This window comes from Herbaspirillum sp. DW155 (genome assembly GCF_037076565.1).
Lineage (GTDB): Bacteria > Pseudomonadota > Gammaproteobacteria > Burkholderiales > Burkholderiaceae_D > Herbaspirillum.
Genome location: NZ_AP029028.1, coordinates 2,638,178 through 2,695,848, shown reverse-complemented (window position 1 = coordinate 2,695,848; position 57,671 = coordinate 2,638,178). Strand labels below are relative to the sequence as shown.

Annotated in this window: 50 protein-coding genes (1 of these 50 cut by a window edge); 39 read left to right on the top strand and 11 right to left on the bottom strand. The window is 61.7% G+C overall.

Features of this window, described 5'->3' with window-relative positions; genetic code table 11:
• The 9 genes from AACH55_RS12310 to AACH55_RS12270 all read left to right on the top strand — a co-directional run.
• Positions 1-94, top strand: the 3' portion of a protein-coding gene (locus AACH55_RS12310) for a PilN family type IVB pilus formation outer membrane protein (RefSeq protein ID WP_338720060.1). Its footprint begins 1,634 nt before the window's first position; only the last 94 of its 1,728 coding nucleotides appear in the window; its start codon lies beyond the left edge, outside the window; its stop codon occupies positions 92-94.
• 17 nt (positions 95-111) lie between these two features.
• Positions 112-1,398, top strand: a complete 1,287-nt coding sequence (pilO2, locus tag AACH55_RS12305) for a type 4b pilus protein PilO2 (protein WP_338720058.1) — start codon at positions 112-114, stop codon at positions 1,396-1,398.
• Positions 1,388-1,891: a type IV pilus biogenesis protein PilP gene (gene pilP, locus AACH55_RS12300; RefSeq protein ID WP_209568870.1), complete on the top strand. Its 504-nt coding sequence runs from the start codon at positions 1,388-1,390 to the stop codon at positions 1,889-1,891. The genes pilO2 and pilP overlap by 11 nt, the downstream gene beginning before the upstream one ends.
• Positions 1,888-3,507 carry an ATPase, T2SS/T4P/T4SS family gene (locus tag AACH55_RS12295; RefSeq protein ID WP_338720051.1) on the top strand — a complete coding sequence of 540 codons (1,620 nt, stop codon included), beginning with the start codon at positions 1,888-1,890 and terminating at the stop codon, positions 3,505-3,507. Before pilP ends, AACH55_RS12295 begins: the two co-directional genes overlap by 4 nt.
• Positions 3,497-4,573: a type II secretion system F family protein gene (locus AACH55_RS12290; RefSeq protein ID WP_338720049.1), complete on the top strand. Its 1,077-nt coding sequence runs from the start codon at positions 3,497-3,499 to the stop codon at positions 4,571-4,573. The genes AACH55_RS12295 and AACH55_RS12290 overlap by 11 nt, the downstream gene beginning before the upstream one ends.
• Positions 4,574-4,591: 18 nt before the next feature.
• Entirely contained in the window at positions 4,592-5,161 is a 570-nt protein-coding gene (locus tag AACH55_RS12285; RefSeq protein WP_338720047.1) for a type 4 pilus major pilin, read from the top strand.
• A gap of 110 nt (positions 5,162-5,271) precedes the next feature.
• Complete coding sequence (gene pilM / locus AACH55_RS12280) at positions 5,272-5,769, top strand: type IV pilus biogenesis protein PilM (RefSeq protein WP_338720045.1); 498 nt, start codon at positions 5,272-5,274, stop codon at positions 5,767-5,769.
• 98 nt (positions 5,770-5,867) lie between these two features.
• Positions 5,868-7,274: a shufflon system plasmid conjugative transfer pilus tip adhesin PilV gene (pilV, locus tag AACH55_RS12275; protein WP_338720043.1), complete on the top strand. Its 1,407-nt coding sequence runs from the start codon at positions 5,868-5,870 to the stop codon at positions 7,272-7,274.
• Positions 7,255-7,746, top strand: a complete 492-nt coding sequence (locus AACH55_RS12270) for a lytic transglycosylase domain-containing protein (protein ID WP_338720285.1) — start codon at positions 7,255-7,257, stop codon at positions 7,744-7,746. The genes pilV and AACH55_RS12270 overlap by 20 nt, the downstream gene beginning before the upstream one ends.
• Here the strand turns inward: AACH55_RS12270 and AACH55_RS12265 are convergent.
• Positions 7,731-8,408: a response regulator transcription factor gene (locus AACH55_RS12265; protein WP_338720041.1), complete on the bottom strand. Its 678-nt coding sequence runs from the start codon at positions 8,406-8,408 to the stop codon at positions 7,731-7,733. The genes AACH55_RS12270 and AACH55_RS12265 overlap by 16 nt on opposite strands.
• Before the next feature lie 315 nt (positions 8,409-8,723).
• Here AACH55_RS12265 and AACH55_RS12260 point away from each other — a divergent pair, with 315 nt between their 5' ends.
• From AACH55_RS12260 to AACH55_RS12245, 4 genes are all read left to right on the top strand, one after another.
• On the top strand, positions 8,724-9,818 hold the full coding sequence (locus AACH55_RS12260; RefSeq protein ID WP_310838629.1) for an ATPase, T2SS/T4P/T4SS family: 1,095 nt from the start codon (positions 8,724-8,726) through the stop codon (positions 9,816-9,818).
• A gap of 497 nt (positions 9,819-10,315) precedes the next feature.
• A complete protein-coding gene (locus AACH55_RS12255; protein WP_338720038.1) occupies positions 10,316-10,771 on the top strand; it encodes a CesT family type III secretion system chaperone in 456 nt (151 codons plus the stop codon).
• Between the two features lie 33 nt (positions 10,772-10,804).
• Complete coding sequence (locus tag AACH55_RS12250; protein ID WP_338720036.1) at positions 10,805-13,015, top strand: hypothetical protein; 2,211 nt, start codon at positions 10,805-10,807, stop codon at positions 13,013-13,015.
• A gap of 69 nt (positions 13,016-13,084) precedes the next feature.
• On the top strand, positions 13,085-15,442 hold the full coding sequence (locus AACH55_RS12245) for a hypothetical protein (protein WP_338720034.1): 2,358 nt from the start codon (positions 13,085-13,087) through the stop codon (positions 15,440-15,442).
• 4 nt (positions 15,443-15,446) lie between these two features.
• On the opposite strand, the gene AACH55_RS12240 is transcribed toward AACH55_RS12245, so the two are convergent.
• Both AACH55_RS12240 and AACH55_RS12235 read right to left on the bottom strand, forming a co-directional pair.
• Positions 15,447-17,051: a methyl-accepting chemotaxis protein gene (locus AACH55_RS12240; RefSeq protein ID WP_338720032.1), complete on the bottom strand. Its 1,605-nt coding sequence runs from the start codon at positions 17,049-17,051 to the stop codon at positions 15,447-15,449.
• Positions 17,052-17,382: 331 nt separating this feature from the next.
• A complete protein-coding gene (locus AACH55_RS12235; RefSeq protein ID WP_338720030.1) occupies positions 17,383-18,096 on the bottom strand; it encodes a response regulator transcription factor in 714 nt (237 codons plus the stop codon).
• Positions 18,097-18,874: 778 nt separating this feature from the next.
• Here AACH55_RS12235 and AACH55_RS12230 point away from each other — a divergent pair.
• From AACH55_RS12230 to AACH55_RS12205, 6 genes are all read left to right on the top strand, one after another.
• Complete coding sequence (locus tag AACH55_RS12230; protein WP_338720029.1) at positions 18,875-19,765, top strand: transporter; 891 nt, start codon at positions 18,875-18,877, stop codon at positions 19,763-19,765.
• A gap of 112 nt (positions 19,766-19,877) precedes the next feature.
• Positions 19,878-21,284: an indoleacetamide hydrolase gene (gene iaaH / locus AACH55_RS12225; protein WP_338720026.1), complete on the top strand. Its 1,407-nt coding sequence runs from the start codon at positions 19,878-19,880 to the stop codon at positions 21,282-21,284.
• Positions 21,285-21,353: 69 nt separating this feature from the next.
• Positions 21,354-22,541, top strand: a complete 1,188-nt coding sequence (locus AACH55_RS12220) for a substrate-binding domain-containing protein (protein WP_338720024.1) — start codon at positions 21,354-21,356, stop codon at positions 22,539-22,541.
• 5 nt (positions 22,542-22,546) lie between these two features.
• Positions 22,547-23,413 carry a branched-chain amino acid ABC transporter permease gene (locus tag AACH55_RS12215; protein WP_338720022.1) on the top strand — a complete coding sequence of 289 codons (867 nt, stop codon included), beginning with the start codon at positions 22,547-22,549 and terminating at the stop codon, positions 23,411-23,413.
• Positions 23,391-25,163 carry an ATP-binding cassette domain-containing protein gene (locus AACH55_RS12210; RefSeq protein WP_338720020.1) on the top strand — a complete coding sequence of 591 codons (1,773 nt, stop codon included), beginning with the start codon at positions 23,391-23,393 and terminating at the stop codon, positions 25,161-25,163. The genes AACH55_RS12215 and AACH55_RS12210 overlap by 23 nt, the downstream gene beginning before the upstream one ends.
• On the top strand, positions 25,160-25,861 hold the full coding sequence (locus AACH55_RS12205) for an ATP-binding cassette domain-containing protein (protein ID WP_338720018.1): 702 nt from the start codon (positions 25,160-25,162) through the stop codon (positions 25,859-25,861). Before AACH55_RS12210 ends, AACH55_RS12205 begins: the two co-directional genes overlap by 4 nt.
• Before the next feature lie 86 nt (positions 25,862-25,947).
• Here AACH55_RS12205 and AACH55_RS12200 read toward each other — a convergent pair whose 3' ends face one another.
• The 3 genes from AACH55_RS12200 to AACH55_RS12190 are packed head-to-tail and all read right to left on the bottom strand — an operon-like array spanning position 25,948 to position 33,728.
• Positions 25,948-28,284 carry an FAD-dependent oxidoreductase gene (locus AACH55_RS12200; protein ID WP_338720016.1) on the bottom strand — a complete coding sequence of 779 codons (2,337 nt, stop codon included), beginning with the start codon at positions 28,282-28,284 and terminating at the stop codon, positions 25,948-25,950.
• 38 nt (positions 28,285-28,322) lie between these two features.
• Complete coding sequence (locus AACH55_RS12195; protein WP_338720014.1) at positions 28,323-28,889, bottom strand: CesT family type III secretion system chaperone; 567 nt, start codon at positions 28,887-28,889, stop codon at positions 28,323-28,325.
• Positions 28,890-28,925: 36 nt separating this feature from the next.
• Entirely contained in the window at positions 28,926-33,728 is a 4,803-nt protein-coding gene (locus AACH55_RS12190) for a hypothetical protein (RefSeq protein WP_338720012.1), read from the bottom strand.
• A gap of 491 nt (positions 33,729-34,219) precedes the next feature.
• On the opposite strand from AACH55_RS12190, the gene AACH55_RS12185 reads away from it, so the two are divergent.
• The 14 genes from AACH55_RS12185 (at position 34,220) to AACH55_RS12120 (ending at position 49,113) form a co-directional block, all read left to right on the top strand.
• The gene (locus tag AACH55_RS12185) at positions 34,220-34,633 is read left to right on the top strand and encodes a biopolymer transporter ExbD (protein ID WP_338720010.1); all 414 of its coding nucleotides are present in this window, start codon (positions 34,220-34,222) and stop codon (positions 34,631-34,633) included.
• A 5-nt stretch (positions 34,634-34,638) separates the two neighbouring features.
• Positions 34,639-35,364 (top strand): TonB family protein, encoded by a 726-nt coding sequence (locus AACH55_RS12180; protein WP_338720008.1) that lies wholly within the window; start codon positions 34,639-34,641, stop codon positions 35,362-35,364.
• Positions 35,365-35,504: 140 nt separating this feature from the next.
• A complete protein-coding gene (locus AACH55_RS12175; protein ID WP_338720006.1) occupies positions 35,505-37,976 on the top strand; it encodes a TonB-dependent receptor in 2,472 nt (823 codons plus the stop codon).
• A 67-nt stretch (positions 37,977-38,043) separates the two neighbouring features.
• On the top strand, positions 38,044-38,724 hold the full coding sequence (locus AACH55_RS12170) for a MotA/TolQ/ExbB proton channel family protein (RefSeq protein ID WP_338720004.1): 681 nt from the start codon (positions 38,044-38,046) through the stop codon (positions 38,722-38,724).
• A 132-nt stretch (positions 38,725-38,856) separates the two neighbouring features.
• Positions 38,857-39,612 (top strand): GntR family transcriptional regulator, encoded by a 756-nt coding sequence (locus tag AACH55_RS12165; protein ID WP_310838612.1) that lies wholly within the window; start codon positions 38,857-38,859, stop codon positions 39,610-39,612.
• 20 nt (positions 39,613-39,632) lie between these two features.
• Positions 39,633-40,745 carry a BMP family ABC transporter substrate-binding protein gene (locus AACH55_RS12160; protein WP_338719997.1) on the top strand — a complete coding sequence of 371 codons (1,113 nt, stop codon included), beginning with the start codon at positions 39,633-39,635 and terminating at the stop codon, positions 40,743-40,745.
• Entirely contained in the window at positions 40,742-42,337 is a 1,596-nt protein-coding gene (locus tag AACH55_RS12155; protein ID WP_338719995.1) for an ABC transporter ATP-binding protein, read from the top strand. Before AACH55_RS12160 ends, AACH55_RS12155 begins: the two co-directional genes overlap by 4 nt.
• On the top strand, positions 42,334-43,479 hold the full coding sequence (locus AACH55_RS12150) for an ABC transporter permease (RefSeq protein WP_338719993.1): 1,146 nt from the start codon (positions 42,334-42,336) through the stop codon (positions 43,477-43,479). Before AACH55_RS12155 ends, AACH55_RS12150 begins: the two co-directional genes overlap by 4 nt.
• The gene (locus AACH55_RS12145; RefSeq protein ID WP_338719991.1) at positions 43,469-44,440 is read left to right on the top strand and encodes an ABC transporter permease; all 972 of its coding nucleotides are present in this window, start codon (positions 43,469-43,471) and stop codon (positions 44,438-44,440) included. Before AACH55_RS12150 ends, AACH55_RS12145 begins: the two co-directional genes overlap by 11 nt.
• Before the next feature lie 32 nt (positions 44,441-44,472).
• Positions 44,473-45,579, top strand: coding sequence for an ADP-ribosylglycohydrolase family protein (locus AACH55_RS12140; RefSeq protein ID WP_338719990.1), 1,107 nt, complete (start codon positions 44,473-44,475; stop codon positions 45,577-45,579).
• Positions 45,576-46,511 (top strand): carbohydrate kinase family protein, encoded by a 936-nt coding sequence (locus AACH55_RS12135; protein WP_338719988.1) that lies wholly within the window; start codon positions 45,576-45,578, stop codon positions 46,509-46,511. Before AACH55_RS12140 ends, AACH55_RS12135 begins: the two co-directional genes overlap by 4 nt.
• Positions 46,508-47,416: a nucleoside hydrolase gene (locus tag AACH55_RS12130; RefSeq protein ID WP_338719986.1), complete on the top strand. Its 909-nt coding sequence runs from the start codon at positions 46,508-46,510 to the stop codon at positions 47,414-47,416. Before AACH55_RS12135 ends, AACH55_RS12130 begins: the two co-directional genes overlap by 4 nt.
• Positions 47,417-47,429: 13 nt before the next feature.
• Positions 47,430-48,647, top strand: a complete 1,218-nt coding sequence (locus tag AACH55_RS12125) for an esterase-like activity of phytase family protein (RefSeq protein WP_338719984.1) — start codon at positions 47,430-47,432, stop codon at positions 48,645-48,647.
• A gap of 70 nt (positions 48,648-48,717) precedes the next feature.
• Positions 48,718-49,113 (top strand): VirK family protein, encoded by a 396-nt coding sequence (locus AACH55_RS12120; protein WP_338719982.1) that lies wholly within the window; start codon positions 48,718-48,720, stop codon positions 49,111-49,113.
• A 37-nt stretch (positions 49,114-49,150) separates the two neighbouring features.
• On the opposite strand, the gene AACH55_RS12115 is transcribed toward AACH55_RS12120, so the two are convergent.
• Together AACH55_RS12115 and AACH55_RS12110 are read right to left on the bottom strand one after the other, a co-directional pair.
• Positions 49,151-49,381: a hypothetical protein gene (locus tag AACH55_RS12115; RefSeq protein ID WP_338719980.1), complete on the bottom strand. Its 231-nt coding sequence runs from the start codon at positions 49,379-49,381 to the stop codon at positions 49,151-49,153.
• Positions 49,382-49,586: 205 nt separating this feature from the next.
• Positions 49,587-50,579, bottom strand: a complete 993-nt coding sequence (locus AACH55_RS12110) for a YopT-type cysteine protease domain-containing protein (RefSeq protein WP_338719978.1) — start codon at positions 50,577-50,579, stop codon at positions 49,587-49,589.
• A 405-nt stretch (positions 50,580-50,984) separates the two neighbouring features.
• Between AACH55_RS12110 and AACH55_RS12105 the strand changes: the two genes are divergently transcribed.
• Positions 50,985-51,140, top strand: coding sequence for a hypothetical protein (locus AACH55_RS12105; protein ID WP_338719976.1), 156 nt, complete (start codon positions 50,985-50,987; stop codon positions 51,138-51,140).
• 202 nt (positions 51,141-51,342) lie between these two features.
• Here AACH55_RS12105 and AACH55_RS12100 read toward each other — a convergent pair whose 3' ends face one another.
• Both AACH55_RS12100 and AACH55_RS12095 read right to left on the bottom strand, forming a co-directional pair.
• Positions 51,343-52,035, bottom strand: a complete 693-nt coding sequence (locus tag AACH55_RS12100) for an MFS transporter (RefSeq protein WP_338720284.1) — start codon at positions 52,033-52,035, stop codon at positions 51,343-51,345.
• Between the two features lie 305 nt (positions 52,036-52,340).
• Positions 52,341-52,943, bottom strand: coding sequence for an MFS transporter (locus AACH55_RS12095; protein ID WP_338719974.1), 603 nt, complete (start codon positions 52,941-52,943; stop codon positions 52,341-52,343).
• A 128-nt stretch (positions 52,944-53,071) separates the two neighbouring features.
• On the opposite strand from AACH55_RS12095, the gene AACH55_RS12090 reads away from it, so the two are divergent.
• The 4 genes from AACH55_RS12090 to AACH55_RS12075 all read left to right on the top strand — a co-directional run bounded on the left by AACH55_RS12090 (position 53,072) and on the right by AACH55_RS12075 (position 56,559).
• Positions 53,072-53,959, top strand: coding sequence for a LysR family transcriptional regulator (locus AACH55_RS12090; protein WP_338719972.1), 888 nt, complete (start codon positions 53,072-53,074; stop codon positions 53,957-53,959).
• Between the two features lie 144 nt (positions 53,960-54,103).
• Positions 54,104-55,135, top strand: a complete 1,032-nt coding sequence (locus AACH55_RS12085) for a FlxA-like family protein (protein WP_338719970.1) — start codon at positions 54,104-54,106, stop codon at positions 55,133-55,135.
• Entirely contained in the window at positions 55,119-56,033 is a 915-nt protein-coding gene (locus AACH55_RS12080; protein WP_338719968.1) for a TIR domain-containing protein, read from the top strand. The genes AACH55_RS12085 and AACH55_RS12080 overlap by 17 nt, the downstream gene beginning before the upstream one ends.
• 10 nt (positions 56,034-56,043) lie before the next feature.
• The gene (locus AACH55_RS12075; RefSeq protein ID WP_338719966.1) at positions 56,044-56,559 is read left to right on the top strand and encodes a hypothetical protein; all 516 of its coding nucleotides are present in this window, start codon (positions 56,044-56,046) and stop codon (positions 56,557-56,559) included.
• A 376-nt stretch (positions 56,560-56,935) separates the two neighbouring features.
• On the opposite strand, the gene AACH55_RS12070 is transcribed toward AACH55_RS12075, so the two are convergent.
• The gene (locus AACH55_RS12070) at positions 56,936-57,064 is read right to left on the bottom strand and encodes a hypothetical protein (RefSeq protein WP_338719964.1); all 129 of its coding nucleotides are present in this window, start codon (positions 57,062-57,064) and stop codon (positions 56,936-56,938) included.
• Positions 57,065-57,187: 123 nt separating this feature from the next.
• Between AACH55_RS12070 and AACH55_RS12065 the strand changes: the two genes are divergently transcribed.
• A complete protein-coding gene (locus AACH55_RS12065) occupies positions 57,188-57,586 on the top strand; it encodes a hypothetical protein (protein WP_338719962.1) in 399 nt (132 codons plus the stop codon).
• The last annotated feature ends 85 nt before the right edge of the window (positions 57,587-57,671 follow it).

Sequence of the window (57,671 nt, the reverse complement as noted above, 5' to 3'; positions counted from 1 at the left end):
CAGGAATTTCCTCCTCGGTGGCGGCGTCAATGGCCAGAACAACAAGGAAATCATCGTTGTGCTGATCACGCCGGTGGCCATGGCCGCGATCTGAGGAACAGGACCCGAGCCATGGCGAGCTATGTCACCCAGATAGAAAAGCACCGCTTCGTCTGCGGGCTTTTCTGGCAGTCCCTGTCGCGTCCGCGCGAACTGAAGAAGGAGGCCATCGACCTCGGCCGCAAGATCGATTCCGATCTGCTGGTCATCCGCATGGATCACTCCACCGCCCAGGCCGGTTTTGCGCATAGCCGGGAGGGCGGGCGTTGCGGGATGTTCTCGCTGGCGGCGATCGTCTCCAAGACGCTGGCCATCGAGGGGGCCTTCTACGATGGTGAGCAGCAGGCGGTCCACAACTGGCTGGGGGTGTTCATGCTCCCGGACGGGAAGTGGCTGTACCTGGCCGTGCGCGACGCCAACTTCCTGCCCAACGGCGACTTCGTGGGCGAGAAGGAGGAGGTGCTGGACCGGCTGCATTCCGACTATGCGCTGGGAGGATGGAATGTGGTCATCGGCGAGCCCGAGCTGGCCGATATGGGCTTCCACAATTTCAACGCCCGCACCATCGCCACCCTGATCCCGCGCAAGAAGGACGGCAGCATTCGCGTGCACAAGTGGTGGCGCCTGTATCAGATCGACGGCGTGCCGTCCTGGCTGCCCACTGTAGCGGGGGCCGCGGCCGCCCTGCTGGTGGCCGCGGGCGGATGGCTGGGCTGGCGCTATTACCAGCAAAAGCAGGCGGAACAAGAAAACGAGCAGGCCATCGCCCGTGCGCGCGAGCAGATCCAGCGCGAGGCCCAGGCCGCCGCGCATCCCTGGTCGCACATCCCGTTGCCGGCAGTGATGGTAAAGACCTGCATGCATCAGTTCGATCATCTGACCGCAGGCGGCTGGCAGCTTGAAAGTTACCTCTGCACACCGGAGCGACAAAGCTACAGCTGGCAGCGCGGCGATTCGACCATCGCCCTGCTGCGCGCCCAGGTGCCGGACGCCATTGTCGATGCCAGCGGCGACAAGGCCAGCTATGTCCACCCCCTGTCGATGGCAAGCGGTGACAACGATGTGCTGGGCGAGGCGCAGCCCACCCTGGAAGGGCTGATGTCGCGCTTCCAGGCCATCGGTCTGCCCATCAAGGTGAGCGCGGTCGCGCCGCTGAAGCTGCAGGCACAGCAACAACCGCAACAGCCGCAACAACAGCAGTGGCAGCCGGGATGGCGCTCTTTCCTTTTTTCCATCAATGCCCATGGCATGGCACCGACCGACATCGCCACCATGCTCAGCCGCCCGGGCGTCCGGGTCGAAAAACTTGTTTATCACGGGGCCGAGTGGTCCCTGGAGGGAACGATCTATGCAAAATAATCTGGCGCTGATCTGGGTCGCAGCCACCGCGCTGCATGTGATGTCGGCCTCGGCTGAAAACGTCTCCGAGAGCCTCACGCGGATCGAAGCGGAAACCCTGGTATTGAAGGCCCGAGAACGACAGCTGGAGATCCAGTCCAACATCGTCACGCGACAGAATGAGATCGCCGTGAAGCAAAACATGACCGCTGCCATCACCCAGCCCGTGGTGGTGGGTGACCCGGTGATCCGCGCCATCGAAGGCGTGGGCAGCAAGATTTTCGCCACCCTGCAGCTCAGTGACGGCAGCATCGTCGATGTCCAGCAGGGAGATACCTTGTCCAATGGCATGAAAGTGGTCTCGGTGACGCCACGCGAGGTCGTGGTGATGTCCAAGTCCAATCAGCGTATCCGCCTGGGAACCTATGCACCGCAGAGCGCGGTCTTCAACGGCGCTTACGCGGGCACGGCACTGGGTATGCCTGCCGCGCCAGCCAGGAGTGCTGCGCGATGATCCAGCATGCCGAACGGCAGGAGGGCCAGGCAGCGGGCAAGGGGCAGGCCACACTCGGACTCGATGATCTGCAGGCACTCTGTGGACTGGGCCTGCTCAGCAATGCCGGCAGCCTGGAGGCGCGACCGGAAGAGAAGAAACTGCTCTGCCTGCTGGGTGATGGCCGGCTGCTGGTGGCGGCCGGTCAGGCATTCAATCCGCATGTGCTGTCCTATCGCGGGCGGCTGGAGCGCATGGGCCATCCCTTCAGGGAAGTGCAGGCCAGCATCGAGCTGATCCGTCGCATCAACAGTAATGGCTTGCCGATCCAGGCCGAGCGCAATCAGGAACACTCGATGATGCAGGTCACGGCCAAGGAGATGCTCAACAAGGCCTGCCGGGTGCGGGCCTCGGACATCCACCTGCGGGTGCGGAAGAATTGTACGGAGATCTATTTCCGCATTCACAACGATCTGTTGCCAGTGGGGGGACAGACCCGCGAGTACGGTGAGCGCCTGTTGGCGACCTTGTATGGTGCCATGACGTCGGTGTCGGACAGCTCCTACAAACCGACCGAACGCCAGGATGCCAGCATCGCCGACCGTGACAAGCTGCCGCCGGAACTGTATGGGGTGCGCATCGCCACGGTGCCGACCAACGAGGGCAGCGTGATGGTACTGCGGTTGTTGTACAACGATGTGGGCGAGAACCTGGACCTGCGCTCGCTGGGCTTCTCCGACCAGCATGTGAGCGACCTGCAGCGTCTGAAGGAGCAGCCCATCGGCATGAACATCATCAGCGGGCCTACAGGCTCGGGCAAGTCGACCACGCTGCAGCGTGTGCTCTGCGGGCAGATTCTGGAAAGCGAGGGGAAACTGCACGTACTGACCATCGAAGATCCGGTCGAATATCCGATCGAAGGCGCGGTCCAGACCACGGTGACCAATGCCCACACCGAAGAGGAACGCTCGCGCCTGTTCTCGGCGGCGATCTCCAATGCCATGCGGCTCGACCCGGACACCATCATGATCGGCGAGATACGCGACCGGGCTTCAGCCCAGAATGCCTTGCGTGCCTCGATGACAGGCCACCAGATCTGGACCACCCTGCATGCCAACAGTGCCATGGCCATTGTGGACCGTCTCGTCGATCTGGGCTTGCAGCAGAGCCTGGTGCTTGACCACACCGTCATCACCGGCCTGATCAGCCAGCGCCTGGTCAAGCAGCTGTGCCCGCATTGCAGGCAGCCACTGCTGGCGCACCTGGATCGGGTGCCGGCGGCCTTGTTGGCGCGCTTGCGCAAGGTGATCCCGGATCGTCTGCAGGACGTCTTCCTCTGCGGCCCGGGGTGTGAGGTCTGCTCGCATCGCGGCACGATCGGCCGGACCGTCGTTGCCGAGGTCATCGTGCCGGACGAGATTTTTTTCCGCCATCTGCGGATGGGCGAGAAATGTCAGGCGTGGCGCCACTGGAAGCAATCCCTGGGCGGCCGGAGCATCGCCGATCATGCACTCGAAAAGGTCGTGGCCGGTCTGATCGATCCGGCCATGGCGGAAAAGGTGGTCGGATATTTCCAGGAAGCGGCGGTGACCGCCGCACCTCACCTGCACGTAGTGGAGGCCGACGGTGCTGCGTGATCTCAATCGCTGGTGGGCCCGGACCCAATTCACGGCCACGGTCAGGTTGAGCCTGTACCGCAAGATCGCCAAGATGCTCTCGCATGGACTGCCCTTGCTCAAGATCCTGGAAGAGTTGCGCGACCGCGCCTCCGAGCACGGCAAGAAGCCGGGTGAGCCGCTGGCCATCGTCCTGGATGACTGTCGGCGCATGGTGCAGAACGGGCGTCTGCTGGCCGAGGGTCTGGAATGGTGGGTGCCGCGCTCGGAGCAGATGATCATCATGGCCGGCGAACAGTCCGGCAAGCTGGAGCACACGCTCATGGCGGTGGTGAGCGTGGTGCAGGCAGGCAAGAAGATCAAGGGGGTGATCCTGGGCGGACTGGCCTATCCCTTATCGGTGCTGGCGCTGGTGATCGTCTACATCTACCTGTTCGGAACCCGGGTTATCCCCGAGTTCACCCGCATGATCGATCCCTCCGGCTGGCATGGTGCGGCCCGGTCGCTGTACCTGATGTCGCTGTGGGTACAGCAGTGGATGGCTTATGCCGTGCTGGGCTTGCTGGTACTGCTGGTCGCCCTGGCGCTGTCGATGAGTCGCTGGACCGGTTCGCTGCGCATCCTGGTGGACCGGCTGCCGCCTTATTCCATCTATCGCCTGATGGTCGGATGCGGATTCCTTACCGCGTTCTCGGCCTTGCAGTCGGCCGGCGTGACGGTGGAGAAGTCGCTGCTGCGCCTGTCAGCGATGGCACAACCCTGGTTGCGCGAACGACTGGACGGTGCCTTGCTGGGTGTGCGTTCGGGCCTGAATTGCGGCGAGGCACTGCGCAATGCGGGGTATCAGTTTCCGTCCAAGGAAGTCATCGATGACCTGTGTGTCTATGCGGAATACAAAGGATTTGCAGAAGCGCTCAGGCTTCTGGCAGATGAATGGATGGAGCAGGGCGTAGAGGCCATCTCGCTGAGGATGAAGGTATTGAACGGTTTTTCCATCATTACCCTGGCCTTGGTGATTGGCTGGCTCGTGACCGGATTTTTCGGCATCCAGCAGGAAATTGCAGCACTAACGCGAAGTGTCCATTGAACTACCAGACAAGGAAGCATGATGAAGTGCAAATACATCCATAGCAAAAAAAACCATCTGGCCATCCGTTCAGACAGCCTGCTGGCGCGACAGCAAGGGGCGTCGCTGCTGGAAGGGATTGCCTACCTGGGCATTGCGGCCATTGTGGTGCTGGGCGCGGTCTCTCTGCTCACCGGTGCCTTCGGCAGCGCCAAGGCCAACCAGATGACCGAAGAGGTCGTGGCCATCCGAACCGCCGTCAGAAAGCTCTATATCGGCCAGAGCTATCCGACGTCCTCGCTGGTGCCCAGCCTGTTGCTGGCCAATGCCATCCCCAACACCCTGGCACGTCCGACCAATACCACCCTGAGCAACAGCTGGGGTGGGGCAGTGACCATCGTTGGAACCAGCACCGGCTTTACCATCACCTACAACGCAGTACCGCAGGATGTGTGCGTGAGCATGATCAGCGGTGCCAGCGGCTGGACCCAGATCGACCAGGGCGGCAACAATCCGATCACCAGCTTCCCGGCAACGGTAAGCAATGCCAATTCGTTGTGCACGGTGAATTCGGCAGCCGGCAATTCGATCACCTTCACCGCCTCCTGAAAGCCGCTGCTGCCCCTGCCGCCAGCGAGGCGGTGGGTGCGACCACCGGGTTGATGCAGGAACGCGCATCAACCGGTGGCAATGATGTCGACCAAGGAAAGGACAGAGCGATGTGGGGCCTCATCGTGGCACTGGCAATGATTGCGGCGGGTGGCTTTTATTGCAGCACCAGCAGTCAGCAACTGGCCGTGGTCCAGTCCAATCGCGTCCGGGAAACGGCAGCGGAGATGGCCTTGTACCGCCAGGCGGTCATCGATTATTTCAGTGCCAACGACCTGCGCGGCACAAGCGTCTCCATCGAGACCCTCAAGAGCGCGCACGCCTTGCCGAGCTGGTCGCTGCTCTATCAGCAAAGTGACCGGCTGATCTGGAGCAACTACCGTGACCAGGACGGAATCATCTATGTCTACGGGACGTCGCTGCCCCCATTCAACATTCTCGCCGATCTCACCCAGCTCTCCGGCAATTCCCTGCTGGTCGGCGTCTACCGGAGCGGCAAGAGCACACTGCAGTCGGGGCTCTTCGGTGATACCGGCATTTCCGTCACCGCGTTGGCCGGCAGAGCCGTTCCGGATGGTTCTCCGCTGTGGATCGCGATGACCCAATGAGGCAAGCGTGTCGCAAGCCTTGTGACTGATTTTCCGTTTTCCAGTTGTTGCCGCTGTTCGTGCAGCCCGGCCTGCGCTTTTTTTTCGGAGCCGATCCCATGCCTCATCCCTCCTCACGTATCCGTCCGCAGCGCGGTTTCGCCATTATTGAAGTGCTCGGCGCACTGGTCATCGGTTCGATGATCCTGCTGGGTCTGGCGCATCTGATCGACGACTCCATCGATGATCTCAAGGGCACGCAGACCGCCTACTATCAGTCGCAGATCAGCGCGGCAGCGGCGAAATATCTCAGTATCAACAACCAGGCCTTGCAAAGCGCCACCCCCACCGCCAGCACGGTAGTGGCTATCGGCCTGGCCGATCTGAAAGCCGCCAAGCTGGTTGCCAGCGGGATGGCACCTAGCAATCCCTACGGACAGATTCCCTGCGTCCTGGTGCGCCAGCCGGATCCGACGGGTCATCCCGGGCAGTTCGATGCCCTGGTGATCACCAGCGGAGGCAACAAGATTCCCGATCGCGAGATCGCCGCCGTCTCCATGAATGCCGGCCTCGGCAGCGGCTACATTACGGCCGCCAATCCCGGCGTAGCGCGTGGTGCCTCGTGGAGCATGGCGACCGATGCCTATCGTTCGGTGGCCTGCAGCGGTGCCCCGGCATTGAGCGGCGGGGCCGCCGATGGTGGCCATCTGGTGTCGAGCCTCTTTTACGACGGGCCGGGACAACTCTCCACGGATTTTCTGTACCGTAGCGCAGTGCCGGGGCGACCCGAACTCAACCGCATGAATACGCCGGTGCGGTTTGCGTCGACGGCACTGGTGCAAAGCGGCACGTCCTGCCTGAATGCGGCCGGCGTGGCAGAGGCGGGCATTGCCATCGATAGCGCCACGCGCAACCTGATCACTTGCGCCAGCAATGGCCGCTGGTCGAGCTCATCCCAATGGCGCGAGCCGGTGGCCAGTTGGGCGGCTCTGCCCAGTTCAGGAAATCAGGCCGGCGATGTGCGCATGGTCACCGGGCTCAGCCGTGCATTTACCTATGATGGTGCCAAGTGGGTGGCACTGGCGGTGGACCAGCAAGGCAACATGACCGTACCCGGCACCCTTGATGCCAGCAAGCTGGCCGCCAGCCAGTCCGTCAGCTCCGGGGGAACCATCACCGCCACTGGCGACATTAATAGCCAAGGCAACGTCGGAGCCGGCAACGATATGAGCGCAGGTCGAAACATGAGCGTTGGCATCGACCTCGCGGTCGGCAAGAACATCAACGTCGACAACATCTACGCCCAGGGCAACGTCAACTCGAAGGGCGGCATGCATTCGCCGCGTATCCAGTTGTACGACTCCGCTAATCCTCATGATCCCTGCAACTACAACGCAATTGACGACGATGGCAATCCTTTCATCAAGTTTCCGATCGGCACGATCCTGATGGACCAGAACGCCACGCCCCTCATCTGCTACCAGGACAAGACTTTTAGATATGCCAATGGTACTTACTCACCCTGATCAGCGCACTGCGGCCAGTGCGCTCCTCGCGCGGCGTCGCTGGCGCAACCTGTTGGCCGGCACGCTGCTGGCGTCAAGCTGCGGCCTGGCGCACGCCTGCTGGGAGCAGGTCGCCAACTGGTACGGCGTGAACGTGCATCTGCTGTATGCGATCGCCAAAACCGAATCCAATCTCAATCCTCTGGCAAGGAACCAGAACAAGAACGGCTCCTACGACATCGGTCTGATGCAGATCAACAGCACCTGGCTGCCCACGCTGAAGAAGTACGGGATCGACGAGTCCCGCCTGAAGGATCCCTGTGTCAATCTGCAGGTCGGCGCATGGATTCTCTCCCAGAACATGCAGCGAATGGGACCGACCTGGGAGGCGGTCGGTGCCTACAACGCCAGAAATCCCAAACTGAGAATCGAATATGCGCGGCGGGTCTATCGAAATATCCCGACCGAAGCGCTGGTTCAGGCGGGAAGGTAGTCGTCCGGGTCTGCGGTGTGCTGACTGGACCCAGCCTCCTTGCATAATTCCAGCCGATATCCCTGGTTGTAGGCGGTGCGGATCATGACCACCGGCCGGTCGGGGTCGATCTGCAGCTTTTTGCGCAGCTTGTAGACGTGCTGTTCGATGGTGCGACCGGCGATGTCACTGTCGGTGCTCCAGATCACGGCACCGATGGTCTCGCGCGAGATATAGACTCCGGGGGAGGAAAAGAACAGCCACGCCATGCTGAATTCGCGCGGGGTCAGGTTGATCGGCGTTCCCTGATAGCTGAACCGGGTGGATTCCCGGTTCAGGGAAAATCCCGCATATTCAATCGTGCGCCGGCTCGCGGCCGGTGCCGAGCGCCGGATGAGGGCGTTCACACGCGCAGTAAACTCAATGACTTCGAAAGGACGGACCAGAAAGTCGTCAGCCCCGCTGTCCAGGGTCAGCGCAGCCAGCTCGGCGCTCCGGGTGGGCGACAAGACCAGGGTCGGGGTGCGGTCGCCGCTCCGGTAGTTCAGCCAGGAAAAAATATTATCGTCACTGCCGGGGGGCTCGGTGATATCGATGATGATCAGGCTGAATCCCCTGCGCCGCAGCGAGCGCAAGAGATCAGTCTCCGTCGTGAAATGCACTGGCTCGAGGCCAGCTCGCATTAGTGCTTCCTTCACTTGGACATATACAGACGGGTTACGTAGATAGCATGCTATTTTCATTTCGCGATTCAAGCTGTGTTATGCCATCTCTACGTCGATGGATATTCCAGATTTCGGTTGTCAAAAAGTTGAGAATTCTTGAACATCTCGTCATTCAACGGAAGGTATACTTTAATTATTAATATAGAGCAATTTCATTCGATCCCTGGGGCTCTGCAACGGTTTCCTCCCTGGTGGTTCAATGCCAAAACTGGACAGGCAAGGCAATAGTGTTTCTCCGGTTGCTCAATAATTCATGATCATCCAGGTGACCGAATGGCAAACAATTCCTCCTTTGCGCGAGATATGCAGCAAGAACTTCTCCTGCTGCTTAATAACCAAAAAACGTTCTCCGATATCCATATCGAGCAGGACGAGCCGCTGATGCTGAAGACGCCACGTGGCTGGCAGTCTTGCGGCGACTCTCCGGTGACGCTCGAAGAGATGCAACCTCTGCTCAACGCAATCGACGAGGATTGGGAGGACAAGATCATCGACAAGGCAATCGATTCTCCGTTCATTCTTGACCGCTGGCGTCTGCGCTGCAATGTGTTCCGCATGGCACGTGGCACACGGGTGGCGATCTCGATCCGCCGCTTCCCGCTGGAGCCGATGGCGCTGGAAAGCACCGGATTGCCGCCTTACATCAAGACCATCCTGGATGTCACCAAGGGCCTCATCCTCATCACCGGACCAACCGGGGCGGGCAAGACGACCACCATGGCCTCCATGCTGGAGTACATCAACGCCACCCGTCACGCGCATATCGTCACGATCGAAGAGCCCATCGAATACGAACTTCAACGCAAGCAATCCATCATCTCTCAAAAAGAGGTGCCCACCGATACCGCGAGTTTTTCCAGCGGTCTGCGCGAAGCCCTGCGTCAAAAACCCGACGTATTGATGGTCGGAGAAATTCGCGACTTCGAGACTGCCGACACGGTCCTGCATGCCGGTGAGTCGGGGCACCTCGTGCTGGCCACGCTGCATACCAGCAGTGCAGTGCGCGCCATTACCAAACTTCTCAGTTTCTTTCCGCCCGATCAACGCACTCAGCGGGCGGCATCGCTGGCGGATTCGCTGATCGGCGTCATCTTCCAGAGCCTGCTGCCTTCCGAGGATGGCGAACAACACGTGATGGCCAGCGAGATGGTGTTCAACAACAACCAGCAGATCGCGCCCTTCATCACGGATCCGGAAAAGCTGCCGCTCATCGGCGACTTCATGAAGCGCAAGGAAGATAATATGTCCCGCACGCTCAACGATGTCCTGATCCAGTTGATCGCCAAGAAGCGGATCAATCCGCGCGATGCCTTGCGCATTGCCTATAACCGCATCGAACTGCACGAGATGCTGACCAGCAAGCGCTGAAGCGCGGACCATGACGGACGGGGGCGCGCCCTCGTCCGCATCCTGCCGGCAGCACAACGACGGCGCAATGCCGTCGCATCTGCACGCACGAAGTACGCGCAACGGGTCACCGGGCTTTCTCCTGTCTTGCTCTCTGAAACTGCCGGTTTATACCAAGTTCCCCGGAAGCAGGTTCTATCGGGCAGCTCTTTTTCTATTTCTCTCATGGCACCCATGGCGCTCACGCGAGACCATCGGCCGCGCTACGCCCCTGTCACCCGGTGAACTAACCCGGCAGATCGCGATGAACATGCCGTGATGAGTGGAACTGTGATCACGGCAATGGTGACCCATGACTGTGCACGGAGTCGCTCGCTTTCGACATTGTTAACGAACGAAGCTGACATCTGTGTGACATGCATAGAACCCATTTCATCAATAGGCGCGAGATGCCTATTGATGAAATGGGTTCCAGAACAACAGCGGACCAAGTCCGTGGCCAACTTCGAAAGACCTCAATGAAAGAAACTGACTTTGGCACACTGGTGGCCGACATCTCCCGGCTTGCCAACATCCAGCCACCGGAGGGGGTGGCCGGGCATGCCCACCTGGAAATCGACGGCATCAACTTCACCCTGATGGATAGTGCGGCCATGGAGGAGGGCAGCCTCGCCTACTTTTGCGACTTCGGCCCCATCCCCGACAACGGCGACCGCGCCGATATCCTGCAGCGCCTGCTGGAATGCAATCTGCTGATGTTCGGCGTGGGCACGCCGACTTTCTCGGTCAACTTTGAGACCGGCCACGCCATGCTGATGGGACGCGCCGAACTGGCGCAGATCGATGCCCGCAAACTGGTCAATGCCTTCGTCCACTATGCCGCCGAAGCAAGGCAATGGCAGCAGAACCACTTCCTGGAAAGTGCCACGCGCACCAGATCCAAGACCCAACACCGGCTCTTCAGCGCGGCATAAGCCAGCGCACCAGCCCCGATTTCGGAACATATCATGCACATCACAACGGAAATTACCGAGGCCGGCACCCTGTCGCCGACTCGCGAATCAGGATCGACATCGCCCCCTGCCGGGCCGGTGCCGTCCATCAGCATCAGCCTGACACCGCCCCCGGCCAGCTTGCGGGAAATCGTTCAGCAACAGGCGCCGGCAGTGCAGGAACTGGATGTCCTGCCACTGGCTTCGGCAGCCGACACCGCGCGCGCCGGCGATATCGAACTGCGGCAGATCCTGGACAACTACCTGCAGGTCAAGAATCGGCCGGTCAATCCCGAGCAGGCACTTGCATTCGTAAGGGAACAGCAAACGCAGCTGGCCAGGCCGCAAGCGCAGCAGGACTGGACCCGCGCGCAAGAACTCTATCTGCAGATGCAGCACATCACGCCGGAGGAATTCAAGGCAGTGGTGGGTGGCGTCTTCAAGGGGGGCTGGATCGGTTCGGGTACGGTGTACGCAATGAGCAGCCAGTTGGGCAATTTTCTTTCGGTGCTGCCGTCCATTTATACCGCTTCGGTCCCGCGCGACGAACTCAGAAATCATCCGGTCCACTATGCGCTGGTCAACCTGTGCATGCAGCTGGGCTTTTCACTGATTACGCCGATGATCAATGCGGCCATTCAGATTCCCATGGTGGCGCGCCAGGAGCTGATGCGCGCCAAGGGGCAACCGGCACGCTCGAAGGAAATGCGGGCGCCCCTCTATCCCGAGACCCGGCAGCAGCTCATCAATGTCACGCGCCAGATGGAGGTGTGTTCCAAGCACATGGAAGCACATAGCGAGGCATTGGCCGCGTTGGAGAAAGGTTCGCCGGCGTGGAATGCGCGGGTGGAGCAAATGCAGCGGCACGGTGAGGAGGCGATTGGCCTGATGCAGCGGCACACGCAGTTGCAGAAAGAATTCCAGGTGCGCAAGGACGTCACCGAACTCAACTACGTCAGCCAGTATTACCTGGCATGGAATCGTGTGCTGCGCGTGGCGGGTACGCTGGCCGGCCAGATCAGCGGTACGGCCACGGGCAATTCGCACCTGTCGGCCTATATCCAGATCGGCACGGCCGTATTGACCATGGGCCTGCAACAATTCTGGGCCGGGCCCAAGGGACAGTTGGCCAAGCAAAGCGATACCCTGCTGGCCACCTTGCGTTCGACCCGCTTGATCCGGCCCGAGCAGCAGACGCAACTGGAGCAGGGCCGGCTGAGCCTGGAAGAACTCTCGACGGAACACCTTGACCTCAGCGATGTTCCGCGCCAATGGACCCGTGGCGAGGCAGTCGCCTTGGGCCAATTCAAGGAGTACCTGTCTCTGCAGATCCAGTATCTGGAGCAGCAGATGGCCGACATGCTCGGCATGAATCCGCATGAGTGGCGCACCCTGGCTGCCACCAGCGCGGACCCCGAGGCAGGCGAGGGCAGGGCGCTGGCCATCCATGAGCGCAAGCTCGACAGTATGGAAGGTGCGCGGCAGCGCTATGCGGCCCTGGGTGAAGAACTGGCACAGGTGAAGGCGGACAAGGAGCATGTCCAGGCAGACCGCTGGCTGGATGTCTCGCCGGAGAATCGCGCAATCCTCTTGCGCAGCGTCGACGGCAAGCACGACTGGGAGACCGCCCTGCGTACGGCATGGGTGCGCATGCGTCTGCCCTCGGACTTCATTCCGCAGGTGGCGCAGCGGGTGGGTGCCCAGTTCCAGATGGTGTTCGCCGGCAGCAATATGCCGCTGGTGGTCTCGGCCTTGATACGCATGATCCAGGCGGAGTCCACCGAGGCGCATCGCCGGGCCGTACATATGCTGGCCCAGTCCCCGTCTCCGCTCAACAGCCTGGCTCCCGTACTGGCGGCCACCCCCACAGTGGCGGCCGCAGCCGCACCGGTGATCAGCAACGGTGGCCGCTATGCCATCGCCTCGGTCATGTCCCTGATCGGCGTGGCCGGTGCCTTCTCCAGCGGTGCACTGGTCAACGACAAGATCACCCAGCGCAGCGAGATGCGCGACGATGCCAAGCGCGGCGAAACGCCTCGTGTCGGTTTCCAGCCGGGTCTCGCTGTCCGCGCATTGAAGGCGATTGGCCGTTCCATGTTCGCCTTGCCCACGGCGGTCGTGAAGCGGACGATGATCGAATACAGCGCCCGCAGCGCCCGACATACGCAGGCGCAATTGCAGCAGCGCATCGACAGCGCAAACAAATTCGCCGCGGGTAACGGCTGATCCGCAAAGTCTTTGATACGTTCCATGAAAACCGCTTCCACCTCTTTTCACTTGCCTACGCTTTCTGAATTGCCGCCGCTGGCCGGTGCAGTTGCTCCGTCTGACGGCACCGTTCAGCCCCGGCTGGCGGCCGACGACGAAGATGAGCGTGGCCACTCGCAACGCATCATCTCCGACCGCCGCGCAGCCGCGGCCTTGCTGGCGCAGGTGCGCAGGACCGCTTCGGCACCCTTGCCGCAAGGACGCGCCGCGCCACCGTCCGAGGAGATCGCCGACAGCGAACTCGATCACGTCAGCCTCATCGACAGCCAGGCAGCGCCTGTCGACGGCGATCCGACGGTCTCCCCGGCGCTGCTGCAGATTGCGCGGCGCGGTGAGCTGCTGCTGCAATACCAACATGCCATCGATCGTCAGTTGGACCTGGGACATGCGGTGGCTGCGATCAAATTGCGGCGAGCCGCCGAAATCTATTTTCCCAAGAGTAATCTTGCAAAATTCCTGCCACACCTGCCAAAGTCCGACCAGGACCGCCAGACACTGCAGCGCCTGTATCACCAGCGGATTGACGATCTGCTCGCCGAACTGCGCTGCCATCCCGAAAATTATTCCCGCACGCTGCTCACTGACGTGGCCACCGCGCACATGATGGAGGCGCTCAATATCGATGTCGCCAACTATCTGCGTGGCATCAGGGCTGCCGGACGTTATGAGGGGCTGCACAGTGTTGCCGGGCGGGTGGTCAGTACTGCCGCCGCACTGATCAGCCTGGGCGTATCGGAGTTGCCGGGCAGTGGTGAAGCGCTCAAGGTGCTGGCGGAGGTGTGCAAGATACTCGCCCATGAACTCCCGCCCAACCTGATCAATCCGTTCGTCACGGGTCGGTTGCGCACGTACACCGATATCAAGGAATCGTTCAAACGCGCCGGCGGACAGCCCGTGGTCAGACCGGAGATCGACAAGAGCCCGGACATGGGGCAGATCCTGCACAGGGCCGTCGCCCGTCGGCAGGCGCTGGAACAGGCGATCACGCAGTTCGAACGAGTGGTCGATGGTGACGATCAATCCGCAGCACTGGCCGGCCTGGTCGCGGCCTTCATGGACTTGCACGAGCTGATCGACCGTACCTACCGGCGGCGCATCGGTCTCAATCGTACCCAGACCTACAGCAAGGCCTGGGGCATGGCCGTCAACGGCATCGGCGTGAGCGGCGCAGTGATCACGGCCACCGTGCCCGTAGCCGGCCAGATTGCCGGTCCGGCCATCCTTGGCGCGACCATTCCCTTGCAATGGGCGGCCGGTTATCTGGATGAGCAGCGCAACCGCCACCGTTACAACCTGCGCGCCAATGTGAAATGGGGTGATTTCCTGCTGCCGCAGGCGGCAAAGCGACACTTCTCGGAACTCACTGCAGCGGACGTGAATGAAGCCGCTTTGCGCCAATCCTTCATCACCCAGCCGGAGATCCGCGTGGCGGCTATCCGAGAGGTGTACGAAGATGCGTTCGCCACGCTGATCAAGGAACAACTGGAGCTTGAACGCGAGATTGTCGCAGGCGGCAGCCGGCAACGACCGCTGGCGGTGCTGCAGCGACGCAGCGCCGAACTGGCCGAGGAAATCGCCATCGCCACCCGCGAGATCGACGACTTCGAATCGTTCGACATGGAGCACTGGCAACGGCTCCCGGCAGACGGTCTGATCGGCCGTTGCCTGGACGATCTGTCCTACCTCGAAAAGCGTAATCGCCGCGCACGCCTGCGCAAGCCGGGCGAGTCCGCCCAGATCATCCAGCGTTACGTGCAGGCTTTCCAAGGGGGAATCTCGACCGGCACCAGCATGCCGATCATCGACACCCTCACCAACATCGACAGCCTGCATGTCTCTGGCGATAGCCACCAACTGCAACCTGCCCCGCTGGCCGGGGCGGTCACGGTGGGGATCACCGGGGGAGCCGCCTTCACGGCTGCGACCGGCGAGGTGAGGGTGACCAAAGCCGACAACAAGCGCATCCTTTCCGGGCCACCGCCCTCGGCCCTCGACAACCCGCCGCTGGATGATCCGCGCTGGTCCCTGCAGACCTCTACGCGCAGCGTGGACCTGCGCGGCACCCTGGCTTACCGGCGCTTTACCTATACCCGTCGCGACGAACTGAGGCTCTTGGGGCGCGCCGTAGGACATGGCCTCACCAGCGGACCGGTCGGTTTGTACAACATGGCACGGGCGCGCGGTTGGCCGCAAGCCGAGGTGGCGCAGTCGCGCCGGATGTTGCGCCGCGCACTGGACGCACTGGCGAGAGCGGGCTTGCCGAGACTGCCGCCGCCGGGCGTACGCGCCGACACGATCTCGGCGATGCGAGACGAACTGTATGACTATCCCGCCATCCGTTCACTGCTTGAGCGGCCGCAGGCAGGGCAGTCCGGCCTGGCCTGAACGCTCAATACTGCAGCGCCAGCGATGGCTTGACCGGCTTGCCGGACGCGTCCTCCAGTACCGGGGTCTCGAGACTCCCCTCAAGCTTGAAGATGCTGATGAGGTCCGCCAGACTGCGGGCCTCATCCTTCATGGCGGCCGCCGCTGCCATGGCTTGCTCCACCAGGGCGGCATTCTTCTGCGTCACGTCGTCGATCAGGTTGATGGCGTCGCTGACTTCGGCGATGCCGCTTGCCTGATCCTGGCCGGAGGAACTGATATCGCCAATGATGGCGGCGACGCTCTCCACACTCACGACGATACCGTGGATGGTCTTGCCGGCTTCCTGTACCAGCGCAGTGCCTGCGTTGACCTTGAGCACCGAATCGGTAATCAATTCCTTGATCTCCCTGGCCGCGGCCGCCGAACGCTGCGCCAGGCTGCGCACTTCCGTGGCCACCACGGCGAAGCCACGCCCCTGTTCACCGGCACGGGCGGCCTCCACTGCCGCATTGAGTGCCAAGATATTGGTCTGGAAGGCGATGCCATCGATCACACCGATGATGCTGGAGATCTTCTGGGATGAAGCATTGATGGTCTCCATGGTCCGTATCATCCGCGCTACCGCGTCACCACCGGCCGAGGCCGCACTGGAAGCGATGGCGGTGGTCTGGTCGGCACGCCGGGCGTGTTCGGCGTTGCGTTTGACGGTGGTGGCGATCTGTTCCATGGCGGCTGCGGTTTCTTCCACCGAGGAAGCCTGCTGCTCGGTCCGTACCGAGAGGTCCTGGCTGCCGGTGGCGATTTCGGCCGAGGCGATGGCAATGCCGTGGATGCTGATGCGCAGCTTGCTGATGAGCTCGCGCAGATTGAGTGTCATCGAACGTAGCGATTGCATCAACTGGCCAACCTCGTCCCGCGCGTCCACTTGAAGGCTGGCCGTCAGGTCGCCGCGGGCGACCCGGTCCGCGACACCGACCGCCTCGGTCAGCGGGCCGATGATGGAGCGCGCCAGCAGGTGCACCACGATGGCCGCCAGCAGGATGGCAAGCCCCTCCAGAATCAACAGCAGCCGACGGCTCTGCTTTGCCGTCTGTTCAATATCGAGATTGATGCGGTCGATCTGCTGGCGCTGGACATTGAGAAAGGCTTGCATGAGCTGCTGGAATTCTTTGGCCACCGGCACGTATTCATTTTCCAGTGTCTTGAGCGCCAGCTCGGCCTGGCCGGCAGCCTTCAACTGATTGACCCGATCCCGCGCGGCCAGATAGCGCTTGCGCTGCACACCGATCTTCTCAAACAGCGCCCGTTCTTCATCGGTGTCGAGCAGGCTGCCGATATGTTCTTGCAGATCCCCCGATTTCTTGGGCCCTTCGGTAGCGAGAAAAGCCGTCAGTGAGGTATCGCTGCTTTTGGCGATGGCGGTGGTGCGCATGATCCCCGATTCGATGGCCCGATACCAGTCGCTGCTGAGCCGCTCCTTCATCAGGGGTTTCTTCATCATGGCAGAGGAGGCGTCGCTCAGTGTCTGCAGATTCCACAACGCGACCCCGGTGGTCATACAGGACAACACCAGAACCAGCCCAAGACCCAGGCCAAGCCGCCTGGCTATCTTCAGATGAGTGAACATGACCGCCCCTTTTCAAGAAAACCTTACGTCGTATCAAAAAGCAGAGTATCGCGCATGGTAACACCGTATTGATGAGTGATACATTAAAAATTCAATGTATGGCACGCAGCGCTGCCACATTGCGCGACTACGCCCGCCATTCATGAACGTCGACGTCGCGCTTCAGAGCAAACAAGAGAATGAAATCGGGGTAAAAGCGGGCAGGGTGATGCAGAGCGTTGGCGAGCGATGAGGGGCGCGGCGACAGCGCCCTGCAAAGCAGGGGATGGCGACACGCAAACACGGATTCGCAGGCGGCCGCCCGCACGTGCGTCCGCGTGTCAGCTATTTGTCAGCTTGTCTGGCGTTCTTCGATCAGGCACTTGACCAGCTGCGTCCGGTTGCTGACGTTGAGCTTCTTGAAGATCTTGGAAATATGGGTGCGTACCGTCGAGAATTCGATGTGCAACTCACGTGCGATCGCCTTGTCGGAAAGCCCGCGACAGATGTAGCGGGCCAGGTCGCGTTCGCGCTCGGACAGCCGGGATACGACGGCGGGGTCGACTTCATCCGCCGCCAGGGCTGCCGCACGCGGTTTGGTCCGCTGCAGGGCGTGGGTGAACGATGGCTGGATCAATGCCAGCAACTGCAGCGCCGCCGGACTGAAGTTTTCTCTCCGCGCGCCGCGCCAGATGCGGATGTCGCCGATATTGCGGGTGCCATCGTAGGCAAACATGTTGATGCCGAAGCACAAGCCGTCCCGCGCCAGGAAGTCATTGAAGAATTCGGTGCGTTGCAGATGCTCCATCGGCATCACCTGCGTGACCAGGGTCGGTACGCTCAGGCGCTGAAGCTTGTGGGTGATGGGATCACGATACTGATAGTAGTGCTCGTAGTTGGCCAGATTGGCCGGGTCCATATTGACCGACACCCGGTCACTGAAACAGTGCCGGTCGTCATCCCAGGTGTAGGAGGCGAAGTAATCCGCTTCCAGCAGCCGGAGCAGCGGCAGGGAAAGGAATTCCCGAACTTCATGGTTGGAGCGGCAGCCATTGAGCCCCCACATGATGTGCTCAAGCAACCGCAATTTATCGGCCGAAATGTACACGCGTCGTGCCCTCCTCAACACACATCCGTCGTCCCTTGCTCGTCGCGGATCGCGCACCAAAAAGCATCGCGCCCGCACCTGATCGTGCCGCCATGCACCCGTGGATGCTGCATTCGGATGCAGATATCTTCGCCACAGGTAGCACGCAGGCAGGCGACCTGCCATCAAGCAAGATGCATTCCACACCTGCCTTTCAGCCGGTGCGCGATCACATCATCGAAGAACAAGGGACTGCTGGGTACGCAGTGACAGGGAGTCAATCCTGTCGCCGCGCGGTCTCCATACTTTATAAATTATTTAAATCGTTTTTATTGCTGGTTCCGGCGCCCGCGGTTTCACGAGCCACGTTCGCGAGCCAGATTCGCGAGCCAGATTCGCAGCGCGACCATGCTACCGATTTTGCCGTCACGACGCAATGCCGCCGATGTTGCGCGCCGGCCGCAAGCGCTGATCTCGCCTGCATTTCGGGCCGATGGCGGGGAGCACGCGATCGGTGACGCACGGGCGTCGACGTTTGCGCAGTCTTTCTTCCGGCTCATCAACGCATCCTCATTCTTGTGGATAGGCGCGGACGCGGCGCTGACCTATTCTCCACCTCAACCGATGAGCTGTTTCTCTGAGTGAGATGCGATCTCAGGCCGATACCTTGCGGCTGGCTCGCCTGTGCGGCGGGCGTGCGGGAAGCGATGGCGGCAGGTTGCCACCAACCAATTGACGAAAAAAAGGGAGTGACGTGATGCGCAATATTCTGTGGAAAGGCTTGTTCTGCTCGGGCGTGGTGCTGGCGTCTCCAGCCGTGCTGGCCGTGGAAGGCGGGGGCGGCAATACACCCAACGGAGCGGACGGCTTCATGGCAGGCGCGCTGCCGCCGCCGGGCACCTACGGCCTGGCGTTTCTGAACCACTACAGTGGAGACCGCTTCAACGACGGCAACGGCAATTCCTCCGTGCCGGGGTTCAGCGTCAAGGCCAATGTGGCGGCCCTCAAGATCGTCCACATGACCAACACCGACGTCTATGGCGGCTTGCTGGGCTTCTACAGTGCGCTGCCGCTGGTAGACCAGACCGTCCAGGCAGCAGGCCGCACAGACAGCCGCACCGGCCTGGGCGATCTGGAAGTGGGTTCGCTGGTGGCGTGGCATCAGGGTGACTGGCACTGGTATGGCCTGATGGCCCTGGTTGCACCGACCGGCTTGTACAACAAGGACCGGCTGGCCAACATCGGTTCGAACTACACCACCCTTCGCCCCCAGTTTGGCTGGACCTATGCGCCGGCCAACGGCATCGACATTTCCAGTCGCTTCACCTACAGCTTCAACACCCGCAACAACGCCACCAACTACAAATCCGGTCAGTACTTCGAGGCCGACTACAACCTCGGTTATGCCTTTACCCCCAGCTTCAAGGCAGGTTTGCAGGGCTATTACTTCCAGCAGATCACCAACGACGAACAGAACGGCGTGAAGGTGGGCAGCGACGGCAACAAGGGACGGGCACTGGCAATCGGCCCCGGTCTGTTCTATCAGGCCAGTTTCGCTTCCTTCGAACTCAAGTACCTCACCGAGACCATGGTGGAGAACCGGGTACAGGGCAAGAGCCTGTGGTTCAAGAGCGTATTCAAGTTCTGATTCAAGTTTTGACTGGCGCGGCTGCGGCCCGCATCACCTTGAGACCGGCCGTCGCGCTGGTGGGGCTGCCTGCAGGCGTGGCCGGTCTCTTCACTAGTAAATGGATGAATTCATGGATCTGCTGGAACTGACCCTGATCGAAGCGAGAAAAGGGCTTACCGATCGCCGCTTCTCCTGTACGGAATATGTCGATGCCCTCATCGCCGAGACCGAAGCGCAGGCACATCTGAATTGCTACCTGCATCGCGACTCCGAGTTGCTGCGGGCGCAGGCGCGTGCGTTCGACAAGGGTGCCGTGCAGGGTGTGCTGGCCGGCATCCCGATCGCCATCAAGGACAATATCGACGTCGCCGGTATCGCCACCACGGGCGGCACGGCGGCGTTGCGACAGCACGTGGCGCAACATCACGCTCCGGTGGCAGCGCACCTGTTTGCTGCTGGCGCGCTGTATGCAGGCAAGGCCAACCTGCATGAACTGGCCTTCGGCATCACCAGCAACAACGGCGTGTTCGGACCGTGCCGCAATCCGTATGACCGCAATCTGATTGCCGGTGGCAGCAGTGGCGGCTCCGCAGCCCTGCTGGCGGCGCGACTGGCCCCGGCCGCGGTGGGCACGGACACTGGCGGTTCGGTCCGTATCCCGGCGGCACTGTGTGGCGTGGTGGGTCTGCGGCCGAGTTCGGGACGCTATTCGCAGCAGGGCATCGTGCCGATTTCGCATACGCGCGACACCGCCGGTCCGATGGCACGCAGCGTGGCCGATGTAGCCCTGCTGGACCAGATCATGGCAGGCAGCCCCGAGCTGCAGCCTCTGGCCGCGATCTCGCCCGGGCAATTGCGGCTGGGGGTATTGCGCAATCCTTCCTGGGTCGGTCTGGAGCAAGAGGTAGAAGCCGCCGCCGAGGGTGCGCTGGCACGGCTGGCCAAGGCGGGCGTGGAGCTGGTCGATGTCGAACTGCCGACGCTGCAGGCACTCAATGGTGCCGCCGGCTTCGCCATTGTGTTGTATGAGTTTCTGGTTGATCTGCCCGCTTATCTGCATGCGTCGGACGCCAAGCAAGCCTTGCTGGACATATTGAAACAGGTCGGCAGCCCCGACGTGGCCGGCATCATCCATGCCGCCATGGATCAGCCCGTACCGGAACAGGCTTACCGTCAGGCGCTCAGGGAGCGCGCGATGATCCAGGCACTTTACGACGATTGCTTCCGCAGCAATCGTCTCGATGCCTTGATCTTCCCCACGACCGCGCTCACGGCCCGTCCCATCGGCGAGGACGCCAACGTCGATCTCAACGGCGAACGCATACCCACATTCGGTGCGTTTGCCCGCAATGTCGACGGTGCCAGCATTGCCGGGCTACCCGGCATCAGCATCCCGCTGGGCTTGTCGGACCGCGGCCTGCCCGTGGGTCTGGAACTGGATGGCCCCGCCGGTTGGGACCGCCGCCTGCTGGAGGTGGCGGCCTGCGTGGAGGCGATCCTCGGCACGGTACCGCCACCGCCGCGGCAGGCTCGTTAGGCCGATGCCGCTTGCAGGTTCTGTTTTTCATTGTTCTTCCATCCTGTCATTTTTCCGGAGAAACGCATCATGCAACGTCGTACTTTTCTCGGCCGCACCTTAATCGGCGTCACCGGCATGGCCAGCAGCAGCGTACTGGGTCTGGCTGGCGCGCTGACCGCCCGCAACGCCCACGCGGCCGACACCCTCAAGGTCGGTGCCATGATTCCTGCAAGCGGTCCGGCCGGATTGTTCGGCCCTTCCAGCAAGAATTGCTGCCTGCTCGCCCAGGATGACATCAACGCCCGTGGCGGCATTCTCGGACAAAAGATCGAGGTGCTCTTCGGCGACGCCGGTGCCGGGCCGGAAGCCGCCACGCAGACCGCCCTCAAATTATGGAAGGGGGCCGGCGTACGTGCATTCGTCGGCATGCACGACAGCGCCGTCCGTGGTGCACTGACCACCATGCTGCGGGGCCAGGTGCCGTATTTCTACACCGCTTCCTACGAGGGCGGGGAGTGCTCTCCCGGCGTCTACGTCACCGGCGAAACACCGGCCCAGCAGCTGGCACCGGTGATCCCCTGGCTCAGCGAGCAACGCAAACTCAAGCGCTGGTACCTGATCGGCAACGACTACAGCTGGCCACGCGAGACCAATGCGATTGCGCGCACCCATATCGCCAGCAGCGGTGGCAGCGTGGTCGGTGAGGAATATGTACCGTTCTCGGTCGACAACTTCGATGCCAGCCTGGCCAAGATCCGGGCCAGTGGCGCAGACGCGGTGCTCATCACCCTGGTAGGCGGGGCCTCGGTGAGTTTCAATCGCGCCTTCGCCGGCCTCGGTCTGGCCGCCGGCATCACCCGTCTGGGGACACTGATCGAAGAAAACACGCTGGCCGGTATCGGCGTGCAGAATGCCGAGAATCTGTATTCCTCCGCCGGTTACTTTGCCGCCCTGCAGACCGCACCGGCCAAGGCGTTCGCGGCGCGCTACCAGGCCCGGTTCAAGGGTCCGGATGCGCAACTCAACAGCCTGGCCGAATCCTGCTACGAGGGATTCCTGATGTTCGAGGAGTTGGCCCGACGCGCGGGCAAGATCACGGTTCCTGCCTTCAATGTCGCAAGCGAGGGGGCCCATTACGACGGTCCGCGCGGTCGGGTGGAAATGCATCAGCGACATGTGGTGGAGGATATCCTCGTCGCGCGTGCCTCACCGAGCGGCTTTGAGATCGCCAAGACCTTCCCCGCCGTGGGTGCCGGCCAGAGCTGCAAAGTCTGAGCACCATGACTGCGATGCATGCAAGCGCGCTGGCGACAATGGGGCTGGACCTGCTCTACGTGCTCTCCATCCTGGCGCTGACAGCCATCGGACTGGGTATCGTGTTCGGATTGCTGGGGGTGATGAACATGGCCCACGGCGAATTCGTCATGCTGGGAGCCTACTGCATGGTCTTCATACAGCAACGCGGACTGCCGACCCTGATGGCCTTGCCCTTGGCCATCGTGGTCTGCGCCACGGCCGGATGGGCGGTGGAACGCTACCTGATCCGCACGCTCTACAGCCGTCCCTTCGATACCTTGCTGGCGACCTGGGGACTGTCGATCGTGATGCGTGAGCTGATCAAGGCAGCCTTCGGCGCCGGATACCAGAACGTGACGCTGGCAGCCGCGCAGCCGCTGCAACTGGGGACGCTGGCCTATCCGCTCTATCGGCTCGAACTGATGGCCTGCGTGTTCCTGGGCTTGCTGGCGCTGGGAATCTGGTTTGGCCGCAGCCAGGTGGGCGCGCGTATCCGCGCCATGACCGGCAATCCGGTACTGGCCAGGGCGGTCGGTGTCAATACCACGCGGCTGGCCAGCCTGAGCTTCGTGACGGGCGTGACGCTGGCCGGTCTGTGCGGCGTCATGCTGGCACCGCTGGTACGGGTCGAACCCTACATGGGGCTGGACTATCTGCTCAACGCCTTCTTCGTGCTCATCGTCGGCGGTTTCGGCAGCGTGGCAGGCCTGCTGGCCGGTACCGGGATCATCGGTGCCACCCAGAGCCTCACGGCCAACCTGCTGGATCAGACGGCCGGCTATGCCGCGGTGCTGATCGTGTCGATACTCTTTCTCTGGATTCGTCCCAATGGTCTCATCGCGCGCCGCTAACCGCCTTGCCCTTGTCCTGATCAGCGCTGCGCTCTTGCTGGTGCCTGCCGTGGTGGGGGATTTCGATGCCTATCAAATCGCGCTCTACCTGTTGCTGGGCATCGTCACGCAAGGCGTGGCGCTGTGCTGGGGCAATGTCGGTTTCCTGTGTCTGGGGCAGGCCGTGTTCTTCGGGCTGGGTGCCTACCTCTCAGGAACCCTGTTGCGGGCCGCCATGCAGCAGCCCCTGATGCTGGCGCTGCTGCCGCTGTGCCTGCTGTTGCCGGCGGCCATCGCCTATCTGCTGGCCCGTGCAGTCTTTGGGCGCAAGGTGGACAATGGTCCGTTCTTCTCGCTCATCACGCTGGCGCTGGCCATGCTGGCCAGCCTGCTGGCCAATCGCTTCAGTGGCCTGACGGGCGGCTTCAATGGCATGGTCGACATTCCCGATCTTCCCGGAACCGATCGATACGCCACGCTCTACTACGTCATCGCCGTGGTATCCATCGGCAGTACCTGGATTTTCTGCCGGCTGCTGCGTTCACCGCTCGGCATCTTGTGGAGCGCCCTGGAGCAGAACGAAGAGCGTCTGCAATTCTTCGGTTTCGATACCGGCAGGCTCAAGGCGATTGCCTTTGCCATCGGCGCGGCGGCCTCCGGACTGGCCGGCCTGCTGTACGCTCCCCACCAGGGCATTGTGACGCCCAGTGCCATCGGCATCGGCATGTCCACGCAATTTGTGATCTGGGCGGCCATCGGTGGTCGCCGCAGTCCCGTGGGGGCGCTGGCGGCCACGGTGATCATCGGTCTGGTCTCGGCCAGCTTGCGGGATCGCTATCCGTTCTGGGAAGCGCTCATGGCGCTCATCTTCATTGCCGCGGTGCTGTGGTTTCCGCAGGGACTCTCCGGCGCGGTGGCACCTTGGCTGCGCTGGCCGGCGCGCTGGGTGCGACCGTCCACCTCGCTCACGGAACAGCAAGCACCGGCGCTGTCGCCAGGTGCGCCCAGCGGCGGCGATGCCGTCCCTCATCTGCAACTGCAGGATGTGCACGTGCGCCGCGGGGCAGTGCGCATTCTTGACGGACTTGCGCTGGAGAGCCGAACGCGCGGCATCTGTTGCGTGATCGGTCCCAACGGGGCAGGCAAGACCTCCATGTTCAACGCCATGAGCGGACGCCTGAGCGCCGACCGGGGCGACATCTGGTTCGACGGTCAATCGATCACCCACTCTCCCGCATGGCGGGTCGCGCAGTTGCGTATCGGACGAAAGTTCCAGATTCCCTCGGTATTCCCTCGACTCAGCGTCAGACACAACCTGCTCATTGCGCTCTGGGCCAACCGTCTGTCGCCGCGCGATCATCTGCGCAGCGCACCACTGGGGTGGCACTCGGCGTTCGGTCAGCACCTGCTGGCAAGGCTGCCGCTGTTGCAGCAGCGGCCCGAGCTGGCAGCGGGCAGCCTCTCGCAAGGGGCGCGCCAGATGCTGGAGTTCGCCATGGTGGCGCTCATGGAACCGCGACTGATGCTGCTCGATGAACCCTGCGCCGGGCTGTCGCCGGCGGAAACCCAGCAACTCATGGAGGTCGTACGCTGGAGTGTCGATCATCTCGGTGCCAGCGCGCTGCTGATCGAACACGACATGAGTGCGCTGGAGGCCATCGGCGGCCATGTCTTCGTGCTGCACCAGGGCCAGTTGCTGGCACAGGGCGCACTGGCGGAGATCAAGGCATCGCCCGAGGTACGCAAGGTCTATCTGGGAGGAAGAAAATGACGCCAGCCGTCCCGCTGCTGACATTCGACAATCTTGTGGCCGGTTATGCGGATACGCCCGTCCTGCATGGCGTGAGCGCTACGGTGAGCGCCGGGCAGGCGCTGGGTGTGATCGGGCGCAATGGCGTCGGCAAGAGCACGCTCTTGCGTGCACTGGCCGGGATCATCCGCCCGTTTTCCGGCAGCGTGTCCTGGTCAGGTCAGGCGCTGGAAGGGCAGCCCGCCTATGCCTATCGGGCAATGGGCATGAGCTATGCGCCGCAGGAACGGGTGGTCTTCGACGAGCTTTCGGTGGCGGATAATCTGACGCTGGGTCAGGCCAACCGCGATCTGGCGATCTTTGCCAACAGCTTTCTGCTGTTTCCGCGGCTGCAGTCCCGGCTGCCTCAGAAGGCCGGGGTGATGAGCGGCGGCGAAAAGAAACTCTTGTCCTTTGTCCGCATCATGAGTGAAGAGGGCGCCTTGAGCTTGCTGGATGAGCCCAGCGAAGGAGTGGCTCCCGAAAATATCGCGCTCATGGCCCAGGTCATCCAACAGGCCAAGGCGCGGGGCAAGGCGTTTTTGCTGGCGGAACAGAATATCGACTTCCTGCTGTCGGTATGCGATCACCTGCTGATCATGGATCATGGCGAGTTCGTTGCCAGCGGCCCGCTGGCGCAATTTTCGCGCGAACGCATCGAGTCCTATCTGGCGGTGTGAGCCGCAATGCCGGGCGCAGACGAGGATCGCGACACTGCGTGAATGCGCTTCACGCAGTGTCGCACTGAAGCTCTAGTGCGAGGCGATCAGGCCGCGCCGTAGTCGTACTTGTTCTTGTCCAGGCTCAGCGGCGAATTTTCCGGTACGGTGCCGCCCAGGTGGACGGCGGTAGCGACGGCCGCATTGATCGCAGTCGTGACCGCGCCTTCGACCCAGCCGCCGTTGTGAGAGATCGAGTCCCCGGCGATGTAGACCCCGGTATCGGTATCGGGATGGTCCTTGTTGACGCTCAGGTACTGGTAGTAGGCCTCTTGCTGGCTGGCCTCCTGACCGGGGGTATTGAGCTTGAAGGCACCGTACTGGTTAGGCGTACCCTGCCAGTCGATGGCATGGATCTCGTCATTGACCGGCACCAGGTTGCGGGCGAACTCGGGACTGACCTGCTCGATCACCTTCTTGAATTCGCTCAGTCGCTCTTCCGGCGTCATGGCCATGAGCTTGGTGGATTTGTCGCCCCAGGTGTAGCTGACCAGTACCACGCCTTCCTTCATGCCCGGATAATCCAGGCAATAGATGCCGTGCGGCGACTGGTCGGTCTGGATGGTCTGCGGAATATCCTTGCGGGGGTTTCCCTGCTCATCCAGCCAGAACTTGGTCGGGGTGCGGATGAAGAGCTTGGAAGAATCCATCATGTGCAGATCCATCAGCGCACTCTTGACGGTATCGCTGAGCGGGTCCGTACCTGTTCCCGAGGTCACGGTCAATCCCATGCGCTGCAAGGCGGGGGGAGTCGCCGTGACGATCACGGCGTCGAAGGTTTCGGTGCTCTCTTCGGCCGCGTCACCATTTTGGCGGACGGTGGTCAGACTCGGACGGCCATTGTCCATCTGCACGCTCGTCACCTTGGTCTGCAGACGAATGTCGGCGCTGTCGTCGAGGCTGACCTTGCTGCCGTCAGGACGCGTCACCGGTTCCGAATAGAACTGTCGCAGCGCTGCGCTGGTGCCGTCGGGCAGCAGGTTCTGGCGATCTTCCAGCTTGTTGAGCATGACGCGCAGAATCTCCAGGAAATTGACCTGGTACAGCGGGCCGAACCCCCCGGTCCCGATCCCCAGCGCACCGAAGGCATCCATTTCCGTCTTGCCCCAGCCTTTTTGTTCCTTGAGTCCATCCAGCACGGCGGCCTGGAAGCTCATGTCCTTGTACTTGGTGATATAGCTCTGCCAGATTGCCTCCATCTTTTCCGTATCATGGACGGCACGCGCCTCTTCCAGCGGCATCATCAACGCGGTCGCAAATTCGGTGAAGTCGCGGCCCACCTTCTGCAACACCGGGTCCGACGGCGTGGCATTGCCTCCCGGCCAGTCGATGACCTGATTGCGATAGAACAGCTTGGTGTCGACCTTGCCGGGATTGGGGAAATTCGGATCGGTCTTCACACCGAACTGCTTGAGATAGTGGAACCAGGTCTCCCCGGTGGGCGGAAAGCGCATGGCGCCCATTTCCGAGAAGGCTTTCGATTCTGTCTCGCCGTCATGATAGGGACGGGATTCCAGGCGACCACCGATGCGCTTGTCGGCTTCGATGATGACGGGGGGCAGGCCGATCTTGAGCAGCTCACGTGCGGCGACGGTGCCGGCTGCACCACTGCCCACGATGGCCACCTTCTTGTTCATGGCCTCGGGCGGCAAGACGGCGATGCCGTCATTGAACTTCAGGTATTTCTTGTAACTGTAACCGGTGTCGATGAAGCTGATGTCCGGCTTCTTCTCCAGGATTTCAGTGATCGCACTGCGTTCGCCCTCATCCAGATGCATCAGCAGCTTGTTGCGCTGAGGCGAGCTCATCTCGCTGAGCAGCGAATGCAACACGCTGACCGACGGGCCCTGGCGGCGTACCGCGATCAGCGCAGCCAGTCGCGCTGGCGGCAGGGTACTCTTGAGGTGATCGAGCATGCCACCGGGAACGCCTTCAGCGGCGAGATGGTAATACTGATTGGCCAGCCATAACTCCTTGTTCTCCAAGGTAGGGTTGGGGCTGATATCGCCCTTCAGGTATTGCACGCTGACATGCTTGAGCAACTCGACCTTTTCGGCGTCGCTCATGACATGCCAGTGCTGATAGATCTCGCGCTGTGCCTGCAGGCGCTGTTCACCCTTGGGCATATTGCGCAACAGCTCCAGGTTGTGGAGCATCGGTGCGGCCAGGGATTGCGGACGGACCGCCGGCCACTCGCCCACCCGCGTGGTATTGATGAAGGGCAGGTCGCGTTTGCCGTTGGTGCGGCTGGGGCCGCTCTCCAGAAGGGACAAGGTGGCGGCCGTGAGACTGGCGGCAGAAGTGGATGGAGCAACTTCGCGGCCGGAGGAAGTGGATGCCGTAGCATCGAGGCCCGTCCGGGAAGTTTCTGTGACGTTGTGCATGATTGAATTCCTTGGTAAGTCATGGGGCGGCACCGCCCTCAGCGGTTGCGCACCATGAGCGAAGCAAAACTGGAAGCACCCTTGCCGGGCGGTGGCGCGCGCCGCTCCTGGCTGAGCAGGAGCGGATCGGTGCGCCATTGCCGCGCTTCGTGTGCGAGGACTTTTAACTTTTGCAACAGCGATCCCGGGGTCAACTCGGCCACCGTCTCGGCTTGCAGACGGACCAGGTGCCCGGTGTCCGGCGAGAGTGCAAAGATCGGCTTCTCGGTGGTGTGCAGCGACAGGTTCATCTTCAGCAGTTTCTGGCAGAGATCCGGAGCCTGGGTCTGGCCGAGTTCGCCCAGATCGCAGCAGATGGTCATGCGCGCCGGATTGATCTGTTCGCTGTGGATCAGGGAGAAATCGATTCCCTCTACCTGAAAAGCCTGGCCCTTGAGCAGAGTTTCAGGCTGTTCGAACAGGGTCAGACCGCAGAACTGCGCGATGAGCCGGGAATAAGGGGAGTGGGACATGATCGTCAAAGAGGCATCGTTAAAAGGCGGAAGAAAGGAGGGCGCGCCCATCAGGCGACGCCCCGGTTCTTTTACCGCATCGATAAGTGGCATCCGGGCAGCGCCGGTTCCATCTCATGCGCCGCCTGATCAGCGCGCCGTCGCGACTGGCGGCGTTCGCTCACCATGCAGTTCGGCATGGGTACGGTCGAGCCACTGATCGATGGGATCGTAGTCGCTGCGGGCAAAATTCTTGAGACAGGCGAGTACATCGCGGGCCGAATTGGCCACGTAGTCGGGGCGTCCCGGCACCAGTCTGCGCCACCCGCGCGTCGTGTCGGTAGCACTGACCAGCGCACCATCCCGTACCTGATAGCGGCGCTGGTCTGGGTTGGGATAGGCGGCCGCCAGGAAAGCATGGATGAGATTGCCCGCCTGCAGGCCATCACCGGCAATACGTACCGGAACTGCCCGATAGCTGGCCTCATGCAGTGTGACCAGATAGTAGCCGCGCGGCCCCACGCCCAACATCGGGGCGACCTCGGGGGAATAGGTGAGGTCGAAGAGGTCGTGGGTCTTGAGGAAATGCCGTCGTATCGCTGGCACATTCTGCAGCCGCACTGCGTGGTTGTCGTCGCGCACTTCCTGTTGTTCCAGCAGCAGCTGGCCGGCCTCATCCACTTCCATGACCATCAGCGGACGGTGCAGGGCGGTCGACAGCGTACGTGCCAGCATTTCGCCCGGGAAGGGCCGGCCGGGCAGGAATGGCTGGCCGGGGGCGGGCAGGGGGAAGCGCGTTGCGGGTGTCCAATCGAGAATCTCCGGCAACACATTGGCACGCACCCGCTCCTTCATGGCCTGGCGCCTCTCGTCGTCACGCTGCTTGTAGCGGTGATTCGGATGATTGACGTCGTAGTAGCCCCCTTTTTCGCGGAACTTCTCGTGCGATACGTTGCGCACGGCGTCGTTGAGAAACGGCGTGATCGGATGGCCGGTAAGGATGGCACCCAGTATGCCCACGCGGATCTGCGCCGGACTGAGCGCCGAATGGTAGGGATGGCGCCAGCGCGCCGGTTCGTCTTCGCGAGGCTCCAGCGGCGCGCCGTGAAAATTGTTGAGCGTACCGCCGGTAAAGATCATCTCCTGGCGTTGCGCATCGTAGCGATACATCTGCGCCGTCTCCGGATGGCAGCAGATGGCACCGTCTTCCAGCTCCAGCTGTAGCGGCTGACCATCTTGCCGGGCCTGTTCCAGCGCTTCCAGATAACGGTGATAGCGCACCTCGGCCTGGAAGGTGTCGAGCTGGCGGATGTAGAGCACCTGACCGAGATTGAATTCTTCTGCGTCGTCCGGGCCGTCCGCCCCCCCGCGCCGCGCGCGCTCGGCTGGCGGATCATGATCGATGCGATCCAGCACCGCCACCGAACCGGCCATGAGCAGGCTTTCCACCTGCATGTGCTCGGCCAAGGGGATGACAGTCACGGCGGTCTCCTGCTGTATCACCATCTTCTGGCTGCGATCCAGAGGGGCCGCGCCATAGCCCAATCCCTGCAGGAAGGTCGCCGCCATGTGCCCGGAGCTGGTGACCGACATGAATTCGGTCATGGCCAGCAGAGCCCCCTCGCCGATGAAGACGGCATCCGCGCCATAGCGTTCGCGCGCCTGCGCCTGGCGCGACTGCTCCACGTAGTGGGCATCGGTCACCACGGCCCGGTAGACGTTGTGCGGGACGGTCTTGGCATGCAGGGACATCAGATTGACCATCAGGACCGATAAAGGCGTGACCATGCGATCACGCTCTCCGGTGAGATTGCCACGCTGGTTCATGGCCGCCGTCTTGAACCACACGCCCGGTGCCAGCCGCAGATAGCGCGGCTGCCCGGTCTGCGCCCAACGCAGCAGGTAGTGGAACAGTTGCGACTCCAGCGTATAGGCATGGATCGCTTCCCGTCCTTCCTCGATCATGCGATTGCTCAGACGCTGGTAGAGCGGATTGCTGTGCTCCACGGTCTGCGGCATGCCCGGTGCATTACCCAGCGTCTGCTGTAATTCCTTGACGTAAGGCACCTGGGCATCGGTAAAGGTGGTCTGTTCGCGCGGAATGCGTTCGGTGCGGGCGAAGGGTGCCGACGGGCTGGCCGTGTGCGGCAGCGGTGCACTGATGAAGTCGGGCGACACTGCGGTCGGATAGGCCATGGCCGAGTTGGCCGCATAGGTCGCCGGAAAACTTTTCATCAACTGTTCCGTGGCCTTGCGGATGCGCACCGGCAAACTGGCAATGCTGTTGGAGGCGGCCAGTTCCAGATCAGGGAGCTGCGAGGGACCGGCCTGCTCGATATCGGGCGGGTGCGCGCGTCCGGAGAGCAGGTCGGAGGCGGCGATCATCTCTTCGTAATAACGCTGCACATCCTCCAGATGCTGCTGTTGCCGTGCCGGTGTCATCTCGTGGAAACGGGCCGCTGCCTGCACCTGTTCAAGCTCTGTGCGTGCCGTGCGTGGTGCCTCCAGGTTGAGATGGTTGATCGCCCGCCGCATGTTCTCCACGCCATCCTTGAGCATGACCGAGGTTCGCCGCAAGGCTTCCACATCTTCCAGACGATCACGTCCTTGCTCAAGCATGCGCTCGGTTTCCACCGAAAAGACGTTGAGCAGATCGCGCACCCGTGCCAGCAGATTGTTGGGACTGTTCTCCCGCGCTAGCTGGTCTTCGCCGGCGCGTGCGGAACGGCCGGCCAGACCGGCACCGGCAAACACGACAGAGAGTATCGGCAGCAGGGCCTTGTCGACGCCACGCACACCGAGACGCGTGACGAAGGCTTCCAGATAATTGCGCCCCATATCGCCGTGCCCGGCGGCAGCACCGCTGTCGCTGGCCGCAGGCGGCGGGGCACCGTAGACCGCGCCCAGCGAACGGAACACCAGGTCAGCCGCGAAAAAGTCCATGGCCTTGTAGGTTGCGCTGAGCAACAGATGGTTCTCCGGGTCGCCCGAGCGGCCGCGCAGGAACTCGATACCGGTGAGCACCGTGGCCACGCCGAAGAGGCTGTAGATATCGTTCTGATTGCCGCGCGGCAGTCCCATGCGGGACTGGATGCCGTAATTGAGCAGCAGCCGCCCCAGCTCGCCCAGGAAAGGCAGCAGCGCTTCATTGAAGATCTGCCCCGGAATGTGTTCCCGGCTCTTGGCCGTGTCCTTGACGAAATTCTTGTACGCAAAGCGGTAGGCCACCGTCACCACATCCTGTGCCAGCACGGTCACTGCGATAGCGCTGGCAATGGTCTTCTCGTCGACGACACCCGCGCCCGAACCGGTGAAGGCGCGGGCACCGGAAAACAAGGTGTGCGTCTTTTCGTCGCGCAGGCTGTTCATCAGCGCCGTCATGCCATAGACCGTGGTCCCGGTGATCAGCGCGCGCAGGCTGGTGCGGATGATGCCATTGGCAGTGGTGCCCGCGACCATGGGATTGAGGTCGTTGAGGATGATGTCGGTCAGCACATGCGAGGCCGCCGCCGCAATGCCCTTGAGCGAATGGCGGTCCTTGAGGAAGGGGGCGGCGGGGATTTCCTCGCCGGTGGAAACGATGATCCGGGGATCGGCATAGCCGGCGATGCTGCCATAGGGACCGGTATTGTCGCCGCGCCACCCATAGGTCGAGACATCCGCGCCGGGCAAGGGCGATAGCGCCTTGACCGCATCGCCATGCGGATCGAGCAGGGTCATTTGCAGGCCCTGCTGCGTGTATTCGAAGCGGTGTCTGTACTGGTCTTCAGTGCGCACGATGAGGATGCGGTTACGTGGCCGCTCGTCCATGAAGGATTCGATGAGCTGGCGCATGGTCGCATTCTTCACGCCCGGTGCACTGCTGGGCGCGATGATCTCCACCCCGCGTTCATCGAAGCCGGTCACCTGGGCGATGGCGCCGCCGCTGATGTTCAGACTGGCCGGATACTCGCCATAGGAGCGGCTCTGGATCGGACGCGGGGTATCGTGGTACTTCTGGTCGGTGAGGAAGATGATGGCCCGGTTCTCCGGACCATTGAGATCGCAGTAGCCCAGGCGGAAATCGCTGCTCCGGCCGTCGGCACGGCTCGATGGTGGCGGCTCGCCGAAGCCCTCGGCCATGTAGTTCTCGGCATTGGCCCATGAAAACTGGCGGGGGAACTGGCTGGCATTGGGCGGCACCGGCATGACTACGGTATTGCTCTCGTCCACGCTGCGGCGCGCGAACAGGACCGAGCGTCGCGAACACTCCAGCAAATAGGTACAGAAGTAGGTTTCCATGCTCACTTGCGGACCGCCCGTGCCGCTGCGTTCTGCCGCGATGAGTTCCTCGCGCCGTGCGTCAAACCCCAGCAGCGCGCGCGCGCTGACCAGCCGGTTGGCGTAGCCCTTGATGAAGTAAAGCTCGTCCGGCCCCTGCGGCCCCGGCACGCTGTCTTTGACCACCAGCAGGTGCGTGGCGACCGTGCTGGTACGGAAAGCGAACGGAAAACTGGCGATGCCGACGTGATCATTGAGCGAGGCCAGCCTGATCCCGGCCGAGGCCGATTCCACGTGCCGCCCGTTGAGGGTCACGACGATCTCGTCGAATTCGGCACGGCTTACGCCGCTCTGCCGCATGTCTTGGTGCAGCTGTGCCAGCGCAGGCGAGGGGGCCGCTACTGGTGTGCGCAGCGCCGACAGCAACGTGGCATCGGGCGCGATCTCGATATGGACGTCGGCCGGGGCGTCAGTATGCGGGTGCAGAACCGGTATTTGCTGCTGCTCGATGCGCCCTTGCAGATGTACGGGCCGGCGTTCCAGGCTGCGACCGGATGGCAGACGAAGGGAATCCGCCGATTGCGGAGGCGAGGCCGCCTCAGTGCGAGCGACGGTCGTTGATGTTGCAGATGACGCCCCGCTCGGCTCGGCGATGTCGCCGAACGGTGGGCGTGAAGAAGAAATATGGGCCATGTTGGTGCAAGAGAAGAGGGCTGAAGGAGGGCCTGCCGGCGTCGCGCGACGCGGCAATGACCTTGGGTCTGCTGCTGGGTGGCACGAACCGTCACATCGTTCCAACGTCATCGAAATGTCATATTCCCATAGCGCAGTTGGCCGCTAAGTGGACCGTACCACTATTGCGAAAAGGATCCTTTTTGGCGTGCCTTGCAATTCCCCGATGGCAGGGATGCGGGGCAGGCAGTCTCGCGTTGTCCGCCCTAAATTGGCTCTATATAGCACCTTAACGGTGCATAAGGAGAAATATCCCCGTAGCGACAAGCGAAGTAAACGTCCCCAATACCGCATTTTTGTTACCGCAATATTAAAAACAAAAAAATCAAAAATATATTGAGTTGGTACGTACCACTTATTGACAGCCGAGTTCTGAAATTTCATAATCGCCTCACTTTCAGGGCGCGTGCGAACTTTTTCCCATGCGCGATACCGACCAAGGAGTAGAGGCGATGAGAAGCTGGGGCGAAACGGAAAAGCGCAGGGCGCGTATCGAGATCATTCCGATGATCGACGTGATGATGTTCTTGCTGGTCTTCTTCGTGCTGCTGAGCCTGAACGTGATTCCGGCGTTGGGCATCAAGACTTCCTTGCCCAGCTCCTCCTCGGCCAGCGACCTGCAGACCCAGCACATCGCACGCATCGCCCTGGGGGCAGGCGGGGAGCTGGAACTCGAAGGCAAGCCGGTCAAGCTGGAGGCGCTGGTGCCGGGCCTGAAGCAATTGCAGCAGAAGGAGCCCGGCAAGAAGCTGGTGCTCATCGTCAATGCCGATCAGAAGATCGAGTTCCAGCGCGTGATCGACCTCATGGATATCCTCAAGGGCAACGGCTTTGATGCGCTGTCCTTCGTGTCCAAGCGCAAGTGATGGCCATGCAGCTCATTTATCGCCATCGCGACTGGGTAGCCGCCTTGCCGGCAACCGGGCTGATCCTGCTGCTCGTGACGGCCGGGATACAGGTGGTCAAGCCGCTCAAGCCGAAGTACGACGAGCCAGTGAAATTGGAGGTCATTGATCCTGTCAGCCTGCCCCCTCCACCGCAGCCTCCGCAGCCACCGCAGCCACCCAAGACACCGCCGCCCGAGCCGGCACCGCGCAGCCTGCCACCGCCCAGGCCGACACCGCCGGTGCCAAAACCCGAGCTGCCCAAGCCGACGACCACACCGGCGGTAAGCGTGCCCGCGCCGGTGGCAGCGCCCGCCCCGCCAGCGCCCGCAGCGCCTGCGCCGGCAGCGCCTGCGCCGGCAGCGGTGGCGCCGCCGACGCCACCGGCACCGCCTGCACCCAAGCCGAATGTGGAGGCCGAATTCATCGCCCGGGTGCGCGCCTATCTCAATGCCGTGAAGCGCTATCCGACCGGGCGTGAAGCCAGCCTGCAGAGACCGGAAGGAACGGTCAAGGTGTGGTTCATCCTCAATCGCGATGGTTCGGTGGTCGACGCCGGTATCGAGCAGAGTTCCAATTCGATGCTGCTGGACCAGGCCGCGCGGCGCAGTGTGGGGATGGGGCGCTTCCCCGCGTTTCCCGAGCAGTTCCAGCCGGGGCAATCCACGCACCGCTTCGTAGTCGATCTCGAATTCAAACCGGCAACGGACTGATACGGACCATCCGTGGCCCACGCCAGCACAGCTTTTCCGAGCAGTCGGCATCGCATCGTCGATGCATGAGAAACGCAATGGCCATCAGCGTCGGCAAGGCGCGCGAGGCACAACCGAACCACTCTATGGGAGTCGCAACGATGAAGTTGAAATTCAACAAGCTGGCCCTGCTGGTGTCGGGCCTGTTCCTGACCGAACTGGTGCCGGCATGGGCGCAGGAGACCAGCAATCTGGGTCAGATCACCGTCACCGGTGCGGCCGAGGCACCGGGCGGCGGCATGATCCAGGCCGACGACACGCCCAAGGCGCGCAGCTCGGTGAGTCGCGAGGCCATCAGCAAAATGGGAGCCTCTTCGACGGCCTTCCAGATCATCCAGAGCCTGCCGGGGGTATCGGCGTTCGACCAGGACGGCACCGGCCTGTTCGGCGGCACGCTGCGGGTACGCGGCTACAACGCCAACCAGATGGGCTTGACGCTGGATGGCGCACCGCTGAACGACTCGCTGAACTATTCGATCAACATCCAGGAGTTCGCCGATCCCGAGAACACCTGTGATGTCTTCCTCAACCAGGGCAGCGGTGACATGGAAGCACCGCACGTCGGTGCCAGTGGCGGCAACGTCGGCATCAGTACCTGTGACCCGCGGGACACGCTGGGCGGCAAGTTCAATCTCGCCTTCGGCTCCAATCGTTACAACAAGGAATTCGTGCGCTTCGATTCCGGCAAGTTTGCCAATGACCGGGCCAAGTTCTTCATTTCCATGTCGCAGGCCGGTGCCGACAAGTTCAAGGGCAGCGGCAGCGCCAAGCGCGAGCACGTCGATGCCAAGGCGGTCTTCGATTTCGGCTCAGGCAGCTACTCCAAACTGGCCTTCCTGTGGAACAAGATGGACAACGCCAACTATCGCACCGTTAGCAAGGCCGATCTGGCGCGCTTCGGCTATGGCTATGATTTCGGCACGACACCGCCGCGCCACCTGACACCCCGCAGTGGTACGGCCCAGAATGAGGCCACGGCCAATGCCGCCATCCTCGGCAACTACCAGGGCTTCAACAACAATCCCTTCGAAAACTATCAGGTATCGATGGTGAACCACTGGCAGCTCTCGCCGCAGGCCAGCGTGGATGTCAATCCGTACTACATCTACGGCTACGGCACTGGCGGCAACCAGCTCACCAGCGTCTCGGAGGCGCGCGGCAGCAACCTGCTGCACGGTGGCATCGGCGACCTCAATGGCGACGGCGACACGCTCGATACGATCCTGGGCTACGGCAGCAATATCAGCCAGACCAATCGCTTCGGGGTCACCACCAAGGCCAACTACCAACTGGGCAGCCACAACCTCTCGGGCGGATTGTGGCTGGATCGCGGGATCTCGCAGCAATACAGTCCCTTCGTCTCCATCGACAGCAATGGCAATACCTCGGATTACTGGCTGACCAACAGTGCCCAGTACCTGAAGTACGCCGATGGCACGCCCTACAATGGCGGTCGCAACTGGTACACCCGGGTGGATGCGCACACGGTGTTCCTGCAGGACAGTTTCTCGCTGGTCAATGATCGCCTCAACATCCAGTTGGGCCTGAAGCGCCAGGAGGTCAAGCGCGACTTCCTCAACTTTGCCAGCGGCCTGACCGCCAACAGCGGCGGGGCGGACTACGAAGTGAAGCAGACATTCAGCAATACGCTGGGCAATGTCGGCCTGCGCTATCAGCTCACCGAAACCCAGTCGGTCTTCCTGAATCTGGGGCAGAACGCCCGCGCACCGGAGAACACAGCCAATACCGGCCTGGTACAGACCGCGGCCGCCAGCAACTACACCACCTCCATCGTCAATGGCGCGCTGATCGCACGCGACAGCCAGGGCAACATCGTGCCGCTGCGCATCGGCTCGCCCAAGGTCAGTCCGGAAAAATCCAACAACATCGACCTCGGCTACCGCTATGCAGGCAACCGCCTGACGCTCTCCGGCTCGGTGTTCTACATCGACTTCAAGGACCGCATCGCCAGCCAGTATGATCCGGTCTCGGCTCTGAGCACCCAGTTCAACGTGGGTGCCTCGCGCACCTATGGCCTGGAGCTGGAAGCAGGGTACAAGATGAACGACAACTGGAACATGTATGGCTCGCTGACCCATGCCGACTCCAGCATGCTCGATGACAAGGTGGCCGTGCGGGCCGCCAACGGCACGGCCACCACCTTGCAGACCTCAGGCAAGCAGATGCCCGACACCCCGCAATGGCTGGCCTCCCTGTCGCTGCAGTACACCACCGGTCCCTTCTACGCCAGTGCGCAAGGGCGCTACGTCGGCCAGCGCTACACCACGCTGGTCAACGACGACAGCATCGGCGGATATACGCTCTTCGATCTGGGCGCAGGCTATCGCTTCGACAAGACCCTGTTCCTGCAGACGCCGACGATCCGCTTCCAGCTGCTCAACCTGTTCGACAGGAAATACCTGAGCATGACCGGTCCCAGCGGTTCGTCCTTCACCACCAATGCCAACGCCACCACTGGCACCAATGGTGCCGCCATCGCGGCGGCCTCGGCACCGCTGTTCTACGTCGGCGCACCGCGCACCTTCCAGGTATCGCTGAGCAGCGATTTCTGATCCGACTGGCCTGACCGACCGCACTGCCGTCCTGAAACCGGCAGTGCCTCTACCCCAAGGAGCTTTTATGAATGCCATCCAGCTATTCCATGAACTGACTTTCTATGCCATGTATGCGGCCGCTGCACTGGCGGTTTTCATGATCGTGGAACGGCAGCTGTTCTTCCTCTTCAGCGCCCGCGACGCAGCGCGCTTGCTGCGCACGATGAGTGCCGGGGAGGGCGGCTCGCCGCTCATCGATCCCGCGCTGCTGGAACGCCAGACGGTGCCCGCGCAACTGGTGCGCGAGGCGCTGCAGACACAGGGCAGGGGCCTGACACACTCGCAGCAGGAAGACCTCGGCGAGGCCATCTACATCGCCGGCAAGAAACGGGTCAATGCACGCCTGTGGGTGCTCGACACCATCGTCACGGCCGCACCGCTGCTGGGCCTGGTCGGCACCATCCTGGGCATCATCGATACCTTCGCGGTCCTGGCCTCCTCGGGTATTTCCGACCCCTCGGGCGTTTCCAAGGGCATCGGCACGGCACTGTATGCCACCGCGCTGGGCATTTCCATTGCGTTGTTCGGTCTGCTGTTTTACAACTATTTGCGTGAATGCGCCGACAACCTCAATGACCTGCTCAAGGAACTGTTGCTGCGCAGTTCCGGTCTGGAACATGATGCTGCCGAGGACGACAGCCGCAGCCTGCGCGACGCCGGCGCGGCGGCCCGCAGCGCCCGCCACCCGGTGCTGGCGGCAGGCTGAACTGAGCGGAGCGGGTTGGTACGCGCCGCAGACTCACTTCGCCACTTCACCACTTCGCACCTGCCCGGTGCGACTGTTTCGGTCCGGGTTCAGTGATTTACAACTGGTACGTACCAATGTAAGATTGCCGTCATGAAAAAAGACCTCACTCCAAGCGAAACCCAGCTGCCGCGCTACCGCTGGCTGGCCGATATCATCCGCGACACGATCGATCGCGGCCTGCTCACCGACAATCAGGCGCTACCGCCCGAGCGCGAGCTGGCAGAGCACTATGAAGTCAGTCGCGATACGGTGCGCAAGGCACTGCGCTACATGGAAGAGCGCGGCATCATCTACAGCGATCATGGACGCGGCACCTTTGTCTCGCCGGCCATCGTGCGTGGCACTACGCGCTTCATCGACAGCTTCTCGCAAGATACCGGCAATCGGGGCGGCGTGCCTGGACAGCGCATCATCAGCATCGAGAACATCGGTGCCAGCATGGCCATCGCCACCTTGCTCAATATCGAGTCCGGTACGCCGCTGGTACGGGTGCGGCGCGTGCGCCTGATCGACGACGTTCCGGTCGGGGTGCACGATGCCCATCTGGTCCTGCCGCGCGGATCGCGCCTGACCCGCAGCCAGATCGAGCGCAGCGGTTCGCTCTACAAGCTGCTGACGGCACAGTACGGTTTCGATCCGGCCGAGGCCGTGGAAAATCTCTGTGCCGGCGCGGCCGATGCCGACGACGCGCAATGGCTGGATGTACCGGTGGCGGCACCTCTGCTCATCTGCGAACGGATCACTTTGTCCGACCGCCGCCAGCCTATCGAATATTGCCTCATGAAATACGTGTCCAGTTACCGCTACCGCACGCGCATCGCCCGTCATAGCGACGGCACGCGCTGAACCTGCCTCTGCCCGCATTGATGAACGCCACCCTCCGCTACCTGCTGCCTCGCCTGGCCTGGACCCTGCTTCTGCTGGCACTGCTGTCGCTACTGGCGCACTGGTCCGATCGGCTGGCACGCAAGGGCAATGACAAGACGGTGCTGCGTGCGGTCCTGTTCATCAATGGCACGCTGGGCGACAAATCCTTTTTCGATTCGGCGGCCAAGGGAATGCGCCGCGCCGGGCGTGAACTGCCGGTCAGCGTGCGCGTGGTCGAAGGAGGCAATGACCCGACGCGATGGGAGTCCGCGCTGGCCGATCTGGCCGATAGCGGCGACTACGATATCGTGCTGGCCGGCACCTTCACCATGGTGCCCTACGTACAGCGGCTGGCCGGAGAGTTTCCGCGCATGCGTTTCGTGATGTTCGACGCGGCAGTGGACTATGCCCACTGTGCTTGCGGGAATGTGCACTCCATCCTGTTCCGCCAGAACGAGGGCGCTTACCTGGCGGGCTATCTGGCCGCCATGCTGCTGCAGGAGCGGCTGCTGCCGGGCCTGCCCGCCAACGCCGGTCTGGGGCAGGTGGGTGGCATGCAATTGCCGGTGATCGATGATTACCTGCTGGGCTTCGGTGCGGGCGCACGTGCGGCCGATCCATCGATACGGGTGGCGATACAGTATGCCAACGGCTTTTCCGATCCTGCGGCCGGCAAGGATATTGCCAATGCCCAGATGGCGGCCGGTGCCGGTCTCATCTTTCAGGCGGCCGGTGCGACCGGGCAGGGCGTGACCGAAGCGGCCAGCGAGGCGCATCGCTACACCATCGGCGTGGATCTGGACCAGTATGAGATGTATCGCCACAGCAATCCCCAGCGCGCCGCCGCCATCGTCACCTCGGTGTTGAAGAACGTCGATGTGGCCATCGTGCAGGCCCTGAGTCTGGCGCTGCGGCAGCAGCTACCCTATGGGCGCGCCGATTCCCTCGGCCTGGCCGAGGGCGGTATCGGGCTGGCACCGCATTCGGAGGTACTGGACCGGCTGCCGCTGCCCCTGCGTCAACGTCTGGATGCCGTGCGCGCCGACCTGGTGAGTGGTCGCGTGCACCCGCCCAGTGGCTTTGCCCGCGCCGGCACGGAGGCAAGGGGATGAGCACGCCCGCGATGCCGCAGACCGCCACGGCGCTACTGGAGTTGCGCCATGTCTCCAAACTCTATCCCAACGGCACGCTGGCCAACGACGATGTGAGCCTGTCCATCCGGGCCGGGGAGATCCACGCCATCGTGGGCGAGAACGGGGCCGGCAAATCGACCGTCATGAAGATGCTCTATGGCCTGGAACAACCCAGCTGCGGCAGCCTCTGGCTGGACGGCCAGGCGCGCGTACTGGCCGATCCGGCGCAAGCCATTGCCGCCGGAATCGGGCTGGTGCCCCAGCATCTGCATCTGCTGCCTTCCTTCACCGTGACCGACAACATCGTGCTGGGCGCGGAGCCCCGGCGCGGCTGGCGCATCGACCGCAAGACAGCGTTGCGGCGCGTGCAATCGCTGGTGCAACAATTCGGGCTGGAGGTGGAGCCGCTGGCACGCGTGCGCGACCTGCCGGTCGGGGTGCAACAGCGCGTGGGTATTCTCAAGGCGCTCTATCGCGGCGCGCGGGTGCTGCTGCTTGATGAGCCCACGGCGGTGCTCTCGGTGCAGGAAGCCGAGAGCCTGTTCCGGGTGCTGCGCAGCATGGTGGCGCAGGGTCTCACCGTGGTGCTGATCAGTCACAAGCTCAAGGAGATCCGCGATGTCGCCGACCGCTTTACGGTATTGCGCAAGGGACGGGTCAGCGGCAGCGGTCGGGTGAGCGATTTTTCCGAGGCCGAACTGGGCAGCATGATCGTCAGCAAGGCACCGCCGCCCATGCCCGCGCGTACCCGGCAGCGGGCGACTCAGCCGCTGGTCGAAATCCGCGATCTGCAGGCGCACCACGCGGACGGACGCCTGGCCTTGCAGTCGCTGTCACTGGACATCGCAGCCGGAGAGATTCTCGGCATCGCCGGCGTGGAGGGCAATGGGCAGGATGTGCTGGCGCGGGTGCTGCTGGGTCTGCAGGCAGCCAGCGGCGGGCAAGGGCGGTTGCAGGGTCGGCGCTTCACCGGCCTGAGTGTGCGTGAGGTGCGTGCCTGCGGCGTGGGCTACATCCCCGAAGACCGCATGCGCGACGGCGTGGCAGCCGAGATGAGCATCGCCGACAACCTCATCGCCGTCAGTTACCACCAGGCACCGCTTGCCCGCCGCGGCTGGCTCGACAGCGCCGCCATCGGCCGTACCGCCGCCACGCTCATGCAGCACTGCGGTGTGGTCGCCCCTTCATCGGCGACGCTGATGGGAGCGCTCTCCGGCGGCAACATGCAAAAACTGGTGCTGGGGCGCGAGGTGGCGGCCGGGCCGCGTCTGCTGATCGCCAGCCAGCCCACGCGCGGGGTCGATATCGGTGCTGCACGGGCCTTGCATGGTCAGTTGCTGGCCTTGTGCGAGGGCGGTGCGGCAATCCTGTTGATCTCGGCAGACCTGGATGAATTGCTGGCGCTGTCGGACCGCGTGGCCGTGATGGCCGAGGGGGCGCTGGTGGCGCACTTCGATGCAGCCGGGCTGAGCGCCGATGTCCTCGGTCCCTATCTGACCGGTGCCCAACGCCAGCAAAATGCCGCCGCCTTGCTCGATAACGCAGTCACATTTTCCGGAGTCCCCGCATGAAGCAAGCGACCGCCCTGCCATTGCAGCAACGTCTGCAACGTCAGCAAGCCCTGGCGCAGCGTCTGCGGCTGCCGGTGGCGCTGGCCGCCGGTCTGGGGTGTGGTTTCCTGATCATGTGCGCGGTCAGCAGCGAGCCCCTGCGCGCGTTCCTGATCCTGCTGACCGGTGCCTTGCCGCGCCTGCACTGGAGTGCGGGCGAGGGCTGGCAACTGACCCGCCTGGTACGTTTCGGGGCCGTGATCGAAGACGCCATCACGCTGACCCTGCTGGGTCTGGCCGTGGCCATTCCTTTCCGCGCCAGGCAATTTTCGCTGGGCGCAGATGGTCAGCTGTTCCTGGGTGCGCTGGCCGCTACCGTGGTGAGCCTGTATCTGCCGGGGCCGTGGTTTGTGGTCTTGAGCCTGTCGATGTTGGCGGCCTGTGCCAGCGGATTCCTTTGGGGTGCCTTGCCGGGGCTGCTCAAGACGCGCTTTCAGGCCAACGAGATCGTCACCACCCTGATGCTCAATATCGTGGCGGTGCAGGCCTATCGCTGGCTGGTCAGCGGCTGGCTGCGCGACCCCGCCGGCGGCTTCATCGTCACGCCCTTCCTGCCGGCCTCGCTGCAGCTGCCGGTGCTGCTGGTCCATACCAACGTGACGGTGATGCTGCTGGCCTTGCCGCTACTGGTCTGGACCAGCTGGCTGCTGCTCATGCGCACCACGCTGGGTTACGAAATCCGGGTGGTCGGACAGTCAGCGGCTTTCGCCTTGCAGGCCGGCCTGCCGGTACAGCGCACGGTCTGGCTGTCGATGGGAGCGGGCGGGGTGCTGGCCGCGCTGGCGGGCATGCATATCAGCCACGGCCTGCTCAAGCGCCTGCCGGTCGATCTGCCTGCCGGACTTGGTTACGAAGGCTTGCTGGTAGCGCTGCTGGCCCGCTGCGAGCCGCGCGCAGTGCCGTGGGCGGCGCTGATGTATGCGTATCTGCGTACCGGGGCACTGGCCATGGAACGCAGTACCGATGTATCGCGCGAAGTGGTGCTGGTGATCCAGGCGCTGGTCATCCTGTTCCTGGTGGCCGAACGCATGCAGCCGGCGCTGGCCGGGGGCTGGCTGCGCTGGCGTGCGCGCAGGGCAGAGGGAGGCCGACATGACGCATGACTACTGGGCCTGGAGCATGGCCGCCGCCGCCTTGCTGCCGGCGGTGCTGCGCGCCGCTACACCGATCCTGCTGGCCGCGCTGGGTGGACTGATTTCTGATCTGGCAGGTTGCATCAACGTGGGCCTGGAAGGCCTGATGCTGGTGGCGGCTTTCTTTGCCGTGCTGGGGTCGGTGCTGGCGGCGTATTGGCTGCCGGGCCTGCCGCCGGTCTGGCACGCCTGGCTGGGGGCGCTGGCCGGCGTACTGGCGGCCATGCTGCTGGCGCTGCTGCTGGCGGTGTTCCACCTCGAATGGGGTGCCGATCTGATCGTGGCCGGCATTGCCCTCAACGTACTGGCTGCCGGCCTGACGGTGTTCCTGCTGTCCACGCTGGTCGGCGACAAGGGCTCGACCGCCAGCCTCGATACACCAGTGCTGCCGGCGCTGCATCTTCCCGGCCTGCAGTCCTGGCCGCAACTGGACCTGCTGCTCAATGGCGAACACGGTCGGGGCCATCATCTGCTGCTGTGGACCGCCTTGCTGGCCATTCCCCTGCTGCGCCTGCTGCTGCGCCATACCCGTACCGGCGTGTGGCTGTGCGCCTCAGGGGAGCATCCGCAGGCCGCCGCCGAGGCGGGCATCCCGGTCAAGCGCATGCGCTATCTGGCACTGCTGGTCTCGGGGATGCTGGCTGGCCTGGGCGGGGTCTACCTGAGCATGGGCTACCTCAGTCTGTTCCAGTCCGACATGACTGCCGGACGTGGATTCCTGGCACTGGCCGCGGTCTTCGTCGGCGCGCGCGGTCTCACCGGCACAGTGCTGGCGTCCCTGCTCTTCGGTGCCAGTGCGGTCCTCTCGACCCGGCTCGGTGCGGCGGGCATGGCACCGCAACTGCTGTACATGCTGCCTCCTGTGGTTACCCTGCTGGCGCTGGTCGCCGCCGGTGCACGCAAGCAGGGCAGGGCGCACAGATCAAGCTAAGCAACAACCCCTTCGCATTACAGGAGAAGCATGTGAGCAGCACAAACTTGAGGGACAGGATCTTCGCCTCGCTGGCCCTGGCCGGTATGGGCGACGCCCTCGGTGCCCAGACCGAACAATGGAGCATCGACGAGATCGCCGCCCGTCACGGCGGACTGGTGACCCGCTTCGGCACCCCGCCCGATGACACCTTTGCCGGTGCCAATGCCGGCAAGCGCGCTGAGGTCACCGATGACGCCAGCCAGATGTACTACCTGGCGCGCGCCTTGATCGCCGCCGACGGACGGCTCGACTATGACGGCTGGGTGAGCTGCCTGCTGGATTGGGCCAGCACCAGCCCCAAGGCGGGCTTCATGGGGCCGAGCACGGCGCTGATGGTCAAGGCCTTGCAAGAGGGCGGCGATGTCAATGAGGTGGGCATCATCGGCAGCTCGCGGCGCAAGATGACCACCATCGGCATCACCAATGGTGCGGCCATGCGGGTGGCGCCGGCTGGGCTGATTCATCCCGGCGATCTGGCGGCGGCCTGCGAACAGGCACTGGTCACCTGCCTGCCTTCGCACGATACGGATGTGGCCATTTCCGCCGCCTGCTCGATCAGCGCTGCCACTGCCCAGGCGCTGGTGAGTGACGATCTGCGGCAGGTGCTGGCGGCGGCCACCCACGGCGGCCGCATGGGGGAGCGAATGGCCAGCCAGCATGCGCGCTCCGTGGCCGGGCCGAATTATCTGGCAAGACTGGAGATGGCCTTGAGCATTGCCGCCGAGTCGCGCAACGACCGCGAGTTTCTGGTGACCATGGAAAAGAAGGTCGGCAATTCCGTGCTGGCCGCAGAGTCCGTACCGGCTGCACTGGGCGTGGTGTGCTACGCGAAGGGCGATCCACTGCGAACCATCGCGCTGTGTTCCTCTATCGGCAATGATACGGATTCCATCGCCACCATGGCGGGTGCCATCGTCGGCGCTTTGCGCGGCACGGCTGCGTTGCCGGCCGATCTGCTCAGTGAGTTCCTGGAGGTCAATCATCACGACTTCGACCTGGAGCAGATCGCCGAGGGTCTTTGCCAGCTCGCCATCGTCAACATGGCGCAACGCACGCAAAGCGTCACAAGCCCCGCATCGTCACGGGTACAGCCATGAATTCGCGCCCCTACGACCTGCTGACCCTGGGCGACCCGGTGGCCGACCTGATGCTGCGTGCCGTGCAGCTGCCGCCGCCCGGTGGCAAAACCGTGGGGCAGTGGCTGGGCGTCATGCCCGGCGGCACCACGGCCAATGTCGCCTGCGCCGCCAGCCGGCTGGGGATGCACTGCGCCCAGTTCGGCCGGGTTGGCGATGATGCTCATGCGCAGCTGCTGCGCGATTCTCTGGTGGAGCATGGCGTTGCCACGCAATGGCTGACTGTGCAGCAGCAGGCGGCTTCGGCGTCGGCAATCGCCATCGTGACTCCTTCCGGGGAGAAGTCCATCATCTACATGCCCATGCCCGCCGTCGCGCTCAATGAAGACGCTTTGCAAACGGCGCTCAGACAGTCGCGGCTGGTCTATGCCATGCCCTACGATCTGGCTGAGCTGGAGATGGTCAGTCACCTGGCCCGCGCCACCGGCACGCTGGTGGCCATCGATCTGGAGGCGGCCGTGGCAGCGAACGCGGCCGAGATGTGGCGTCGGGCCTCGCTGGCGGACATCGTGTTTTTCAACGAGGCCGGCTTTCACAAGGCGACCGGCGCCGCGCCCTCCATTCAGGTGCTCACCGAGGCCTTGCGCCTGGGCCCCTCGGAGATCATCGTGACACTGGGCGAGGGTGGTGCCATCGGCGCTGTACGTACCAGTTCGTCCAGGCACGCGGCTTTCCCCGCGGAGGTGGTCGATACCACCGGAGCCGGTGACTGCTTCAACGCGGCCTATCTGAGTGCCCGCCTGAGAGGACAGCCCTTGTCGCTGGCGCTGCGTTTTGCATGCGCCGCCGCCAGCTGTGCCGTCAGCGCCCTCGGTGCGCGCGAGGGCTTGCCCGACCAGGGCCGGGTGGCCGCCATTCTCGCCGCCACCGCTTACACAGGAGCCACTGCATGAGCACGGTCATCATCGACTGCGATCCCGGTATCGACGATGCGCTGGCCTTGTTCCTTGCCGCCGGCAGCGTCGAACTGAATCTCTTGGCCATCACCACGACGGCAGGCAACCGGCCTGCTGCGATCACCGCCGGCAATGGCCGCAAGCTGATGGATCTGGCCGGCCGGCCAGACCTGGCGGTTCACGCCGGGGCCGAACGCCCCTTGAGCGGTCAACCGGCGCGCTGCAACCTGGTGCATGGTGAAGACGGCCTGGGTGGCGTGCTGCCGGGCACACCCGCCGCTCTGGAGAGCGAACACGCTGCACTGGCACTGGTGCGCCATCTGCAGCAGGCCCCCGCAGGCAGTATCGACCTGGTAGCGATGGGCCCGCTGACCAATCTGGCGCTGGCCGAACTGTTGGTGCCGGGAATTCTGCAGCGCACCCGCCGGCTTTCCATCATGGGCGGTGCCTTGCGGGTGCCGGGCAATATCACGCCGGCAGCCGAATTCAATTTCTATGCCGATCCGCTGGCGGCCGATCTGGTCATGCGCAGCGGTGCCGCCATCCATCTCTACCCGCTGGATGTGACGCACCAGGCGGTCATGAGTCCTGCGTGGATCGATACGATAGGGGGCCTGTCCAATCGCTGCGGGCAAGCAGCCGCCGCCATGCTCAGGCAATACGCCGCCATGGATCCATTGCTGCACGACGTCTGCCCGGTGGCCGGCCTTCTGCGGCCTGCGCTGTTTGCCGAGCAGGCCTGCAGCGTCGAGGTCGACTGGCGCCCTGGTCTTACCGAGGGTTATGCGCTCATGCAGCTTGACCAGCAAGCGGCTGCTGCCTGCACCATCCAGGCCGCCACCATTGTCGACAACGAAGGATTGCTGTCGCTGGTGCTTGAGAAAATCTCCGGTCTGCCATGAAGCTTGCTTTGTCATGCCATGGTCCGTTGCCGACATCCACTTGTTCCTGTTTATGCGTTCTCTACCGTTACCTGTTTTTCTGATGCGCGCACGCCTGACGTGGCTGGCTTGCCTGATGGTTTTCTGGCTGGGCGGCTGTGCCGTCAACAATGACCAGGGCACACAGCCGAAACCCCTTGTAGGCAGCCTGCGTCTGCTGGGCGAGCAGCGCATTGCGCTCAATGCGCCATTCATGGGGACGGTGATCGGCGGCTTGTCCGGAATCGACTATGATCCCCGAACCGACACCTGGGTCACGGAAAGCGATGATCGCTCCGAGGTCAGTCCCGCGCGCTTTTACACCTTGAAGCTGCGCTATGACCTGCAAGGATTTCACGCCCTGCAGGTGGCCGCAGTGACGCTGCTGAGACAAGCCGATGGCAGCCTCTATCCGGATGCAAAAGAAGCGGCAGTGCGCGGCGGCGATATTGCGGACCTGGAATCCATCCGGGTTGATCCGCTCGATGGCAGTCTCTGGTACAGCAGTGAGGGGAATCGTCCGAAAAACATGTCGCCCTTTGTCCGGCGTGCTGACCGCGATGGGAGATACCTGTCGCAGTTTCCCACCGGTGCCTTGTTCAAAGTACACCCGGATCGGCCACTGGGGGCGCGCGACAATCTTTCCTTCGAAGGACTTTCTTTCTCGCGCGACGGACAGACAGTGTGGCTGGGCATGGAGGCTCCTCTGTATCAGGACGGCGAAGTGCCTACGCTGGAACATGGTGCCCTGACCCGTATCACCCACTATCGTCGTGACGGTACGATCATCGCGCAATATGCCTACCCCTTGGACGCGATTGCGCATGCCCCGGGAGGGCGCTATGCCGACAACGGCCTGTCCGAACTGCTGGCCGTCGATGCGCATCATCTGCTGGCACTGGAGCGCTCGGGAGTGCAGGGCAGCGATGGCGTGTTTCGTTTCCACATCCGGCTCTACGAAATGGATACCAGCACCGCCACCGATATTGCGGCGATGCCGGCACTGGCCGGTCAGTGCTGCATCAGGCCGGCCAGCAAACGACTGATTCTTGATTTTGATACCTTGCCGCTGCCGCAGATCGACAATCTGGAGGGCGTATCCTGGGGACCGCGACTGGCCAATGGGCATGAGAGTCTGGTCTTCATTTCAGATAACAATTTCAATGCCTCGCAGGTCACGCAGCTTCTGGCGTTCGAAGTGATTCCACCTTGAAGAGAAAGGACTACCTTCAATGAAAATTTCATCAGCCGTATCACTGTCTCTCATCGGTCTGTGCCTGAGCATGCCCTCCGCTTTCGCCGACGCGGCTCCTGTGTCGGCGTTATCCAGCCAGGCCGAAATCGTGCAGGCGCTCGACCAGGGCGAGACGGTGAGGCTCTCGCTGGACCTGAGCCATTGTCGCCCGGATGGAGTGACCAACCGTACCGGAAAAGCCAAGGGTGGCCTGACCATCGCGGCCTATCTTGTCATGGATGGCGTACTGAGCTTCTCGGACAGCCACCCGACGGTGGGCAAAAACGGGGAACCCTTGTGGCAGTTCCTGCGTTACCAGGTCAAGCCCGACCAGAGCGTCACCTTCACCGCCGACATGTTCCAGTTGCCCGGCTATACGCGGCTTGGGGAGCGCATCTCCTACCAGTGCAATATCAATGAAGGCATCAGGTTCTTCCGGCAGTGAACCTTGAGCGCGGTACATGCACGGCATGTGACAGGATCTAGCGATAGCGGTCGCGGTTGCACGTCAGCTCCAAGACCAGTTCGTGACGCGATGAAGTAAAGGACAAAGGCCGCTCCCGGTTTTGGTCGGCGTGGACGCGGCCAGTCTTTCGCCACTGCGCCATTTCTTCGGCCACGGTTTCTCGTACGGCGTTGCGTAGCGCAAAGCGGAACAGGATGACGACAACAATGCCGCAGCCGATCCCCGTGATTTCCAGCCAATCGAGCATGATTCCTCCTGAGTGCCAGGTTGAGACTAAGTAAACCGCCACGCATAGGTAGGAACGAGGGGAGAAAGAGTTCCTCACTGCATTGGCCCACTGCACAACGTGCGCAATGCGTAAGCGCAATGCGTGCAAGCATGTCGGGCGAAATCTGTGCCTTGACCCGGAACGTTGATGACGCCAGGTCCAGATCCGTGGCTGCCATGCATGATCAATCCAGTTCCTTGGCCAGTTGCGCAAGCGGAGTTGCGCTGACGTCCTCCGTGAACTCTATTTTCAGGATGGACCGGATTCCGGAAAATTCGTAAGCTCTTGTCGCCTGATAAAACCGGGACATTTCGTCCATGAAGCACGGCAATTCGCCAGGCGGCACCTTGCATTCGCCCAGGTTCGAATCAAACACGGTAAGTGAATGCCGATCCCCTTTTGAAAACACGCTAAGGTTGTGGCCGGCTTCCTCTCCGCTCTGGTTGATGAGACTGATGCCCAGATCGAAATAACCGGGCGATCTTTTCAACAGATGCTCGGCGCGCAGATACGCTTCCGATCCCGTGAAAACATCATTGCTGATGCACCTCGCCTGACTTGCGTAGAGGCTTGAGAGATTTGATACCGCCGTATCGAAATGCGCTTCGAGTCCCAGCTCCAGCAGTCTCTTCAAGGACGGCGCCTCGCCGGAGTGGTGATGAACATTTTCCTGCGCGTACAGTCGTTGTGCGATGGTGGCGTGCGCCGTACCACGCTCCGACATCAACAAGGACAGGCGCGCCGAGGCTTGCGCCTCCGGTCTCGCCTGATGCAGACGGAGCCAGACAGAGCCCATGCCCCGGCAAATTCCCTTCTGCGTTTCAAGATGGTCGGCGCCGAAGTGCCTTTGCTGGGCCAGCGCCTTTTGCATGCGTGCTTTGACGTACTTGCGCAGCGCAGGCTGGAGTTTGTCCCATTGTGGATGATCGATATTGGCGCACTCGTTGACCGGACCGGGAGCGGGTTCTTGATGTCGGAAGAGGCGACTGAATTTGCTCAGCGTCGATTCGCGGCGGCGAGTCCGGCCGTCGGCGCTGCTGGGATCGCCAGCCTCGGCAGAAGGGTGGGCGCCGGGCAACTGGCCGGCGTTTGATGCGCTGGAAACCTCATCTTCCTGCACGCTGCTCCACGGGACAGATGCATGGAGATCGGCGGGATGATTTGAGCGGGGAAACATGTTTGCCAATGAAAGCCGAGATGGGTATCCGGCCTGATGGAGAGTGAATGTCTTGATGGGTGCAAGAACGAGAAAATTAGTTCGACGATTGCACCTCATGTAATGCGAGTAATTTGTCGTACAACCTTTTTCTTAGCTTATCTTTTTAGCCAATTTTCTGATTGGGCTGCGCTTATCGTGGCCCCGACAATCGTAAGAGATAGCTCATCCGTAGGCATCTTCTCGCGATTCAAGAGCGATTCGCAAAAAAAGTTCCATCTATTTAATTAAAAAGTTTCTCTATTTCATCTCGATGTCATTGATTTGACAGCGTTTTGTCAGCAACAAAATGCGAGTTTATGAAACAATAGTCCGTCGCTTTTACAAAGCGACTTCCCTCTTATCAATTCGTAAGGATTACAAATCATGCGTAATATCAAGGCTCTGATTGCTGCTGTTCTGCTGGTTGGTTTTGCCTCTTCTGTTGTGGCTGCGCCGCGCCTGTCCAGCGGCCTCCGAATCAACCCTGCAAAGGATGATAATGCTTGCCTGGTTTACGACGGCGGTGAGATCTGCAACTGAGGTACGTACCAGGTAGCAAGCACAGAGGCTCCGCATTTTGAGCTCCCCCCCCCCAAAGGCTGGACATTGATCCAGCGTTTGGGGGGGCTTTATTTCGGGTCACATGGACAGGGCCGGTTCTGCAAGTCAATCGCGTTCGCCGAAACGACAAGCAGCTAACCTAGCGAGTCCGCCGCATCGCAATCAGCGTTGCACAGAGCACCTAGGCCAGCATCAGGATCCCCATATTCGATGTGGCTGGATACGTCTTGGGAATAACGATGCCAGCCGCGCTGACGGCGGCACCGAGCAGCATCTGCACACACCGCATCACGGCAGAAGCGACACCCGCGACGTGGCCCAGATGGCGAAGCGCCTCATGATTGAGGGACGGTGCGATCAAGCCAAAACTAAATATCACCATTCCTGCTAGGATCGCAAGAATGTAGGCTTGCAAGCATTGCAGTGCTGCGAACGCGTTAATCAGCGCTACGCTGGCCAGCATCATGCCTAGGCCGACATAAATGATCCGGGGCGCCGTCAGATTCATTTTGACCAAACGGGTATTGACCATGGCACCCAAGATAATTCCCATCGAACTCAGGGCAAAGACGATTGAGAAATTTGTTTCTGAAAAACCAAACTGACCGACATATGCATTGGCTGCTCCGGCAATGTAGGTGAACATGCACGCGAAGCTAAGTCCGTAGATCAAGACATTGCGTCGAAGGTCGGCGTTTTTCAGGACTATCGAATAGCTTTCAATCAGTACAGATGGTCTAAGCGAACGGCGAGCGCTTATCAGTAACGACTCACGAAATGCGGTCAACGCGTACAGCAGCAAGCAGAGTCCGAGTAACGCCTGTAGCACATAAATGGCACGCCAGTTGCCTGCCAGCAGAACGAGGCCGCCGATTACCGGGCGGCTATCGGCGCAATACCCTGTATCGCTATCACTTGCGCCATGTGAATGCCGGCTTCTGCACCCGTATAGCGATCACGAATGATGGCCACTGGACCGAGGTCGCACAGCACCTGTGCAACGGTATCGGCGACCAGACTCGTGGTGCGAACCTCACTCACCGCAACTTGAATAGACTGACGAATCGGCGATTGCCAGCAGGTTATACAGGCCGCTGAAGGCCACCACCACCCAGAGCGGTGCTGCCCATAGCCATCCGAAAAGAAAGGAGCAGCATATGCTGGCCGAGGTAGCCGCCATCATGACGCGGCTGCGGCCGTGGCGGTCAGATGCCGCACCGCCCATGATGCTGCCGACGACACTGACGATGTGAGCGGCGGCCGCCATCGCCAGCCCGCCGCTGCGCCAGCGCCGACCAGCACCGTGACCAGGCCTGCCGTGACCTGCCAGGAAAATGCGGCCATCAGTCCCGCCACCAATATCAACGACAGACCATAGCCCAGCGATGACGCCCCGATGAACCAGCCCATGCAGCGGCCACGGGCATGCGCAGGGCAGTTCGCCGAGACCAGTTGCAAGCCCGGGCTATAGCAGGCTCCCGAACACAGGCCCACCAGCCCATAGAGCCAGGCGGTGAGCTGCGGCGCCGTACTGAAGATGGAAAATATCGTCATCGCCATGACGGTGAGCATGCTGCTGCAGAAGAAGACACGGCGAGGACCGATACGGTCACTGATGAAACCGACGCCGAAAAGCGCGATGAGGTAGCCGACATGCCAGGCGCTTTGCACCAGGCCTGCCAGCGATGCACTCATGTCCCATTGCACCATCATGCGTGGCATGCTGCCGGCCCAGAGCGTGGCTGCGGTCGACTGTAGCAGTCGGCTCAGAGACAGCCACATGAGGCCGCGTGACCAACATCTTGCGGCAGAGGAACGGTCTGCTGCAAAGTATCCATGCGCGGATGATCGCATTTGTATAAACCAAGACATAGGTTATCCTCCTTATACATTGCATAAGGAATGCTTATATGAAAATCTCATCCATCGACCAATTGGAGGCCTTCATCAAGGTCATGGAGAACGGCAGTTTCTCGGCGGCGGCGGTGGTGCTGGAGGTGAGTCAGCCGGCCGTGAGTCAGCAGATCCGCGAACTCGAACGCCGCCTGGGCGCCAAGCTGCTGGAGCGGGTAGGGCGGACGCTGGCACCGACGGCTGCTGGCGCCAGCCTGCTGGGGTATGCACGCCAGATCGTCGAGGCAGCTGCGCAAGCGGGAGAGGCCGTGGGCAAGCATGCCGTGGGGGTATCTGGCAGCGTACGCATCGGTACGGGCGGCACGGCCTGCTTGCATCTGCTTCCCCCCATACTGGCCAGCCTGAAGAAGCGCTTTCCTTCGCTGCAGGTCGTGGTGAGCACGGGCAATACCGAGGATTTCGTCCGGCGTGTGGAGCAGAACCTGCTGGACATGGCGTTGGTAACGTTACCAGTGAGCAGCCGAGCGCTTCACGTGCGGCCAGCGATCACCGACTCTTTCATCGTGATCGGTCCGCGCCAAGGATTGAAACTAACGAGGAAGACCAGTGCAAAGGTACTGGCTGAACAGCCGGTGATTCTCTTCGAACCCGGTGCCAATATCCGGCAGTTGATCGAGGGATGGTTTCTCTCCAACGGCGTGCGCCTCCAACCGTCCATGGAGCTGGGCAGTGTTGAAGCGATCAAGGAAATGGTGGCAAGCGGTCTCGGTTACGCGATCATTCCCTCGATGGCCTTGCGCAAGACCGATGCGCGGCGCATTCAGATCAGTGCCATGCACCCGCCGCTGGTGCGCGAACTTGGGCTGATCGTGCGTCACGATAAGCCCGTCACGCGTGGTATGCAGGCGCTTGCCGAAGCCTTGTGCGAAAGGCCATTCGCGTAGTCGCAGTGCGATATCTGCGCGTTGCTCCCGAGTGCGGGCTATCGCCCCAAAAATCTCCCGGGGCTGTCACCGGGGCACAACACGGCCTTGATAGCGACCGGGGGCTGACTATAATCCGAGCATTTTCAACCTGAGGAGCTTAGCGTGAGCAATATCACTTTGAATCTGAATCTTGGCGGTACGGGCGGCGCGGAGCAGTCTCAGGCGGCCGACGAAGATACGGGCAGCAGCACTACGGACAAGATTGCCTCGATCATGAAGAAGATCACGCGGCTGCAGAAGCAGGCAGCCGAGCTCCAAGGACCGCCCGATGAAGTCGCCAAGATGAGGAAAGTCATCGAGCAGGAGATCAAGGCGCTCGAAATGCAGATGAAACAACTGATGGACCAAGAGGCCAAAAAGAACCAAGCGGCAGCGGATGCAGCGAAGGAAGATAAGCCCGGCGATGTGGCTAGCCCGTCTCTGCGTAAGATCGGGACTGGAACCAGGAGAAAAACACCTGATCGCTTACCAGCAAGATGTCCTGAACGCCACATCAATGGCGATGGGACTTTTTGCATGTACTGGCAAGGCGAGATGTCACTCAAAATTGACTCTGAAGAGGCCGCGCGGACGTGGTGGTCAACCCTGCTGGGATATTTAAAGCTTCAGGAGCGAGCCGAAAAGCTTAAGCGCTGGCCAGATGACAATGCCTGGGCTCACGGCAATGCAGCCTTACACCAGCAAAAGGCTATCGCAGCTGCAGCTCGGATTAGTCCTCAACTCGAGACTGAAGTGAAACGCAAGCGTGTCCAGGCGAAACAGAAGGGTCCGCATGGACTCCGGCCTCAGATGATCTACGTTTCGAGACAAGGAAACCCTTTTTACTCAGTTCGCATACTGCTGCAGCCAACGTACAAAGCTACGGTCACTCGCTTGCGCCAGCCTTGCCTCTGCGGTCTTAAAAAGCGGAAAAAGGGCAAGCCAATTGCACTACGAAAGTGCCCCCGTCACGCTGATGATGCTCGGGATCTCGCGATCGAATTGGTGAAATGGGAAAAGGAAGAAGAGAAATTTTGGGCCAGCTACAAAGGGCGGCAGTGTTGCGGAAAGATGGCGAGCTGCCCGCTTGCAGCCAACGGCATCATAGCAACAGGTAACGAAGTACAGGAGCCAGAGGATGTTGGAGCGATATAAGGGCGAAGGAGGGCGGCGCCGTACCATTGATGCACTCCTGGAACAGCGCATTGTCGTCGGCAATGTGGCCTTAGCAGAGCAACTCTACGACCAAGCAGAACTGCTTCAGGTAAATCCCAAAGAAATATTGATCGAGCAGGGCGCTTCTGACTCTGACGTCTATTTCATTCTTTCTGGCTCAGTAGGTATTGACGTCAATGGAAGGCAAGTTGCTGTCCGGATGGCAGGTAATTCTGTTGGTGAAATGTCTGCCTTAGATCCTATGATTCCTAGGGCTGCCACTGTTTTTGCCTTAGAACCAACGGTCGTCGCCAAGGTAAGCGAACCCAAAATTTCTGAGCTCGCCAACCAATTTCCGATCATCTATCGGCTTTTTGCCAAAGAACTCGCGCGCCGGCTGTACCAGCGAAACTCACTCATCAACGAAAAACGCGATCGGATTCGTGTCTTCGTCATCTCGTCTGTCGAGTCCCTACCCATTGTTCGTGCGATGGAAAACCACTTTGAGCACGACGAATTTCTACCTGTCGTGTGGACCAACGGAGTCTTTAAGATCGCAAATTACACCCTGCAAAGCCTCGAAGATCAGCTAGATCGCTGTGATTTTGCAATAGCGGTCGCCCATGCTGACGATACGGCAGCATATCGGGGAAAAGATTGGCCTGTTCCCCGTGACAACGTCATTTTTGAACTTGGACTGTTTATGGGCCGCTTGGGCAAAGATCGTGCCATTTTGATGGAGCCTAGAGAGCGCGGGGTGAAGTTGCCTAGCGACCTATCTGGCATTACCACTGTACCGTATCGTTACGAACCCGGCGAAGATGTGGCTGCTTTGATAGCCCCGGCATGCAACCAAATTCGTGACCATATCAAACGGCTCGGACCAAGCATAGGCTAAAGGAGCGATCGTGACTCTTCGTGCCCGCTTAGAGGAAGAAGTTCGTACCACCCTCTATTCACAATGGGAAACGGCTGCCGGCACTGTGATTCCGACGGCCGATAGGCTCCTTCTGAATGCCAATCACGCTATTTCACTAGCGAGTGCCACCGTGTTGTATGCCGACATTGATGGTTCTACTTCTATGGTAGACCGATACACATGGTGGTTTTCAGCAGAGGTCTATAAGGCATATCTACGGTGCGCTGCTCAAATAATTCGAGATTCCGGGGGGACGATCACCGCTTATGACGGCGACAGAGTCATGGCCATTTTCATCGGCGACTCAAAGAACACCAGCGCAGCTGCCGCGGCGCTAAAAATTAACTCCGCAGTCTTAGACATCATTCGTCCTGCCATTGCAGCACGATATCCTGGGACAGAATTCCAGCTGAACCACGTGATCGGGATTGATACCAGCCCACTCCAAGCTGCACGTATAGAGGGTCGGCCGGGATTCCTGAAGTTTTGGCCAAAAACACGATAAGTCATTGATTGAAAAAGATTTTTCAATGTATTGGCAATGTCCCGTATATTTTCTTTTTGAATCCCCGCGCTGAATCGCCCCCCCCCATTGGAGCCAGTCGAGATAAGGACACATTACCCAGGCCGAGCTGGGGCTGGCGATCGTGCGCGAGATAGATCCCAAGCACCGCGCCACGGCGACTTGAGATGCCTCCCCGCAGGCAGTGGGCTGCGGGTGCGCATCGTGTTTGCGGTTGTGGCAGGCACCACCCTCTCGATGTTGCGTACGGTGTTCCACTTGGGATTTGGTTTCAGTGGCATTGATCGTCGAATTACGACCCAAAGAGGACGTAAATCTTTCTTCGCAACGAATCGTTTCCGCCTAAATGCACGCGGCCCTATCCCGTGACTGGGCGCCCCTGCCCTTGAATTTCGCGCTGCATCAGGATCTTGTCGACCCAGGCAGCCTTGTCACGTTCTGCTTGCTCCGCCTTTCGTTCCGCGGTGACCAACAGATTCTCCAGCATTTCGACTTGCCTTCGGGCAGTCGCTGCCTCAGTCCTGGCCTCGATAAGCGCTTGCTGAACTGTATCAAGCCTACGTTCGGCGTCAGCTTTTGTAAGACCCAAATCCTGTAGCTGGAGGTTTTTTTGATCACGCTCGGAAATAACCTGGTGCAGTTCATTTGGGGCGTGAGCCAAGCCTTTGCGAAGCCGATCAAGTTCGGCCTCCTGGCGCCTATAGGCGGCAATTTCCTGCTCCAGGCGGGCAAGACGCTGCTCAAAAGCTTGCCGTTCTTCGGCGCGTTGCCGTGCAGCCGCTTCCTGGAAGTGCTCAAACTGCGCGCGCGCCTGCGTCAATTGCTGATTCAGGGCATGAACTTCTGTGGCGCGATCAGCCAGCCGCTGGTGGAGTCCGGCGTTCTCAGTCTGTGCCGCAGTGAGGGCGAGCGCCCCAGAATGGAGCTCTTCATGGCTCTTGCTCAGAGACTGCTGGGCCCGGGTGCATTCAGCGGCCAATGCGCTGTGGGCTTGCCGCCGCAGCCGTAAGCTGCCATCAGAACACGGCAAAGACATCATCAGCGAATAGCCCAGGTCCTCCGGGAGCATCGCTAACCAGGCGAGGACTGGACTC

What these genes read in the sequence shown, in the direction of transcription:
- pilO2 (WP_338720058.1), top strand. Translation starts at nt 112, where the DNA reads ATGGCGAGCTATGTCACCCAGATAGAAAAGCACCGCTTCGTCTGCGGG.
- pilP (WP_209568870.1), top strand. Translation starts at nt 1,388, where the DNA reads ATGCAAAATAATCTGGCGCTGATCTGGGTCGCAGCCACCGCGCTGCAT.
- AACH55_RS12295 (WP_338720051.1), top strand. Translation starts at nt 1,888, where the DNA reads ATGATCCAGCATGCCGAACGGCAGGAGGGCCAGGCAGCGGGCAAGGGG.
- AACH55_RS12285 (WP_338720047.1), top strand. Translation starts at nt 4,592, where the DNA reads ATGATGAAGTGCAAATACATCCATAGCAAAAAAAACCATCTGGCCATC.
- pilM (WP_338720045.1), top strand. Translation starts at nt 5,272, where the DNA reads ATGTGGGGCCTCATCGTGGCACTGGCAATGATTGCGGCGGGTGGCTTT.
- pilV (WP_338720043.1), top strand. Translation starts at nt 5,868, where the DNA reads ATGCCTCATCCCTCCTCACGTATCCGTCCGCAGCGCGGTTTCGCCATT.
- AACH55_RS12270 (WP_338720285.1), top strand. Translation starts at nt 7,255, where the DNA reads ATGGTACTTACTCACCCTGATCAGCGCACTGCGGCCAGTGCGCTCCTC.
- AACH55_RS12265 (WP_338720041.1), bottom strand. Translation starts at nt 8,408, where the DNA reads ATGCGAGCTGGCCTCGAGCCAGTGCATTTCACGACGGAGACTGATCTC.
- AACH55_RS12260 (WP_310838629.1), top strand. Translation starts at nt 8,724, where the DNA reads ATGGCAAACAATTCCTCCTTTGCGCGAGATATGCAGCAAGAACTTCTC.
- AACH55_RS12255 (WP_338720038.1), top strand. Translation starts at nt 10,316, where the DNA reads ATGAAAGAAACTGACTTTGGCACACTGGTGGCCGACATCTCCCGGCTT.
- AACH55_RS12250 (WP_338720036.1), top strand. Translation starts at nt 10,805, where the DNA reads ATGCACATCACAACGGAAATTACCGAGGCCGGCACCCTGTCGCCGACT.
- AACH55_RS12240 (WP_338720032.1), bottom strand. Translation starts at nt 17,051, where the DNA reads ATGTTCACTCATCTGAAGATAGCCAGGCGGCTTGGCCTGGGTCTTGGG.
- AACH55_RS12235 (WP_338720030.1), bottom strand. Translation starts at nt 18,096, where the DNA reads ATGTGGGGGCTCAATGGCTGCCGCTCCAACCATGAAGTTCGGGAATTC.
- AACH55_RS12230 (WP_338720029.1), top strand. Translation starts at nt 18,875, where the DNA reads ATGCGCAATATTCTGTGGAAAGGCTTGTTCTGCTCGGGCGTGGTGCTG.
- iaaH (WP_338720026.1), top strand. Translation starts at nt 19,878, where the DNA reads ATGGATCTGCTGGAACTGACCCTGATCGAAGCGAGAAAAGGGCTTACC.
- AACH55_RS12220 (WP_338720024.1), top strand. Translation starts at nt 21,354, where the DNA reads ATGCAACGTCGTACTTTTCTCGGCCGCACCTTAATCGGCGTCACCGGC.
- AACH55_RS12215 (WP_338720022.1), top strand. Translation starts at nt 22,547, where the DNA reads ATGACTGCGATGCATGCAAGCGCGCTGGCGACAATGGGGCTGGACCTG.
- AACH55_RS12210 (WP_338720020.1), top strand. Translation starts at nt 23,391, where the DNA reads ATGGTCTCATCGCGCGCCGCTAACCGCCTTGCCCTTGTCCTGATCAGC.
- AACH55_RS12205 (WP_338720018.1), top strand. Translation starts at nt 25,160, where the DNA reads ATGACGCCAGCCGTCCCGCTGCTGACATTCGACAATCTTGTGGCCGGT.
- AACH55_RS12200 (WP_338720016.1), bottom strand. Translation starts at nt 28,284, where the DNA reads ATGCACAACGTCACAGAAACTTCCCGGACGGGCCTCGATGCTACGGCA.
- AACH55_RS12195 (WP_338720014.1), bottom strand. Translation starts at nt 28,889, where the DNA reads ATGCCACTTATCGATGCGGTAAAAGAACCGGGGCGTCGCCTGATGGGC.
- AACH55_RS12190 (WP_338720012.1), bottom strand. Translation starts at nt 33,728, where the DNA reads ATGGCCCATATTTCTTCTTCACGCCCACCGTTCGGCGACATCGCCGAG.
- AACH55_RS12185 (WP_338720010.1), top strand. Translation starts at nt 34,220, where the DNA reads ATGAGAAGCTGGGGCGAAACGGAAAAGCGCAGGGCGCGTATCGAGATC.
- AACH55_RS12180 (WP_338720008.1), top strand. Translation starts at nt 34,639, where the DNA reads ATGCAGCTCATTTATCGCCATCGCGACTGGGTAGCCGCCTTGCCGGCA.
- AACH55_RS12175 (WP_338720006.1), top strand. Translation starts at nt 35,505, where the DNA reads ATGAAGTTGAAATTCAACAAGCTGGCCCTGCTGGTGTCGGGCCTGTTC.
- AACH55_RS12170 (WP_338720004.1), top strand. Translation starts at nt 38,044, where the DNA reads ATGAATGCCATCCAGCTATTCCATGAACTGACTTTCTATGCCATGTAT.
- AACH55_RS12165 (WP_310838612.1), top strand. Translation starts at nt 38,857, where the DNA reads ATGAAAAAAGACCTCACTCCAAGCGAAACCCAGCTGCCGCGCTACCGC.
- AACH55_RS12160 (WP_338719997.1), top strand. Translation starts at nt 39,633, where the DNA reads ATGAACGCCACCCTCCGCTACCTGCTGCCTCGCCTGGCCTGGACCCTG.
- AACH55_RS12155 (WP_338719995.1), top strand. Translation starts at nt 40,742, where the DNA reads ATGAGCACGCCCGCGATGCCGCAGACCGCCACGGCGCTACTGGAGTTG.
- AACH55_RS12150 (WP_338719993.1), top strand. Translation starts at nt 42,334, where the DNA reads ATGAAGCAAGCGACCGCCCTGCCATTGCAGCAACGTCTGCAACGTCAG.
- AACH55_RS12145 (WP_338719991.1), top strand. Translation starts at nt 43,469, where the DNA reads ATGACGCATGACTACTGGGCCTGGAGCATGGCCGCCGCCGCCTTGCTG.
- AACH55_RS12135 (WP_338719988.1), top strand. Translation starts at nt 45,576, where the DNA reads ATGAATTCGCGCCCCTACGACCTGCTGACCCTGGGCGACCCGGTGGCC.
- AACH55_RS12130 (WP_338719986.1), top strand. Translation starts at nt 46,508, where the DNA reads ATGAGCACGGTCATCATCGACTGCGATCCCGGTATCGACGATGCGCTG.
- AACH55_RS12125 (WP_338719984.1), top strand. Translation starts at nt 47,430, where the DNA reads ATGCCATGGTCCGTTGCCGACATCCACTTGTTCCTGTTTATGCGTTCT.
- AACH55_RS12120 (WP_338719982.1), top strand. Translation starts at nt 48,718, where the DNA reads ATGCCCTCCGCTTTCGCCGACGCGGCTCCTGTGTCGGCGTTATCCAGC.
- AACH55_RS12115 (WP_338719980.1), bottom strand. Translation starts at nt 49,381, where the DNA reads ATGCTCGATTGGCTGGAAATCACGGGGATCGGCTGCGGCATTGTTGTC.
- AACH55_RS12110 (WP_338719978.1), bottom strand. Translation starts at nt 50,579, where the DNA reads ATGTTTCCCCGCTCAAATCATCCCGCCGATCTCCATGCATCTGTCCCG.
- AACH55_RS12105 (WP_338719976.1), top strand. Translation starts at nt 50,985, where the DNA reads ATGCGTAATATCAAGGCTCTGATTGCTGCTGTTCTGCTGGTTGGTTTT.
- AACH55_RS12095 (WP_338719974.1), bottom strand. Translation starts at nt 52,943, where the DNA reads ATGTGGCTGTCTCTGAGCCGACTGCTACAGTCGACCGCAGCCACGCTC.
- AACH55_RS12090 (WP_338719972.1), top strand. Translation starts at nt 53,072, where the DNA reads ATGAAAATCTCATCCATCGACCAATTGGAGGCCTTCATCAAGGTCATG.
- AACH55_RS12080 (WP_338719968.1), top strand. Translation starts at nt 55,119, where the DNA reads ATGTTGGAGCGATATAAGGGCGAAGGAGGGCGGCGCCGTACCATTGAT.
- AACH55_RS12070 (WP_338719964.1), bottom strand. Translation starts at nt 57,064, where the DNA reads ATGCTGGAGAATCTGTTGGTCACCGCGGAACGAAAGGCGGAGCAAGCA.